This is a genomic window from Nocardiopsis sp. CNT312, assembly GCF_000515115.1.
In the GTDB taxonomy this organism is placed as follows: Bacteria; Actinomycetota; Actinomycetes; order Streptosporangiales; family Streptosporangiaceae; genus Nocardiopsis.
This window is the reverse complement of sequence record NZ_AZXF01000024.1, coordinates 1-56326: the sequence shown is the minus strand read 5'-3', so window position 1 is coordinate 56326 and position 56326 is coordinate 1. Positions and strand designations below refer to the sequence as shown.

Genomic DNA, 56326 nt, shown 5'->3' with positions numbered 1-56326 from the left:
CCTGCTTGAGGACGAGCAGGCCGGGGCCGTGTAGGAGGCCGGCCAACTCTCCCGGGTCGGAGGTGCCCCACAGCGACGCAGCCTCGTCCGTGCCGCAGAAGACGATGTCGCAGCGCCGCGCCAGGCTGAGCAGGGTGTCGGCGTTGTGGTCCCCGTGCAGCGCGGGGCGGTAGTTCACGTCGAAGCTGCGCAGGGTGCCGTCGGAGGGAACGGACAGCAGGTCCTCGACCAGCGCGAGGCAGGTGTCGGACAGTGCCGCGGTGATGCCGGTGGTGTGCACGAGGCGGGGCCGCAGACGCCGAACCTCGGCCGCCGTCTCGGGTCCGAGCGCGGAGGCGGCCGACTCTCGCCGCCAGTAGTGCGCCCGGCCCCCGCCGGGACCGGGCTCTTTCGTGTACAGCCCGGTGGGGCGCTCGGGGTCGACGCGCACGAGGCAGCGCACCCCGGAGGCGGTCAGCCGGTCGCGGACCAGCCGTCCGAACACGTCGTCGCCCACGGCGCCGAGCCACGCTGCGCGGTACCCGGCACGGGCCAGGTGCACGGCCACGTTGGACTCGGCGCCGCCGATCTCGGCGCGCAGCAGGGGCACGCCGTCCCGTGAGTCGCCGTCGGGGACGAGCAGGGCCATGGTCTCGCCCACGCACACGGCGTCGAGCTGCTGTGCGTCCACTCCGGCCTCCCACCTGCCCGGTCCATGCGGGAGCTTGACCCGCCCGACGGCCGAATGCTATTCCTGGCGCTGGAAAATACGCAACAGTGTTGCATATAGTGCAGCAAAAGTGCGGGGGTGGTCGGTGTGTGGGACCTGATGCTGCGCGGCGGCCGGGTCATCGACCCCGCCTCGGGGCTCGACGGGACCGCCGACGTCGCCGTGCGCGCGGGCCGCATCGCCGCAGTCGCCCCCGGCCTGCCCGCCTCCCGGGCCGTCCGGACGGCCGACGCCTCCGGCCGCCTCGTCCTGCCGGGCCTGGTCGACCTGCACACGCACCTGTGGCGCGGCGCCACCTACTGGGGGTTGGACGCCGACGCCCTCGCCTGGCGGACCGGTGTGACCACCTGGGTCGACGCCGGGTCCGCCGGCGCCTACGCGATGGACGGTCTGCGCCGCTGGGCCGCCGACCCCACACCGCTGCGCGTCCACGCGCTGATCAACGTCTCCGGACTCGGGCTGGTCGGCCGCACCGGCGAGCACCACGTCCTGGAGAACCTCGACGTGGACGCCGCCGCGGCCGTGGCCGCCCGCCACGGCGACCTGGTCCGCGGCGTCAAGGCCCGCATCGACCGCCACACCGTCGGAGCGCACGGGCTGGAACCGCTGCGCCGCGCGGTGGCACTCGCACGGCGGCTGGAACGGCCGCTCATGGTGCACATCGGCTACGGGCCGCCCTCGATCGGCGACATCGCGCCACTGCTCACCGAAGGAGACATCCTCACCCACTGCGCCACCGGAGTCGCCGCCGGACTCGTCGCCGACGGCAGGCCCACCGACACCCTGGCCCGGCTCCGCGACACCGGCGTGGTCTTCGACCTGGGCCACGGCTCGGGTGCGTTCGACTTCGACGTGCTGGAGGCCGAACTCGCCGCCGGGATCACCCCCGTCGTCTCCACCGACCTGCACGTGCGTTCCGTGCACGGCCCCGCCTTCGACCTGCCGACGGTCATGGGCAAGGCCGTGGCCGCCGGGATGGACCTGGCCGAGGCGGTGCGCTCCGCCACGGTCCGGCCCGCCCGCGCGCTCGGCCTCGCGGGCGGCACACTGGCGGTCGGGGCGGACGCCGACATCGCGGTCTTCGACGTCGAGTACGGCGCCTTCCCCGTGGTGGACGTGCACGGCGGGACCCGTGAGGCGCCGCTGCGGCTCACCAACACCGCCACCTACGTCTCCGGCCGGGAACTGCCGCCATGCGCCGCACCGCCTCCGCCGGAGTGGGTGCCGCTCAGCGCGGCTCAGGAACATGCCGAGGCCGAGCGCCGTTCGCGGATCCGCGATTCCGTACGGCACCTGGACCGCCCCGAGGACTTCGACGCACCCTTCCCCCGATCCGCCGACGAGGAACACAGCGATGGAGGAACGCGCCGATGACCGAACCCGCCGAGGCCCCCGCCGGGCCCGCGCTGCCCGCCGACCGGCTGGCCGCCCTCGACGCCCTGCCGGTGGACGCGCGCTCCCTGCCCACCAGCCCCCTCAGCCCCGACCAGGTCCGTGCGGCCGGTCTGACCCTGCACGACCTGTGGCTGCCCGCCGTCACGCTCGATCAGAGGGCACTGGAGCACAACCTCGACCGCTTCGCGCGCTGGTGCGCCGCACGCGGCGTCGGCCTGGCCCCGCACGCCAAGACCACCATGGCCCCGCGCCTGTGGTCGGCCCAGCTGGAGCGCGGAGCCTGGGGCCTCACAGCCGCCACCGTCGCCCAGGCCCGCACCATGCGTGACCACGGCGCTCCCCGCGTCCTCATCGCCAACGAGGTCGTCGAACGGAACCAGCTCGCCTGGATCGCCGACGCCCTCGCCGACCCCGCCTTCGAGGTCATGTGCCTGGTGGACTCCGCGGAGGGAGTCCAAGCCATGGGGGCGGCCCTGGCCGGGGCCGTGCGCCCCCTGCGGGTGCTCGTGGAACTGGGGCCCGAGGGCGGCCGCGCGGGCGTGCGAGACATGGAGGACGCGCTGGCCCTGGCCCGGACGGTGGCGGCGAGTCCCTCCCTCGCCCTGGCCGGGGTCGAGGCCTTCGAGGGCGTGTTCCCCCAGCGCCGCGACGACGACTCGCCCGCCCGGGTGCGCGCCTGGTTGGACCGCTTGCCCGAGTTCGTGCGCGGCGCCGACGCCGAGGGGCTGTTCTCGGAAGCCGGTGAAATCATCGTCACCGCCGGCGGCAGCGCCTTCCCCGACCTGGCCGACCAGGCCCTGGCGCGGGAACTCGACCTCTCACTGCCAGTCCGCCGCATCCTGCGCTCGGGCTGCTACGTCACCCACGACGACGTGTTCATGGAGCGCGTCTCACCGCTGCGCTCGGCCGCCGACGACGACCCGCTGGTCCCCGCGCTCACCTGCTACGCGCGCGTGCTCTCGCGCCCCGAACCCGGGCGGGCGATCCTGGGCGCGGGCAAGCGCGACGTCTCCTTCGACATCGACCTCCCCCTGCCGCGCGCCCTGCTCCGCGACGGCGAGCGCGTCCCGCTGGAGGGTACGGCGCGGATCGCCACGCTCAACGACCACCACGCGTTCTGTGACTTCGACGCTGCCGACGAGCGCGCGCCGCGAGTCGGGGACGTCGTCGAACTGGGGTTGTCCCACCCGTGCACGGTGTTCGACAGGTGGCCGCTGATCCCCGTGCTCGACCCCGGTCTGCGTGTCGTGGACGCCGTCCGCACGCTGTTCTGAGTCCCGCCCCGTCCACCTCAGCGGAAAGAAGGAAGACCTGTGGCTGCGAAGAAGCTGACCGTCTCCACACCCGACGCCGCCCCGCCCGGCGGCCCCTACTCGCAGGGCGTCGTCGCCGGGGACTTCGTCTACATAGCCGGATGCACCCCGCACCTGACGGACGGCTCCCTCCTGGAGGGCACGTTCGAGGAGCAGACGCGCGCCGCGTTCGCCAACCTCGCCGCCATCGCCCACGCGGCGGGGGCGACCCTGGCCGACGCCGTCCAGGCCCGCGTCTACCTGCGCGACCTGGACGACTTCCAGGAGATGAACGGGCTCTTCGCTGAGTTCTTCGGCGACGAGCCGCCGGCGCGCACCACCCTCCAGGCGGACCTGCCGGGGTTCGCCGTCGAGATCGACGCGGTGCTCTACGCCCCGAAGGGCTAGAGAGCCGCGGAGGGACGCGCGGCCTCGGCCCGGGAGAAACGCAGCTCGGGATCGGTGACGCTGTCCGCACGCAACAGTTTGACGTCGGAGTGGTAGGAGAACGAGGTCAGCCACGGCAAGCGGTCGCCCTGGCGCGGCAGCGCGTCGATGGAGCGCTGGACGTACCCGGCGGAGAAGTCCAGGAGCGGCCGCGTCGCCATCTCCGGCCCCGACACCTCCGGGCGGCAGACGTCGTACCCGCGGGCGTCCATGTGGCCGAGCAGCCGGCAGAAGTGCTCGCACAGCAGCCCGACCTTCAGCGTCCACGACGAGTTCGTGTACCCGATGGCGTAGGCGAAGTTCGGTACCCCGGAGAGCATCATGCCCTTGTAGGCGACCGTGTCGGGCAGGTGCACGGGGCGGCCGTCGACAACGAGAGCGATCCCCCCGAACACCTTCAGGTTCAGGCCGGTGGCGGTGATGATGACGTCGGCCTCCAGTTCCCGTCCGGACTCCAGCAGCACCCCGTTCTCGGTGAAGGTGCTGATCCGGTCGGTGACCACCGAGGCCCGCCTCCGGTGGACGGCCCGGAACAGGTCGCCGTCGGGGACCGCGCACAGCCGCTGGTCCCACGGGTCGTACGGCGGGTTGAAGTGCTCGTCCACCGGGAAGCCCTCGGGCAGCAGCCGGGTGTTGACCCGGCGGATCAGTTTCCGTGCCGCCTGCGGGTACTTCTGGCAGAAGGCGTAGACGGCGCGCTGCTGGGCTATGCCCTTGCGCCGTGCCAGGGCGTAGCCCAGCCTCGGCCCGAACACCTTCTTCAGACGACTGGAGAGCCGGTCCCGCTTGGGCACCGGCATGACGTAGGTGGGGGTGCGCTGGAGCATCGTGACGTGGGCGGCGGTCTCGGCCATCGCGGGCACCAGGGTGACCGCCGTGGCACCGCTGCCGATCACCAGGACCCGCCTGCCCGCGTAGTCGAGGTCCTCCGGCCAGTGCTGCGGGTGCACGATCTCGCCGCGGAAGCGCTCCCTGCCCTCGAACCGCGGGGTGAAGCCCGCATCGTAGTCGTAGTAGCCGCTGCCGCAGAAGATCCACCCGCAGGTCAGGCGGACCCGCTCCCCGGTGTCGGTGCGCTCGGCCTCGATGGTCCACCGTGCCCGTTCCGACGACCACGAGGCGCTCAGCACCCTGTGCCGGTAGCGGATGCGGGCGTCCACGCCGTTCTCGTGCGCCGCCTCCCGCAGGTAGTCGAGGATCTTGGGCGCGTCGGCGATCGCGTCCTCGTCCCGCCACGGCTTGAACTCGTAGCCGAAGGTGTACAGGTCCGAGTCCGACCGGATGCCGGGGTAGCGGAACAGGTCCCACGTGCCGCCCAGGTCCTCCCGGGCCTCCAGGATCGCGAAGCTCTTCGACGGGGCGCCGGTCGTCAGGTAGCGCGCGGCCCCGATCCCGGAGATCCCCGCTCCGATGACGACGACGTCCAGGTGCTCGGTCGGCGTGTGTGTGGTCATGTCCCTCTCCGCTCCGACGGGGGTGGCCGGACTCCCAGGATCGGTGGTGTGGCCCCGATCACGCCACAGCACTTTGCTCTGGGATGATCAGACCATGGTGCAGAGCGCCGTGTCCGAGGGGCCGTGGCCGCGGCCGACCCGCAGGTGCGGGAGGCGGTGGAGGTCTACGTGCACGAGCAGTGCAGCACCACGGTGGCGGCGCGGCGGCTCTACACCCACCGCAACACGGTGCTGCGGCGGCTGGCCAGGGCCGATGAGCTGCTGCCGCGCTCGCTCGCCGACAACGTGGTGGCGGTGGCCGCCGCCCTGGAGGTGCTCCGCTGGAGAGGGGAGGCGTGAGGGCGGGGTGGCCCGGGGCCTCTCGTGCTTCACCAGCGGTCCGATCGACTCAGACCATCGTCGGACGGGTCGGCGAGATGGTCGACGAGTGGGCCGTTGCGTAGGTGCGCCCGCCTTTCCGCCCGTGTCGATCATCGAGCGGCAGGCGGGGTTCCCGGTTCGTCGGCCACGAACGTGCCCCGCTGGGGGAGGGTGACCACCCAGCCCTCGGAGCGGAGGAGGGCGATCCCCCTCCGCGCGGTCTCTCGCGCGATGCCGTGCTCGGCGACCAGTTCCGACTCCGAGGGGATCCGGTCCCGCGGCTTGAGGTCTCCGGATTTGATCCGGTCGCGTATCGCCCGTGCCACCTGTTGATAGAGGGGTATGGGATCGAAGCGGTCAACATCCATGTGGCGGACGTTAGCCACGTCAGATACGCCTTGGATATGGCAGACGTACTAGACGACCTAGACAAGATAGATGTATGGTCATGGCTTGACATACGAATAGCGCGGCCCGGCGGTGCTGGAACACCCCGGGCCCGGACAAGCGATAGGAGCGCTTGCCATGCAGTACCTTACTGCTCTCTTCGCCGTGCTCTCACGGCTGATCCGCCCCTCCCGGGGCCTGCACGCGGCACCCCGGATCCTGCGCCGCGAACGCAGGGAGGAGGCCCGAGCGCGGCGTGCCTCCCGGGTTCGGCGCTACGCGGTCGACGTGCCGACCGTGGCACGGGCCGCCGACGTCCCGAGCGTCCCCTCCCCCCGCCGCGCGTTGGACGACGCCCTACGAATCACCGACTCGCCCCAGACCGTGCCCGGGTTCTACCGCCGTTTCGAGGAACGGCGCGGACCCGTCCGTGCCAGCCGGGGCCACCACGGCCCCGACCTGCTCATGGGGCTGGGGGTACCGGCATGACGGTCTCGGACGCCACACGGCTCGCCGTACGCGGGGACACCGGACGGACGCTCCACGCACTGTGCGAGGCCGACCGGGTGTTCGACGACCTCCACCGCCACCTGCGCGGGGGAGGCCCCCGCCCCGTAGGCTGGGCACCCCGCGTGCACGGGCGCGATCGCAGCACCGTCTGGTTCGACACGCTTTCGGAGCCCCTGCGCGACCATGATGCCCGGCCGACACCGCGTGCCACGGCCGACGCCGCCGAGGTCGCCTGGACCGCACTGGACGATACGCTCCGCGCGGGCGGCCTCCTCCCCGAACCGTGGCGGGAAGCGCGCCGGTCCTGAACACGCGGCGGGCCACAGGGACGCCTCCGGTGGCCCGCCCCCGTTATCGAACATGACGGGCACACCGGGCTCGTGGCGAATACCGGGTGGACGCACCGTATCGATACCACGACCGGCTTCAGTGCTTGGGCGGCAGAGCACACGGCAACCGAGTGGATCGAACCCTTCACCTTCGTCGTCGGTCTGGAAGGGAAACCTCTCCTGGCTTCCCGACGCAGCGAACACGTGGCGTGCGCTGGTGGAGCTCCCGTGCTGAGTGCCGGAGAGATCGGTCTTCGATTCCACGAGGACCGCTGGATCGTCGACGAGGTCAGCAACCAGTCCACGGGCTACTGCCCTGACCCGGCTTCGTGGCCGGCGGTGGCGACCGCCCTGGAGCGCGCGGGCCTCGACCACCTCGGCCGGTTCACGCACGAGTTCGTGTTCCGTCGCTGCCCTGCCTGTGGTGAAGTGAGCATCGTGCGGGAGGACGACTTCGTCTGCGTCTTCTGCGACGCTGATCTACCTACCGCCTGGAACGTGGACCCGACGGATACCTGACCGACGCGCGTGGGGCCGCCGGTCAAGAAAGGACGTCCGGACAGTGGGCCGGGGGTGCGGGCGGCCTGCGTCTCGGATGCCAGCATCACCGCGATGGCCCAGGTCTACGGCTCGGACCCCTTCTCGGACGGCGAGGGTGAACCGGCGTGACGACGCATCTTCAACGCATGGATAACCCACAACACCAGAAATGCGGCCCCACCGATCACGTAGCTGATCGCTGCGCCCCATCTACTGCTATAGATCATGTTCGCTACGGGCAGGCCGCTGACGATCGCGATACCGATGGCGAAACGCCATTACGAGCGGTCCACGGGTGCGCTCCTCATATCTCGGTTGGGGGTTGCGATGCCGACGCTGACCGGTAAGTCCACTCGGGACGAACGGCTGGCGCACCCCCTGGCCCGAGAGGTCGCCGAACAGGTGGCCGCTGACCACGGGATGCTCATCCGGCCTGTCTCTCTCCGACGCACGGACCTTGCCACCGGTGCCAGTGAGATCGTGGACGTGCCGTGCGGGTCCACGCTGGAAGCACGGTGTCCGGCCTGCGCGGAGGCCGCCGCGCTGTGTGTCGTGCGGCTCTACCTCGGGACGCGGTGGGCCCAGGGCACAACGAAGAACGGGTGCCCACCTGCGTGGACACCCGTTCCTTTGTCGGGGTGGCGGGATTTGAACCCACGACCTCTTCCCGTACCGGGGGCCATCGGTGGCCTGTGGGCGGAGCTTGGAAACTGTCGCTGACCTCGACGTTCGTCCCGGTCGCTTCTCACCGCTTCCGGCACCTTCTCGGAGCCGTGTGCACTGAATGTGCATTGCTTTGGCCCAGCCACAGGACGTCAGCCCCAGGTGAGCTGGTCTGTCTCGCACGCCTGAACCATGCCCCCTCAGCCCCGGTCTTCGGCAACCATCGTCCTCGGTCCGGGGTGCCCGATGGCGCTGGGGTCGGCACCCCAGACAGTCCGTGTCGCGCCATCGGGTGCCCCGGGACCTGAACACGTCATCAACCATTGGGACCAAATACCCTGACAGAGGGCCGTGTCCTGCGTCACCATGGACGTAACGGGCGGCTCTGGTTCCACTCGTCGTACGGGCCTGTCCGAGAGATGGTGCGTGCGTGCGGCCCACGGCCGTGCGCTCGGGACCGGGCGGCAGCCCGCAGTCCGAGCGCACGGCCGAGGGCCGCTGCGACGGCGCTCGGCCGCCGCCTTGATCCCATACAGCCAAACTCGGCAATTTTTGGAGCAGTTTACATGGGGCAGGACATGAACCCTCTTATTCGAGGCTTGTTCAATGATTTCCGGAAGGCCGAGGAGATCACAACTCTTGGTGATTCTGATGCGTTTGAAATATTTGCATCGAGCCTAGTGCTTCCAAACGGTCTCCTGGCTCAGGTTCAAAAAACTGACCTTCTTCTCGATGGGGGAACGCCTGGGATTGATGTTATTGCTTTTGAAGTTAATGGAAATCTGATCTGGGATATCGATGATGTAAGGGATGCTTGCGAAAATTCTTCCAAGGTAGATGTGGCGCTCTATTTTGTTCAAGCAAAACGGTCTGGGTCTGTCTCCGGGGTAGAAATCCTGAACTTTGGGCAAGTCATCGGCTCCTTCCTTAATAATCGACCGTTTTCTTCCTATCCGAAGATTGAAGCCTTGGCGAAATCTTTGGGGTACCTGTTCGATAATTACGCAAGCCGACTCAAGGCTCCTCCTGCCGTCCATATCTATTTCGTCACAACGGCCCCACGTAATTCGGTGACGACGGAGAGTACTGTCGAAAGGGTTAATTCCGTAGTTTCGGATATCAACGGGCTTGGCTTCCTCGGGCTGGTCACAGCTGAAGTGCTCGGCGCTGACGAGGTGCACAGTGCCTGGAAAAGGAAAAACAATGCAAATGAGGTAGAGATAAGGCTTGAGAAGCAGCTTCATATCCCTGAGATGCCTGGAGTTGATCAGGCTATCCTAGGAGTTATCTCTGTTGAAGAAGTGTTTAAGTTGATCAAAAGCGGGGAGGGTGATGTGCTTGATGAGAGTGTTTTCTATGATAATGTAAGGGGATTTAAAGGGCTGGATAATCCCGTCAATAAGCAGATAGTGGATACGCTTGGATCTTCGGAAAGGGCGCTACTTCCGGTGCTTAATAACGGGATCACTATTGTCGCTTCCTCTTATTCTCCAAAGCCGGGTGATGCTGTTTCTATATCCGACTACCAGATAGTTAACGGTTGCCAGACAAGCCATTGCATCCACCTGGCAAAAGAAGCGTTGGGCGGGGCTTTCTCGTCTGTTTTTGTGCCAGTGCGATTGGTTGTTACTGGCGATGAAGAAATTGCTACGAAAATAATCCGGGCTACGAATTCTCAGACAGAGGTTCAGGAGAACGATCTTGTTGCTCTTACAAACTTCCAGAAGAAGTTGGAGGATTTCTATAATCTCGACGGAAATGACGTTAAGCTTGTGTATGAGCGGCGATCTGGGCAATTCTATGGGAAAGAGGTTGTTAAGGCTAGGGTGGTCAACATAAGTGACCAGATGAAGGCGATATCTGCCGTCTTCCTGGATGCCCCTCAATCTGCTACTCGTTATGTGAGTCGCCTATACGACGAGGTGGGTTCTTCTATTTTTAGGGAGGATCATAAGCTGTCTCCATATGTGGCAAGCGCCTTTGCCGCATATCGAATCGAGAACGCATTTCGCACTGGCCTTGACCCTAGTTTCAAGCCGATTCGCTATCATATTCTAATGGCATACAAGTATCATGTTCTTGGGAAGGAGTCGGCTCCGCTGGAAAGCAGGGCTTGTGAAGAGCAGAGCGTTGAGATAATTTCTGCACTAAAGCGACCAGGTCAGGTTGATGTATTTCGCGCGTTGGCTGAACTGATAGCTACATTCGCTGGCGGGCAGTTGCCTTCATCGGATCGACTTAAGCGCCAGCAGTTCACTCAAGAATTGTTGAGGTTCTTTCAAAGCGGAGGGCTTGATTCGTTGAAGATATAGAATCTGATCGGAAGTTAGGCTATTTAAGTGGACAACCTTTTCCCGTTGTGAGTCCGTACGTACGGTATGTACGGGCTCAAGGCATCGAGTAGCCGGACTGCGTAGACTTCGCTCATGTGTTCTTTGATCTCGCCCGTTGATAGCCATTCGACAGCGATTGCCTCGCTCGTGGGGTGTGCCTCTCCACCGGACGGCATGCAGCGGAAGACGAGGGCGACGACTCCGCGGGCCATATTCTTGTAGACACCCGTGAGTTTTTGCACCTCGACGTGGATGCCGGTTTCCTCCAGGACCTCGCGGACCACGCCATCTTCGGGAGTCTCGTCCAGTTCCAGGACTCCGCCCGGTGGTTCCCAGGTACCGTTGTCCTTTCGGCGGATCGCTAGCATTCGTCCGTCATCGCGTATGACGGCTCCTGCCACGGAAACGGAGTGCAGCGGCGTCGATTGGGGTCGATCGATATCGCGGTTCATGCGCTGCAGTCCTGTGTTCCGGTTCTTCTGCTCTAGAGAATCTTCTCTGCTTGGTCTAGAGCAAGCTGCCAAGGGAAGGTGTCGAACGCGCTCGACCCGCTTCCGGCTTCATGCGGGGCGAACGCATCTTTCCCGATTAATACGGACACCTCTTCTCCCTTGAGCTTCCTGACGCTGTCTCGGAACGGGGCTCTACCGGCGTAAGCGGAGTTCACGAACGGGAGTACGACGGTCGGTACTCCAAGACCGATCGCCTCGTTCACCACATCCAAGACATAGTTGTCGGCGATCCCACTGGCCAGCTTGTTGATGGTGTTGAACGTGGCTGGCGCAACGATGATGGCGTCTGCTTTCGGAGAGCGGGGGTCTCCCGGTGCGCGGTGCTGGCTCCGCACTGGTCGACCGGTCTGCTTCTCTAATGCCTCGACGTCGATGAAGCTGACAGCGGCTGGGGTGGCCATGACTTGAACGGTCCAGCCTCGGTCTTGGGCCCAACCGACTAGGGTGCCGACCTCCGATGCCGGTCCGGCTGCGCACACCACCACGTAGAGCGTCTTCTGGTCGCTCACTGCCTCAGGCACCGACCCTTTCCGCGAGTTCGCTGACGTTCCCGTACAGGTGCCCGCTGGCACGGGTGCGGATGTCGTTGATCAACTGGTGCACCACCGGGCGCGCGGTCAGTTCCTCGCTTGCCATCTCTTCGGCGTTGCGCAGCGCGTGGTAAGCGTGCTCGGTCTTCCCCCACTGCTGGTAGGCGCGGGCTGCGTCGATGAAGAGCGTTACCCTGCGCTCCATGACCTCGATGTTGGCCAACTGCACCTGTCGCGCGTAGTCAATGGCGCTTCCCGCGTCGCCCAATTCGACGGCTGCGCTGACCCGGTGAAGGAGAACGTTGGTCGGGCCGAATGCCGTCCACTGGTAGTTGAAGTCGCCGCCGAGACGTTCGCCCGCGTGGCTGGCCTCGTCAAGCAGGCTGAGTGCCTGACCCCGGTCCTCGCGCTTGGCCGCTGATACCGCTCCGCTCAGTAGAAGTGAACCGTACACCGACAAGGATTCCGGCGTGGGCTCGTCCATGGCGCTGTCCACACGTTCGGCGGTGCTCGTTGCCAGTTCCGTCGCCGCCTTGTAGTGCCGTTCGCGCATCAGTGCACGGGTAAACGCTCGGGCGCTGGCTCCCACGACCGCGGGGTTCTCGCTGTCCTCAGCGGCTCGCATGCTCCGATCGGCTGCGAGGTAGGACAATCCCCTCTCCTCGCACTTGAGCAGCAGGCTCGCCGCGACGTGATACGTCTCCGCACGGAGCGCGTGGACCTGGGCGACATCGTCCCCGTCGACTCCAGTGGCGGCATCATCCAGGTTCCGCAGCAACTCGGGGAGCTGCTTGGCCACGGCCGTGTAGTGGCACGCCTGATATCCGACCTTGGCGGAGTGAGTCCGCTGGGCGAGTTCTCTCAGACTGGTCGCCGCTCGGGCGGTGCTTCGGCTGGCTCCCGCGTACCTGGTGAGTGCCGCTGCGATCTCGTCCATGTCCAGCATCGAACCACCTGTGGCTTGGAAGAGAGCTGTTCCGGCCAATCCGACGAATTCGCGGCGGCGCACCTTCGAGACCTCCCCTGGGCCTGGGCTCCTCTGCGCGGGCAAGCTCGGGACTGCCGAGGCCACCGCGCTCTCATGTCCAGTGAACGCGCCCGGGTTCCTCGGGGCAAGGCCGAACATCATCCGGGACGTGTCGGGCATGCTGATGCCCTCGGCGATCCGCTCGTACACCTCGAAGGCCGTGACGGTCTTGCGGCCGTTCAGGATCTCGCTGACCCGCCCCTGAGACAGACCGGTCGCCGCCGAGATCGCCATCTGACTCGCGCCGCCGTACTGGCGCACGAACTGGAAAAGCGCCTGGACATCGCGCCTGCGCAGGAACTCGGTCGTGTGTTCTCGCTCCCATGCCCACGACGGGATGGTGATCCGGCTCGTCGGGTGTCCCTGCATCCTGACTCCTCGGCGCTGCGAGTACGGGGACCGCCAGTATCCCTCTTTGTCATCCCGAGGAGGAATGGGTTTCGGAATCCCAACCCGGGATTGTTGGCCATATGGATGCCAGGAACGGAATGAAGTGCAGGTCATGCCGTGGGCGGGGCTGGAAGTCCGTCCGACCGCGACGACTGGTCGTCGTTCGATCTGTGCCTGGTGAGAAGCAGGCAACGCGTGCAGCGGCCTGTCCCTTCTGCAAGGGGACGGGAGAGCGCTCCGTCACGTCGGAGCCCTCCACTGACAGCGGTCTCGCCTGTTGATCCATGACATGACAGACCCCCGCGACGCGTGCGAGGCGTCCGGGGGCGCGGCCAACCTGATGAAAGCAGGCTGACGTGAGAGACCTTATCGCCCTGATTCGGGCGCTGGTGACTCTGATTCGACCGACCCGACAGGGTAGGCACCACCGCAACGGACCCCCTCCGTTCCGGGTGCCCGCTCCCGCGCGAGTGGAGCTGTGGCCCGCTCCGGAACCCATCGTGATGGACGGCGACGATCCCCGTTCCTACTCCTTGGTGCGTGGCCCCTATGCGCATGTGGAGCGCCGTCGCTCGACTCAGCGGGCCGAGCGAGACCGGCGGGGGATCGACCTGCTGGTGCAGATCGCGCGTTCGTCCCCTGCCCTGGATGACATGGCCGAGTTGCGTGACCTGGTGCGCACGGCCATCGCTGTTGGGGTGGTGCGGCGATGAACGGCGACGGACGCGGCACTGTGGTCGACCGCGCAACCCTGATGGCGTGGGCTCGTGCCCAGGGCGTGCGGGTGCGTGTGGCCTGTGAGGACTGGGAGTCCATCACCTACGAGACCCTGTCCCGGCAACAGGACGGGACGTCTCTGGTCCAGCGGCATCGGTGTGTGCTGCCCGAACCCGTGACGCGGCGACGGCTGCTGATGTCCTACGTGGTCGGGCTGAGTCACGGGGTCGACGGAGCCGAGTGCAACCACGTCCGGCGCATCGTGCCTCCGGTGCTGTCCTCGACGGATAAGGCAGCTCGGCATGACGTGGCCCTGGTCGCCGCCGCTCTGGTGGAAGTCGAACGCCGGGCGGTGTGCGGGGCGACGGTGGACAATCTGCGGGTCTACACCGTCGAACGCGCCGTGCACTGGCGGCCCTTCTGAGAACTCCCGCGTGCTCTGCCGTCTCTCCGAGATCACGGGGCAGGGAACGCGGGTCTCGTTCCTCTTCACACGGTGATGTGCGCGCCCGCGTGGCGTGCTTCCCGCCGTGCTCCCTGATCACGGGTCGGGGCTCAAATGTGCCCCCACCTGCTGACAGGGCCGGACCACGCAAGTAAGCTACTCGACCATACGAGTACTAGAGTCACCAGGTGGACATCATGTCGAGTTTGGAGTTCGCTCCGCCCAAGTACGTACAGATCGTGCGGGCGATCCAAGAGCGCATCGAAGACGGTACGTATCCCGTGGGGGAGATGCTTCCCTCGGAATCCCGGATGGTGCGTGAGTTCGGGGCCGGACGCTCCACGGTGGTGCGGGCTTTGCAGATCCTGAGCATGCAGGGGTGGATCGAGCGCGAACACGGACGCGGGTCGTTCGTGCGCGGCGTTCCGCAACAGACCTCCGAACGCTCCCATGCCGGAGCCAGTGCCTTCGACGCCTCCGAGGAGGCCAGGAGCAACCGCATCGTCAAGGCGGGCCGCACTCCCGTGCCCGCTGCCGTGGCTGAGGCGGTCGGTGTGCCCGAGGGTTCCCCGGCGATCATGCGTCAACGCCTGGTCCTGGATGACGGCCAACCCAGTGAGCTGGTCACCCTGTGGTTCCCTCTCGACGTCGCGGACGGCACCGACCTGGGCGACGCACAGCCGATCAGCATCGGCGCGCGCGAACACGTGCAGATGGTCAAGCAGGTGCGGCCCTCCCGGGTATCCGAGCGACTGTGCGCGCGGCTGGCCACGGACGAGGAGACCGAGCGCCTGGGCCTGGACGAGGGGACTCCCGTGCTCGGCATCACCGCGCGGATACTGGATGCCGCGGAGAAAGTGATCGCGGTCGCTGAGGTGGTCCTCCCCGGTGACCTGCACGAACTGGAGGACTCCTACCCGGCGGGGTAGACGCGGGCGAACACCGGCCACTTATCTACTTGTCCGATCAAGTGTGGCCGGTTATCCTGAATTCAACTTGACCGGACAAGTGGTTGAGTGATCATCAAGTGGAAGGCTGATCGATGGCTATTCAGGGTGCGTTGCCGGTGGAGTTCGCCGCTGTGTTCCCCCACGGCGCGTTCGCGCTCGGGGTGGAGGCGATCACCGATTTCGAGACCAAGCGGCCCCAGCTCGACAAGGAGTCGGGGCTGCCTTTGTGGGCGGTGGATGTGATCGACGCCGACCCCGACGCGCGGGGCAAGGCCAAGAGCGTGAAGGTCAAGATCCCCGCGAAGGTGTGCCCCACCCTGCCCGACGAGGTTCCCGGGCTGCCGTTCCGGCCGGTGGAGTTCGAATCCATGGCGGTCATGCCCTACGTGGACGACAACGGCCGCCGCCCCCGGGTGGCGTACTCGCTGCGCGCCCGGGGTGTGAAGCCCCCGACCGCCGGTGCTGCCGGTGGCGGTCGTCGTTCTCCGGCCAAGGACGCGGCCTGATCGCCTCCTGGCATGTAAGCGGGGCGGCCTGGTGCGCCAACACCTGAGCCGCCCCTGTCACCCCTCAGAAGCTTCCCAACTCTCACAAGAGGTGTTTCCAGTATGTCCCCCTACCCCGATGACCTGTCCACCCTGACCGGCTCCGGCCTAGTGCACGCCTACCTCGACGCGGTCGAGACCCCCTGCTCTTCGCCCTGTGAGTGGGCGGACTTCTACGCGTTCAAGGCGCGGGTGTTCGATGCGCTGGCCGACCTGGGCACCCCGGACGCGGCCGAGGTCGCCGACCGTGCCCGCCTGATGCGCTCGCGCGTCCTGGACCAGAACGAGAACCGGGGCGGGGGTGTGCTCTGATGCGCTCGGCCAAGGTGGGGGCCGCGCAGACGCCCCCGACGCTGCCCTCTCCCGCTCAGGGGGTGCGGTGGACGACCCCGATCGTGGAAACGCCCGGCATCGTGGTCCTGGCCTCGTGGGTGTGGCGGCTGGTGCGGTTCCTGGCCACGCTGCCGCTGCGGTTCCCGGTCATGGTTGCCTCGGCTGCTGCCTCGGGCGGGGCCTGGTGGTGGCTGGACTGGCCGGGTCTGGCCGGGCTGTGGACGGCCGCTCTCGTCGTGTCGCTGGTGTGGTGGCGCGTCGATTCGGTGTCCTTCCGCCGGTGGGTGGCGCTGCGCTTGTTGGCGTGGTGGCGGCACGTGATGGTCTACCGCCGCCACTGGCAACCCGTCCTGGTCATCTCCGGCCTGGCCGAGTCCTACCAGGAGCGCCGCTACCTGCCGCGCATCCGCCGCGTCCTCTGCACCGCTTGGGCGGACCGGGTGCGCATCACCCTGGTGGCGGGCACCAGCCCTGCCCACTTCGAGGCGCGCGTGGCCGAACTCGCCCACGGCTTCGGTGCGCCCTCCTGCCGCGTGCTGGTGGAAGGCCCGCGCAAGATCACCCTGGAGTTCCCCCGCCGTGACACCCTCGCCCGCACCGTGCCCGCCCTGGACGTGGGCGCGCGGGCGGATCTGGGCGCACTGGGCGTAGGGGTGCGCGAGGACGGCGCGCGGTGGGCGCTGCGCCTGCACGGCACACACGTCCTGGTGGCAGGGGTGACCGGGTCGGGTAAGGGCTCGGTGATCTGGTCGGCCATTCGGGCGATGCTCCCCGCCGTCGCGGACAACATCGCGCAGGTGTGGGCGATCGACCCCAAGCGCATGGAACTCGCCTACGGGCGGGACCTGTTCGCGCACTATGCCGATGACGGTGAATCCGCGGTGGCGGTGCTGGAACTGGCCGTGGCCCAGATGCAGGACCGGGCTCGGCGCTACGCGGGCAAGCGGCGCTCGCACACCCCCACTACGGAAGACCCGTTCGTCCTAGTGGTACTCGATGAGGTGGCGTTTCTGACCGCCTACCACCCTGACCGGGACATCCGGAAGCGCTCGGAGAACGCCATTGCCACCCTGACCTCACAGGGGCGTTCGGTCGGCTTCGCCGTGCTGGCCGCGTTGCAGGACCCGCGCAAGGAGGTCATGAACCTGCGCAACCTGTTTCCGGACAAGGTCGCGCTTCGGCTGGACGAGGCGTCCCAGGTCGACATGATTCTTGGGGAAGGCGCTCGGGACCGGGGTGCGAACGCGCATCTGATCGACCCGACCTTGCCCGGGGTGGGCTACGTCCGTGTGGAGGGTTCACCGGCTCCGGTGCGGGTGCGGGCCGCCTACGTCTCCGATGGCGACATCACGGCTATGACCGACGCCTACGGGGCGGATTCGTCCTCGGACGGGGAGGCTGCCTGATGTTCCAGGTACTCACACATCGAGCGCCGGTACTTCCGGGTGTCACGGACCAGGAACCACAGGAACAGCAACCAGCAGAAGGGGAGAACCTTCCACCGGCCGTCCTCGAAGGCCCACATCCACCAGCCCAAGAAGGGGATGAAGACCAGGCATCCAACCCAGTGGAAGATCATGCCCGACTTCGGCCGCTCGGGTTTCACGCGGTGCGGTCCCTCCGGTTCCTGATGTTGGGGGTGGGCTGATGCCGACTCCTACCGGTAAGTCGACACGGGCTGAGCGCCTGGCGCAACCCCTGGTCCGTGAGGTAGCCGAACAGGTCGCCGCCGACCACGGGGTGTGTATCCGTCCGGTGTCCCTTCGACGCACGAACATCACCACTGGTGCTACCGAGGTGATCGACGTCCCGTGCGGGTCCACGCTGGAATCCCGGTGTCCGGCCTGTGCGAAGCGGAAGAGGTCGCTGCGGCGCACGCAGTGTGAAGAGGGCTGGCACCTGGCGGAAGAACCCGTGGCGCAGCCGGATCCGCCGTCCGAGGAGCAGCGCGGGTGGGTGGAACAGCGGGCGGTGGTGACGGCCGAACGTGACCGGCTCGCCTCCACGGGCGCGGCGTCGGCTGAGGATCTGGCGCGGCTGGACGCGGTGATTGCTGACCTGGATGAGGAGATCACCGCTTCGGGGCTGCGGGGATCGGTGACCCGCTCGGCCGACTCCTCCTCGTCGGGGGCGCGTCGGGTGCGCTCGACCAAGCGCCGACAGGACGTCCCGGACCTTCCCAAGCGGCCCATGACCCGCAAGACGGTCGGACGCGCGTTCACCGACCCTGCCTCGGGGAAGGTCTTCCGGCCCTCGCTGTTCATCACGCTCACGCTCGACTCGTACGGGCGGGTGCGCTCGGACGGAACCCCGGTCGGCTTCTCGACCTACGACTACCGTCGTGCGGCTCGGGACGCCCTGCACTTCTCCAAGCTCGTCGACCGGTTCGTGCAGAACCTTCGACGGGTCGCGGGCTTCGACGTGCAGTATTTCGCGGCCGTGGAACCGCAACGGCGTCTGGCTCCGCACCTGCACATGGCCACGCGGGGCACGATTCCGCGTGCCGAGCTACGGCAGATCGCGGCGGCGACGTATCACCAGGTGTGGTGGCCTCCGGCTGATCAGGTCGTGTTCGAGGGCGATCACCTCCCCGTCTGGGACGAGGAGACAGGTGTCTTTGTCGACCCGTCGACAGGCGAAGTCCTGCCCACCTGGGATGAGGCGCTGGATGCGCTCGATGCTGATCCTGAAGCGGAACCTCATCACGTGGTCCGGTTCGGCCGTCAGGTGGACGCCAAGGGCGTGGTCGCGGGCTCGGCGGATGCTGACCGGTGTGTGCGCTACCTGGCGAAGTACCTGACCAAGGACATCGCCGAGTGCCATGCCGCCGAGACGGCACTTCAGGAACAGCACGTGGACCGACTCCTGGACGCGCTGCGCTTCGAACCGTGCTCGTCCCGGTGCTCGAACTGGCTCCGCTACGGAATCCAGCCCGAGAACGCCAAGGCGGGGATGCGTCCTGGGTTCTGCCGGTCCAAGGCTCACCGTCGCGAACACCTGGGTTACGCGGGTCGCCGTGTCCTGGTCTCCCGGAAGTGGTCCGGCAAGACCCTCGCCGATCACAAGGCCGACCGCCTGACCTGGGTCCTGGACGCTCTGGGCATTGACCCCACAGGCGAGGACCAGGGCGACGAGGGCAACCCCCGGCCTCCGGTACTGACCTCGGCCAACTCCGGTGACTACGCCTGGGAACTGGCGCAGCCCACTGACCCTGACGTCGCTCCCCGCGAACAACGCCTACTCCGGGCTGTCGGCGAAGCACTCAAACGCCGTTCCCAACTCGACGCTGCTCGGCAGAACGATCTTTCGGCAACTCCAGAGACGAGGGTGGCATGAGCGCAGCGACGGCCCGTGTGGACGTTCCCGAACAGCGTCGGGCCGATGTCCTGTGGTCGGTCAAGGATGCCGCCGCCTACCTCCGTGTACCGCCGAAAACCCTCTACGAATGGCGCTACAAGGGCGACGGGCCTCCCTCCCACCGAGTCGGCCGGTACGTGCGCTACGTGCCCGCAGAGGTCCATGCCTGGGTCCGATCCCAGTAACCCCAACCCCCGAGAGGAACACCCCCTATGGCTCGCGCGTGGGTCTACGACCGCACCAAGGACAAGGCGTACGTGGAGGCGGTGAAGAAGGCCAAGGCGACCAAGCGCACACCTCCCGCGCGCTGGATGGTCCGCTATTACGACCCTTCCGGCCGGATCAAGAGCGGCGGCACGTTCAAGAAGAAGCCGGACGCGGAGAAGAAGCAGACCGAGATTGAGAACAGCCTTCATGAAGGCTCCTACCGCAACCCCCACGACGCCAAGGTCACCGTGACCGAGATGGCTGAGAAGTGGCTGAGCACGCGCACCGACATCAAGCGGTCGACCTGGTGGAAGTACCGGGGCCTCCTGGACGCGCACGTGCTGCCTCGCTGGGGAGAGCTTCCGATCTCGGCGGTGTACTCGGAAGACGTCGCCGTGTGGGTCGCCGAACTCCAGAAGCCGCGGGACGAGGGCGGGGCCAACCTGGGCACCTCACAGACCCGCCACGCCTACGGCGTTCTCTCCATGGTCCTGGAATGGTGTGTGCCGCGTCGCCTCCCCGCCAATCCCGCGCGTGGGGTGCCGCTTCCGAAGCCGAGTGAGGCCGAACACGTCTACCTCGATCACCTCCAGGTGGAGGCGCTGGCGGACGCGGCCAGATCTCTGCGAACGAAGTACGGCCAGATCGCCGCCGCCGCGAACATCAACCGGCCCCTCATCCTCCTCCTCGCCTACACGGGCCTGCGCTTCAACGAAGCCGCTGCGCTCCGGGTCGGCAGAGTGGATCTGGAGACACGGCGCATCCGGATCGTGACGGCCTTCGCCGAGGTGGAGGGCAGGCTTGTCGAACAGTCGCCCAAGACGGGCAAGAGTCGGACCGTGCCGATCCCGAAGTCCCTCGTCGCGGAGCTGCTTCCGCTCGTGCAGGGGCGGCCGGACTCGGCGCTGGTGTTCACCACCAAGAGGGGGAGTGAGGTACGTCTTCGGAACTGGCGCAACCGGGAGTTCGGCAAAGCGCTCAAAGCCGCTGGGCTCGACGGGATGGGCCTGACTCCGCACAAGCTGCGCCACACCGCCGCGTCACTGGCCATCGCGGCCGGCGCGGACGTCAAAGTCGTACAGGCGATGCTCGGACACGCCACCGCCACGATGACCCTGGACCGGTACGGGCACCTGTTCCCCGACCGCCTGGACGAGGTGGCCGAAGCGATGGACGCGGCTCGGCTGCGGGTGCTCGCTGCCTGAGAGACAGGGAGCACGACCCCCGCCGTGTGCAATGAATGTGCACTGCGGCTCTGAGGGCTCCATGCCCACACAACGAAGAACGGGTGCCCACCTGCGTGGACACCCGTTCCTTTGTCGGGGTGGCGGGATTTGAACCCACGACCTCTTCGTCCCGAACGAAGCGCGCTGCCAAGCTGCGCTACACCCCGAAGCAACGCCCCCAAGTCTAACGGACATGGGGAGTGCCCGGGTACGCTTTTTTCCTCGGAGCGGGCTGGCTCGGGCTCAGGAGGAGGCGACCAGGTCCAGCAGGGTCGCCTCCGGGCGGCAGCAGAACCGCACCGGTGCGGTCGGCGAGGTGCCCAGGCCGCCGGACACGTGCAGCCAAGCGCTGTCGTACCGGTGCAGGCCCCACGCGCGACGGCGGTCGATGCCGCAGTTGGTGACGAGGGTTCCGTAGAACGGCAGGCAGAGCTGCCCGCCGTGGGTGTGGCCCGCCAGCAGCAGTTGATAGCCGTCGGCGGCGAACCGGTCCAGGTTGGCGGGCTCGGGGGAGTGCAGCAGCCCGATCCGCAGGTCGGCGGCGGGGTCGGCGGGGCCGGCCACCTTGTCGTAGCGGTCCAGCCCGATGTGGGAGTCGTGCACCCCGGCCAAGGCGATGCCGGAACCGGCGGCCTTGAGTGAGCCCTTGCGGTTGTTCAGGTCCAGCCAGCCGGCCGAGGACATCCGCTCGCCCAGCTCACGCCAGGGCAGGTCCGGGACCCGGCGCTTCCTGTAGTCGGCGCGGCTCGTGCGCCACAGGTACCGGGCGGGGTTCTTCAGTTGCGGGGAGAACATGTCGTTGGAGCCGTACACGAACGCGCCGGGCCGGTCCAGGAGCGGGCCCAGGGCGTCGATGAACGGGTCGACGGCGTCCCGGTGCCCCAGGGAGTCGCCGGTGTTGACGACCAGGTCCGGTTCGTGTTCGGCCAGTCCCCGGATCCACTCGATGAGCATCCTCCTGCCGGGCGTCAGGTGCGCGTCGGCCAGGTGGAGGACGCGCAGCCGGTCGGCGCCCGGTGGCAGCAGTGGAAGCTCGTACCGGCGCAACCGGAACCAGTTGCGCTCGATCACCGACGCGTAGGCTACGCCCGCCACGCCGATCGCCGTTGTTGCGGCGGCCACGCGTCCGATTCCGCGTAGGATCCGCCTGCTGTCCGTACCCATCGGTTCCCTTCCGTTGGCCTGTTCCATGGTCCCAGAACCGCGGGGCGACGCGCGCGAACCGTTGGTGGCCCCGGGACGCTCCGCCGTAGGATCGGGCCATGTCCGAACTCAAAGACCGCCTCAAGAGCGACCTGACCACCGCCATGAAGGCGCGTGACCAGGTCCGCACATCGACCCTGCGCATGGTGCTCGCCGCCATCTCCACCGAGGAGGCCGCCGGCTCCTCCCAGCGCTCCCTCGGTGACGACGAGATCGTCAAGCTGCTCACCCGCGAGGCCAAGAAGCGCCGTGAGGCCGCTGAGGCGTTCGACAAGGGCGGGCGTGAGGAGCAGGCCGCGGCTGAGCGCGCCGAGAGCGAGGTCATCTCCGACTACCTGCCCCAGCAGCTCACCGACGACGAACTCGCCGCTCTGGTCTCCGCTGCGGTCGAGGAGACCGGGGCCGAGGGGCCGCGGGCGATGGGCGAGGTCATGAAGGTGGTCAACCCGCGTATCGCCGGACGGGCCGAGGGCAAGCGGGTGGCTGCCGAGGTCAAGCGCCAACTGTCCTGACACGCGTGGGGCGCGGAGGCGGCTGCCCGCCGCTTCCGCGCCCCGTCCGCTGTCCTACTCCTGGTCCTCCCGTGTCGTGCCGAGCCCGGCCGGCTGCACCGGGAACCACGTCTCGGGGTCGGAGTCCTCGGAGGCGACCCCGCCGCCGCTGCTCAGGAACACGTTCACCGTGGCACCCTCGGGCAGTCGGGTGCCCGGGTCGGGGTTGACCGCGGCGACCGAGCCCTCCGGCTCGGGTGAGCGGATCGGGTTCCCGGACACGTTCACCCGATAGCCGGCCGCCTCCAGGGCGCTGACCGCGGCGGCCTGCTCCATGCCCACGACGTTCGGCACCCCGCCGGTGTCGGTGGCCTCGCTGGTCGCCGCGGGCTGCCGGGGCGGCCGTGTGGAGCCGAACTCCGCAGGCGGGCCGGGCAGCGGCTCGACGGGCAGGCCCTCGTGGGCGTTCTCCATGGTCTGCTGCCAGATGGGGCCGGGGATCGTCGCCCCGTACACCACGGGGAAGTAGCGGTCGCCGATCTCGATGTTGCGCAGCGGGTACTGCTGTGGCCCGCGCGGGTCGCCGACGAAGACGGAGCTGGCCATGTGCCTGGTGAACCCGGCGAACCAGGCCGCGGCCGAACCGTCGGTGGTGCCGGTCTTGGCGGCCGCGGGGTGACTGATGGGCACGTTGGTGGTGGTGCCGCCGTTGAAGGTCTGCGACAGGATGTACGCCACACCGTCGGCCACGTTCTGGTCGAGCCGCCGTTCGCACTCGGGCGCGAATTCGAGCGTCGCGTCCGCCTGGTGGTCGACGATCTGGGTGATGGCCTGCGGCTCGCAGTAGATACCGCCCGAGGCGAAGGTCGCGTAGGCGTTGGACACCCGGAGGGGGGAGACCTCCTCACTGCCCAGGGTGAAGCTGTTGTTGGCCAGGGTGTTGGGGTTCTCCGTGAACCTGGTGCCGTCGGCGCGTTGCAGGCCGAGGGTCTCCGCCATCTGCATCACGTCGCACAGGCCGACCCGTGCCTGCAGCTGCGCGAAGTAGGTGTTGGAGGAGGCCTTGGCGCCGCCGATCATGTTGAGCGTGCCCGCGTTGCTGTCGCCCGCGTTGCTCACGGGCCAGTTCTGGAGCCTTCCGCCGTTGCAGGAGCGCTGGCCGGTCACCGTCAGCGACCCCGGAGCGGAGAAGCTGGTGTTGAACGGCAGCCCCTCGTCGAGGGCGGCGGCCAGCGTGATGGCCTTGAAGGTCGACCCGGCCTGGAAGCCGGTGCTGCCTCCCTGGGAGGCGTCGGTGGCGAAGTTGATGGAGGTCTCGCCGAGGCGGCTCTCGTCGGGGCCGTAGTTGCGGCTCTGCATCATGCCGAGGATGTGGCCGGTCCCCGGTTCGATGACCACCTGTGCGGCGACCTTGCGGGCCTCGTTCTCCCGGGGCACCCACTCGTCGACGGCCTCCTGACCGGCCTGCTGGGTCTGCGGGTCCAGGGTGGTGTGGATCTCCAGACCGGCGGTGCGCAGCCAGCGGGCCCGCTCGGTCTCGCTCTCGCCGAACTGAGGATCGGCCTCGATCTCGCGGACGATGTAGTCGCAGAAGAACGGCTGGTCGCTGGGGACGCAGCCGTTGGGGGCCGTGTCCAGGTCGCTCCAGTCCGTCTCGACGGCCTTGGCCTCATCGGCCTCGGACCGGGTGATGGCACCGCTGGCGACCATGCGGTCGAGCACCACGTTGCGGCGGTCCTCGGTCTGCTCGGGGAAGAAACGGGGGTTGTACAGGTAGGGGTAGCGGACCAGGCCCGCGATCGTGGCGGCCTCGTGCAGTTCCAGGTCGCTGGCGGGCTTGTGGAAGAAGTGCTGGGCGGCCGACTCGACCCCGTAGGCGCCGTCGCTGAAGTAGGCGATGTTCAGGTAGCCCTCAAGGATCTCGTCCTTGGTCATTCTCTGTTCCAGGGCCACGGCGTAGCGCAGCTCCCGGATCTTGCGGGCGATGGTCGTCTCACGGGCCTCCTCCAGCTCCTCCTGGGAGGTGGCGGACTCGATGAGGACGTTCTTCACGTACTGCTGGGTGATGGAGGAGGCACCCTCGGTGTCGCCGCCCAGGGTGCGGACGGCCGCGCGGAGGGTGCCGCTGAGGTCGATGCCGCCGTGTTCGTAGAAGCTGGCGTCCTCGATGGCGAGGATCGCGTCGACCATGACCGGTGAGACGTCGTCGAGGGCGACGAGTTCCCGGTTCTGGTCGAAGATCTCCGCGATGACGCCGCCCTCGGCGTCGTAGATCGTGGAGCGTTGGGGAGGAGGCGGTGTCTCCAGGTCACTCGGCATATCGAGGAATCCACTGGCGACGTCCCGCGCGGTGATTCCGGTGCCGCCGAGTGCCGGCAGGACCAGCAGGGCGACCAGGAGACCCGCGAGGGAGCTGACGACGACGAGTTGGCTGATTCTTTGAAGCAATGTCCCCTGACCCACCCCACCAGGCTAAGTGACCACGAGCACCTAAAAACAGTGCAATGTGGAACGGAGCGTGCGTAAGCGTGACGAATCGTCCACCGGGAGAGCAGACGGTTGCCCGCAGATCATCTTTTCATGGTTATCGCACTCGAACACGGTCACGGACGTGACCTTCACCCTCCGGAGACCTGGGCCGATGGCCCACCAGGCCCTCCGCCATGGCTCGAGCGGGCCATACCGGTGAGATGCCAGGGGGGTCGGTCGGGTTCTGGCGGCGGGGCGTTTGGATCCGTACGTTCGATGAACGGAAGGAGACCGGTTTTCTCAGTGGCCATCCCCCGCGGCAGCGGGAGCATACCGCCTTCCGGACACGCTCATGTCACACGAATCCCCAGGCCCGGCGTACGTGTATTGGGAGTAGGCACATGCGGACCGAACAGTGGACGTCCAGAGCGCGGTGCAGGGGTATCGACCCCGACGCGCTGTTCGTCCAGGGTGCGGCACAGAACCGCGCCAAGCTCATCTGCGGGGGCTGCCCGGTGCGTACGGAGTGCCTGTCCGACGCGCTCGACAACCGGGTCGAGTTCGGGGTGTGGGGTGGGATGACCGAACGCGAGCGCCGCGCGCTCCTGCGCAAGCACCCCGGGGTCCGGGACTGGGCGGCCGTGTTGGAGGAGGCCCGCCGCGGCGGCCACACCGACCTGGGCCGCTACGTGGGTAACCACGGGTTCGCCGCTCTCTGAGCGTCAGGCCCGTACGGGTCCGGCCAGTGCGGTGCCGATGGAGCGCAGCCCGTCGATGTCGTGCACGTCCTCCGCGAGCGCGGCCACCTCCGCCACGGGCAGCCCCGGATGCGCGGACAGCGCCTTCCCGCACAGCCGCCGCTCCCGCGCCCGCAGCCGCACCCGTTCCGCGTGCAGGCGCAGCGCGGCCGCGGCCAGGGCATGGTCCTCGCCGTCGCTCAGAGCCTCCGCGGCCCGCTCGGCCTCCTGGGCCGACAGGCGGCCGCCGTCGGGAAGGGGGTGGACACGGTTGACCACCAGTCCGGCCAGAGGCATCGAGTCGGCGGCCAGACGGTCGGTGAAGTAGGACGCCTCCCGGAGCGCGTCGGTGTCCGGGGCGGCCACCACCACGAACGCCGTGCCCGGCTCCTGGAGCAGACGGTAGGTCTGCTCCGCGCGTTGCTGGAACCCGCCGAACACCGTGTCGAAGGCGGAGACGAACGACCTCAGGTCATCGAGGAACCGGGCACCGACCAACTTGCCGATCACCGAGGCCACCAGGCCGAACCCCGACCCCAGCATCCGGAACGCGCCCTTGCCCGCGGGGGCGCTCAGGAACGTGATCAGCTTGCCGTCGAGGAATCGGCCCAGCCTCTTGGGCGCGTCCAGGAAGTCCAGGGCCGACCGGCTGGGAGGGGTGTCCACCACGATCAGGTCCCAGTCGCCGGACCGGCGGAGCTGGCCCAGCTTCTCCATCGCCATGTACTCCTGTGTGCCGGAGAAGCCGGTGGAGAGCGTCTTGTAGAACGGGTTGTCCAGGATCTGCCGCGCCCGCTCGGGGTCGGCGTGCTCCTCGATGACCTCGTCGAAGGTGCGCTTCATGTCCAGCATCATCGCGTGCATGGTGCCCCGGGCGCCCTCGGGCAGCGGCACCGGGCGAGGTGTCCCGTCCAGCGACTCCAACCCTAGCGACTGGGCCAGGCGTCGGGCGGGGTCCACGGTGATCACCACCGCGTGCCGACCGCGTTCCGCGGCACGCAGTCCCAGGGCCGCGGAGGTCGTGGTCTTGCCGACCCCGCCCGCCCCGCAGCACACCACGATCCGGGTCCGCGGGTCGTCGATGATCGCGTCCACGTCCAAGCGGGCGGGGCCCGACTCGGCGCTCATCGCACCGTCCCCTGCCTCTTCAGAGCGTCCGCCAGCCTCTCCAGGGCGGGCCAGGCTACCCCGCCCTCCACGTACGGCAGGTCCACCACCGGTCGGCCGACAGCGGCCAGGTCCTCCCGGGTCCGCCGTTCCAGACCCGCCCGGAGCGCGTGTGAGCGCACCTCACCGGACAGGGCTGCGGCGAGACCGGGCACATCGGCCAGCCCGGCCGCGGCGAGCCCCGGTACGAGCGCCGCTCCGTCAAAGCCCCCGTCCGCGGCGGTGGCCAGATCGTCCTCTCCCAGCAGGGGTGGCCGCACCATGTTCACGAACACCGATCCCGCGTGCAGCCCCAGCCCCTCGATCTCGGCGATCCCGTCCTTGCACTCCTGCACGGGCATCTCCTCCAACAGGGTCACGAAGTGCACCAGCGTCCGCTCCGAGCGGATGACGTCCATGACCTTGTCCGCGTGGCTCCGGACGGGCCCCACCCGGGCCAGCCCGGCCACCTCGGAGTTGACGTTGAGGAAGGGGCCGATGCGGCCGGTGGGCGGGGCGTCCATGACCACCGCGTCGTAGTGGAACGCGGCGGAGGCGCCCCCCGTTCCCCGGCGGTCCCCCGCGCGGCGGCGTGCCGCCTCGGTGGCCTTCCCGGTGAGCAGGACGTCGCGCAGTCCGGGGGCGACCGTGGTCGCGAAGTCGACGACCCCCAACCTGGTCAGGGCCCGTCCCGCGCGACCCATCCCGTAGAACATCGCCAGGTACTCCAGGAGCGCGGCCTCGGCGTCGGCCGCCAGGACGCACACGCGGCCGCCTCCGGGGAGGGCGATGAGTTCACGTTCCTCGGGGGGCAGTGGAGGCCGGCCCAGGAGGCCGGCGATCCCCTGTCGCCCCTCGACCTCCACGAGGAGCACCCGGCCCCCCTCAGCGGCCAGGGCCAGGGCGAGCGCCGTCGCCGCCGTGGTCTTGCCCGTCCCGCCCTTGCCCGTGACGATGTGCAATCGTGCGCGGGTCCCCCGTCCGAACTCAGCCTCGCTCACGCCACGGAGTCTACGTGTGTGTGCGCGGTCCGGTCGGGGACGCGGGCCGCACCGGCGGGTGCACAGGGTGAGTAAGGTGGCGGCGTTGACGTTCGGCCCGGTCGTCTCGGCGGGGCGCGGTTTCCGAGGGGGAGTTGCACATGAGCAAGTGGGAGTACCAGACGGTGGCTCTGCTGTCGCACGCCACCAAGCAGATCCTGGACAACTGGGGGGCGGACGGGTGGGAGCTCGTCAGTGTCGTGCCCGCGCCGCTCCCGGAGGGCACCGACCCGCGCAACCAGCAGTACGTGGCCTACATGAAGCGGGAGCTCTGATGGCCGTCACTCCGGAGGAGCGCATCGCCGACCTGGGACTGGCCCTTCCCGAGGTGGTGCCTCCGGTGGCCTCGTACGCGCCGACGGTGCGCTCCGGCGACCACGTGTACGTGGCGGGCCAACTGCCCTTCGTGGACGGTGCGCTGCCTGTCACGGGCAAGGTCGGCGACGGGGTCACGGCCGAGGTCGCCCGGGACATGGCCGCCCGGTGCGCGCTCAACGGCATCGCCGCGGTGCGCGCCGAGATCGGCGACCTGTCGAAGGTGGTGCGGGTGGTGAAGCTGACTGGTTTCGTGGCCAGCGCCCCCGACTTCACCGGGCAGCCCGGTGTGATCAACGGGGCCAGCGACCTGATCGGCCGTGTCTTCGGTGACGCCGGTGTCCACGCGCGCAGTGCCGTCGGCGCGGTGTCCCTGCCGTTGGACGCGCCGGTCGAGGTCGAGATGATCGTCGAGGTCCGCTGACCGGCCGTCCGACGAACCCGGTCCGCGGCGCGACCGTCCGGAGCAGGAGGGCAGGATGTCCGTCGAACAGGCGCCGCGGGGTGCCCCCGAAGCCAGGCCCGCGGCCACGGTGATGCTGCTCCGCTCCGCGGAGCGCGAGGGCGGGGAGGGCCTGGAGGTCCTGCTCATGCGCCGGGTGCGCTCCATGGGGTTCGCCCCGGGGGCCCACGTCTTCCCCGGAGGCGGGGTCGACGAGCGCGACGCCGACGGGGGCCTGCCCTGGACGGGGCCCTCCCCGCGGGACTGGGCTGGGACTCTGGGCACGGACGTGCGCACCGCACGGGCGCTCGTGTGCGCTGCGGTCCGCGAGACGTTCGAGGAGACCGGCGTCCTGCTCGCGGGCAGGCCCGGACGGGCCGAGGGGGAACCGATCACCCTCGACACCTCCACCGAGGAGTGGGAGCGGGACCGGCTGGGACTGATCGACCGCTCCCGCTCCTTCACGGAGGTGCTTGCGCGGCGCGGCCTGGTGCTGCGGTCGGAGTGGCTGCGTGCCTGGTCCCGCTGGATCACCCCCAGAACGGAGCCCAAGCGCTTCGACACCTGGTTCTTCGTCGCCGAACCGCCGCCCGGACAGGTGCCCCGCGACGTGGGCGGGGAGGCCGACGCCATCCGTTGGGCCGACCCCGCGGCCGTCCCCGCCGACTGGGAGGCGGGGCGGCTGTCGATGCTGCCGCCCACCCTGTTCTCGTGCGCCCAGTTGGCCGCCTGTCGCACCCTGGCAGGTGTACGCCGCGTTCAACGGGATATCGTCCCTTTTGAACCGGATGTTCGGGAGATCGACGGCCACCTCTGGGTCGTGGCCCCGGACGGGTCCCGCTATCCCCTGCCCCGACCGAAGAAGACCTCCTGAGGGACCCCGCGCCACGGCGCCCACACGGTCCGGTTCGGCCCCGGCGAGTGAGCGAGGTGCGATGAGGATCGACGGTTCCGGAACACTGCGCGCGAGCTGCGTGCTCTGCCCCAACCCCGGCCCGATGACGTTGGAGGGGACCAACACCTGGCTCCTGCGGGAGCCGGGGGCGCGCGGCGTCGTGGTCGTGGATCCCGGCCCGCACGAGGAGCGCCACCTGGAGCGCGTGGCGCGCATGGTGCAGGAGCAGGGCGCTCAGGTAACCATGTCCCTGGTGACCCACCGGCACGACGACCACACCGGGGGGATCCGTTACTTCTCGGAGCTGACCGGCGCCCCGGTCCACGCCGTCGACCCGCGGATGCGGGTGGGCGGAGCCGGGTTGGAGGACGGGGAGGTGATCTCCGTGGACGGTCTGGAACTGCGGGTGATCGCCACGCCGGGACACACCGACGACTCCGTGTGCCTGTTGCTGGAGTCCGACGACACCCTTCTGACCGGTGACACCGTCCTCGGCCACGGGACGCCGGTGATCGACGGTGACGACGGCCTGGCCCCCTACATGGACTCGCTGTACCGGCTGCGGGACCTTGTGCGCGAGTACCGGGTGCGGACGCTGCTGCCCGGGCACGGTCCGGTTCTCTCCTCCCCGCACGCGGTGCTCAGCTCCTACATCGACCACCGGGAGTCGCGACTGGAGCAGGTGCGGGTCGCCCTGAGATCGGGGGCGGCCAGTACCGGGGAGATCGTCGACAAGGTCTACCCGGACATCTCCGAGAAGATTCGTCTGGCCGCGCACTCGTCCGTGCGCGCCCAACTGCGCTACCTCGAACAGCACGGTGAGCTCCCCGAGGAGGTCGAGCTCTGATCGGCGGGTGGCTCCGGACAGCGCCGTGGCCGCCTACCCCGAGGAGGTAGCGGCCACCAGGCGACGCGGTCCTCACCTTGTCAGGTCACTACACCTAGCGGGCGCGGCGGCGCATGCGCTCGACGTCGAGCAGGACCACGGCCTTGGCCTCGATCCGCAGCCAGCCGCGCAGCGCGAATTCGGCCAGTGCCTTGTTCACCGTCTCACGGGAGGCGCCGACCAGTTGGGCGAGCTCCTCCTGGGTGAGGTCGTGGTGCACGTGCAGGCCGTCGTCGCTCTCCTTGCCGAACTTGTCGGCGAGTTCCAGCAGGGCCTTGGCCACGCGCCCGGGCACGTCGGTGAAGACCAGGTCGGCCATCACGTCGTTGGTACGGCGCAGCCGCTCGGCCAGGGCCTTGAGCAGCTGGAGGGAGACGTGCGGGCGGCTGGACAGGAACGGGCGCAGGTCGTCGTGTCCCAGGCCGGCCAGTACGGAGTCGGTGACCGCGACGACGCTCGCCGTGCGCGGGCGCGGGTCGAACAGCGACAGCTCACCGAACATCTCGCTCGGGCCGAGCACACTGAGCAGGTTCTCGCGGCCGTCCACCGCGGTGCGGGTGAGCTTCACCTTTCCGCTGAGGATCACGTAGAGGCGGTCGCCCTCGTCGCCCTCCCCGAACAGGGTCTGCCCGCGGCCGAGGCGTACTTCGTTGACCGAGGAGCGGAGCGCGGCCGTGTCCTCCTCGCCCAGCGCCTCGAACAGAGGAGCCTTCCGTAGAACCTCGTTGATCTCGTCCACTACTCGTCCTCCCAAAAACCCGACCGCCAACAGTGTGACGTATGTCGCACCCGGTTGTGAAACCAGGTCGTTGCCTCGGCTTGTCCGCCGGGAGATCGCACGCTCACAACAGCCGACGTCAGCCCATGCGATCTTAGTCGGAATCGGTCCGCATTCCGGGTGCCCCCCGCCGCTTTGCGGGCATCGGTGGCATAATCCCGGTTCCCGAGAGTCCCATGCCGCGCTCGTCCGGACCCACTCTCCCCCTCCCCGAGCGCCGGTACGGAGTGCTTGGGGCACCTATTCTGTGACGATGCCCCGTGAGACAGCAGATGGCAGTGCGGTGCCGGTCACACCGACCGGGGAGAGCCGGCTCGCACTGGTCCGCCGTGCCCGCAAGATGTACCGGGAGCTCGCCGAGCTGTATCCGGACGCACACTGCGAACTGAACTTCACGACCCCTCTGGAGCTGCTGGTCGCGACGATCCTGTCCGCCCAGTGCACGGACAAACGGGTCAACCAGGTCACCCCCGCGCTCTTCGCGCGCTACCCCGATGCCGAAGCCTACGCGTCGGCCCGGCGCGAGGAGCTGGAGGAGCTGATCCGTTCGACCGGCTTCTTCAGGTCCAAGGCCGGCAACCTCATCGGTCTGGCTCAGGCCCTGTGTGAGAAGCACGGCGGCGAGGTTCCTGGAAACCTCTCCGACCTGGTCAAACTACCGGGTGTTGGGCGTAAGACGGCAAACGTACTGCTCGGTAATGCCTTTGATGTGCCCGGAATCACGGTTGACACCCATTTCGGGCGTCTTGTCCGACGTTTCGGGTGGACCGGGGAACAGGACCCGGTGAAGGTCGAACACGAGATTGCCGCACTCTTCCCGCCCAGGGACTGGACGATGCTCTCGCACCGCGTCGTGTGGCACGGGCGCAGGGTCTGCCACGCCCGCAGGCCGGCCTGCGGGGCGTGCGGCCTCGCCCGGTGGTGCCCCTCCTTCGGGGAGGGGCCCACCGACGAGGCCACCGCCGTGAAGCTGCTGCGTATGCGTTCGTTCGCCTGAGATTTCGGGGCGAGCGCCGCAGGGGGACGCCGCGGGTTTGTACCCTGGTCAAGTGAGTGGGCACACACTCACCGTTCCCGGACGGGTTCGGTCACGCCCCGTCCACACAACCGGTGTGACGACCCCCAGAGCAGGTTTCCTTCATGAACTCGACACCGGGCTGGCTCACCGCTCTCGCTGAGTCGGCCAGGACCATGCCCGTCCCCCGCCGTATGCGCCCTCCGGAGACCGGAGGGCGCGAGTCGGCCGTACTCGTCCTCTTCGGTGAGGGGGAGACGGGGCCGGACCTGCTTCTCATCCAGCGCAACGAGGGTCTGCGCAGACACTCCGGGCAGCCCGCCTTCCCCGGCGGCCGCATCGAGCCCACTGACGCCTCACCCGAGGCGGCGGCACTGCGAGAGGCGGCGGAGGAGACCGGGGCGGAACCGGACGGGATCGACGTGGTCGGCCGCCTCCCCGAGCTGTACCTGCCCTTCAGCGACTTCCGCGTCATTCCCGTCCTGGGCTGGTGGCGCAGGCCGAGTGACGTGCGCCCCGTCGACATCGGCGAGGTCGCCGCGGTCTCCAGGGTGCCCGTCGCCGACCTCGCCGACCCAGGGAACCGGGTCCAGGTCCGCTACGGCGGTGATGGCGCGTGGGGCCCCGGCTTCCGTGTCGACGGCATGCTCGTGTGGGGGTTCACCGGCGCGGTCGTCGACGCCCTCCTCGGTCTGGGCGGATGGGAACTTCCCTGGCACCGGGAGGGTCTCACTGACGTGTTCGAAGCCACCCCGCACGGTCTCCGCCCGGTCGGGTGACGCTCTTGGAGGCCACCGTGCTCGACGTGATCCTGATGGTCCTGCTGCTGGTGTTCGCGGTGATCGGCTACAGGCAGGGGCTTATCGTCGGCGTCTTCAGTTTTGCGGGGTTCGTCGGCGGTGGTGTCCTCGCAGCGCTGACCGCACCCGGCCACATCCAGGAGTGGGTGGCCGACCCCGGGCGCCAGGCGCTGCTGGCGATCGCGGTGGTGTTCCTGGCCGCCGCCCTGGGCCAGTTCCTGCTCTCCTATCTGGGCACCTTGGTCCGCAACCGGGTCACCTGGGACTCGGCACGCGTCCTCGACGCCCTCGGCGGCGCGGTCGTCAGCGGGGTCTCGGTCCTGCTCGTGGCGTGGTTCATCGGCAGCACCGTGGCCAACTCGGCGCTGCCCTTCATCGCCGGCCAGGTCCAGGGCTCCCGCATCCTGCAGTCGGTGGACGCCGTGATGCCCGAGGCGGCGCACAGCGGGTTCACGACCTTTCGGGGGATCGTGGACCAGAGCGACTTCCCCCAGGTGTTCAGTGGGCTGGGGACCGGGGAACTGGCGGAGGTGGAGCCGCCCGACCCCGAGGTACTCACCACCCCCGAACTCATCGAGGCCAGCCACAGCGTGGTCAAGGTCCTGGGGACCGCCCCGGAGTGCCAGCGGCGGGTGGAGGGGACCGGGTTCGCCTACGGTGACGACCGGATCATGACCAACGCCCACGTGGTCGCCGGGGTCACCCGGGACCTGCGGGTGGTCACCCGGGACGGGCACCAGCTGGAGGCGACCCTGGTGCTGTTCGACCCGCAGCAGGACCTGGCCGTTCTCGACGTCCCCGGGCTGGAACTGACACCGCTGGAGTTCAACGGAGAGGCCGACGAGGGTGCCGACGCCGTCGTGGCCGGGTTCCCCCGCAACAGCGGCTTCACGGCCGTTCCAGCGCGTGTGAGGGCCCGCCAGACGGCCCAGGGGCCGGACTTCTACCACTCGCAGCAGGTGAGCCGGGAGATCTACCAGGTGCGGGCGGTGGTGCGTCCGGGCAACTCGGGCGGGCCGCTGCTGGCCCCCGACGGCACGGTGTACGGGGTGGTGTTCGCGGCGGCCACGAACGAGGACGAGACCGGCTACGTGCTCACAGCGGACGAGGTCGCGACCAACGCCGGAGCGGGGCTGACGGCGACGGCGGAGGTGTCGTCGCAGGTCTGTGACTGACACGAAAAGGGGCGCCCCGCAGCGGGGCACCCCTTCACACGGTTCTAGTTCGAGCTGGGGCCGTGCGCCTGCTCGGCCGCCATCGGCCAGCTCATCCGCACGACGGTCCCCTGGTCGCTGGGGTCGATCCTGACCTCGTCCGCGAGCCCGGTGATCACCGCCAGCCCCAAGCCGGGGGAGAAACCGGAGATCCCGCCGGGCGGGGTGTCGTCGCTGTCGAGGAAGAGCCCGTCGAGCACGGAGTTCACGGGGTCGGCGGCTCCGTCGGCGTCCTTGGCGGGCGCGCGGTCGGAGACGACGACCTCGAAGCGCTGCACCGTATGCCCGTTGGTGTGCGGTGCGGGGGCCGGGGCGTCACCGTCGGGGCCCCGTCCGGGCGCGGTCTTGGTGCCGTCGGTCATCTGGAGCAGGATCGGCTGTGTCGGGCAGTGCACCTTGTGCGCGGCCACCGCCCTGGAACACGCCTCACCGACCGCCAGCCTGATCTCGTCGATCGCCGCCGCCGCGATGCCGGCCCGGCGTGCGACGGTCGCGGCCATGAGCCGGGCCGTCCGCACGTGGGCCGGGAGCGCGCTGATCGTGAGCGTGATGGTTGCCATCGCTCTCTCTGGGCTACTTCGCCGAACGCTTGTCGATGGCGTCCTGTACTGAGTCGTGGATACCGAAGACCTTGGTCAGACCGGTGATCCGGAAGATCTTGAGAATGCGCTCCTGGGTGCAGACCAGGTCGAGCGTCCCGTCGTGCGCACGGACTCTCTTGAGCCCGCCCACGAGCACGCCGAGGCCCGTCGAGTCCAGGAACTCCACCTTCTCCATGTTGACCACGAGGTGGAAGTTGCCCTTGTTGACCAGGTCGATCAGCAGCTCGCGGAGACGGGGCGCGGTATAGACATCGATCTCACCTTCAACGACGACGATCTCGGTGTCGCCCTCGGTGTAATGATCAAGCTTCAGGTCCACTAGTCCTCCAGCGCCGAACCGCGAATAAACGCGAATGGTCTCTGCCGGGCGTTACCCCACCAGCACGCATTCAACCACGGGTACAGAGTGCGTCTCCCTGTGATGCACAGAAAAACGATGACACCGCGCCACCCTTCCCCCAGATGCCACACTGAAACCGTTGGCCACCGGCTCTTCCGTGTCTCCTGCCGAAGAGTCGTGATCAGCCGAACGCGTTCAGCGAGGAGGGTCTCGGATGAGTGACACCGGCCCCACACTCCCGGGAGTGTGGCGTGACGACACCCGGTACCCACAGGTGACCCATATCGAGCGTGTTCCCCCGGGCGACGGGGCCAGTGGGGCCTGGCCAGGGTGGACCACCCCCCACCTGGTCGAACGTCTCGCGGAACGGGGGATCACGGGACCGTGGTCCCACCAGGCCGCAGCCGCCGACCTCGCACGCTCGGGCAGTGATGTGATCATAGCCACAGGAACCGCCTCGGGGAAGTCGCTCGCCTTCCTTATGCCCGCTGTGGAGGCGGTCGACACCGGTGGGAGCGTGCTGTATCTCTCCCCCGCCAAAGCCCTGGCCCAGGACCAGTTGCGATGGATATCGGACCTGGGACTTTCGGACATGCGCGCCGCCGTCTACGACGGGGACACCCCTGCCGAGGAGCGCTCCTGGGTGCGCGAGCACGCCGATTACGTGCTGACCAACCCGGACATGCTCCACTACGGCATCCTGCCCCGGCACGGGGCGTGGACGCGCTTCCTGCGCAGGCTGCGCTACGTGGTGATCGACGAGTCGCACCGCTACCGGGGTGTGTTCGGCTCGCACGTGGCGCTCGTCCTGAGGCGCCTGCGGCGGATCTGTGCCCGCTACCGCGCGGAGCCGGTGTTCATCCTGGCCTCGGCCACGTCCGGAAGCCCCGCCGAGAGTGCGAGCCGGCTCACGGGCAGGTGGGTCACGGCGGTCACGGAGGACGGTTCGCCCCGTCCCGGGCTGTCCGTCGCGCTGGTGGAGCCGGAGTTGACCGACGAGACCGGCGAGCACGGCGCCCCGGTGCGCAGGACCGCCTCCTCCCAGGCCGCGGAGATGCTCGCCGACCTGGTACGCGACGGGGTCCGCACCCTCGTGTTCGTGCGCTCCAGGCAGGGGGCGGAAGTGGTGGCGCTGACCGCGCAGCGGATGCTGTCGGAACGCGGCGACCACCGCCTCGCCGCGCGTGTGGCCGCCTACCGGGGCGGATACCTCGCCTCGGAGCGGCGGGAACTGGAGGAGGCTCTGCGCACGGGGAAGCTCCTGGGGCTGGTGAGTACCAACGCCCTCGAACTGGGTGTGGACATCAGCGGTCTGGACGCGGTACTCATCGCGGGTTGGCCGGGGACGCTGGCCTCCCTGTGGCAGCAGGCGGGCCGTGCGGGGCGGCGCGGCGAGGACGCGCTGGCGGTCTTCATCGCGCGTGACGATCCGCTGGACACCTATCTCGCCCACCATCCGGAGTCGATTTTCGGTCGCTCTGTCGAGGTGACCGTCCTTGACCCGGAAAACCCGCACATTCTCGATCCCCACCTGTGCGCGGCCGCCCAGGAACTACCGGTTACCCAGGACGACGCCGCTTTGTTCGGACCGACGACGCGGGAGCGGCTCGATGATCTCGTCGAGCGGAGACTTCTGAGAAGACGGCCGCGAGGGTGGTTCTGGACGAGCAATGAAAGGGCAAGTGACCTCGCCGATATTCGGGGTTCGGGCGGTTCGCCGGTACGGATCATCGACACGGGCAGCGGACAGTTGCTCGGGGAGATCGACGAGGCGGCGGCGCACGGCACGGTGCACCCCGGCGCGGTGTACCTGCACCAGGGCCGGACCTACCTGGTGGCTGAGCTGGATTTGGAGGAGGGTGTCGCCCTGGTGGGCCCGGAGGAGCCGCCGTACCGTACCTGGGCGCGCGACACCACCGACATCACGGTCACCTCCGTCCGGCGGAGGGAGACCTGGCCGAGCGGGGCGGCCGTCCACTTCGGCGAGGTCGAGGTGGTGCGCCGGGTGGTGGGGTTCCTCCGGCGGGACGTCCGGACGGGGGCGGTACTGGGGGAGCAGCCGCTGGACCTCCCGGAGCGGACGCTGCACACCCGCGCGGTGTGGTGGACCCTGCCGGCCGAGGGGGAGGAGCGGCTGCGCAAGGAGGAGGTGGGGCTGCTCGGCGCGGCCCACGCCGCCGAGCACGCCTCCATCGGCCTGCTGCCGCTCCTGGCCACCTGCGACCGGTCCGACATCGGTGGAGTGTCGACCGCACTGCACGGGGACACCGGGCTGCTCACGGTCTTCGTCTACGACGGCTACGAGGGCGGAGCCGGGTTCGCCGAGCGCGGTTACGCGGCCGCCCGCGCTTGGCTGGACGCCACCCGTGCGGTGATCGCCGACTGCGAGTGCGACCGGGGGTGCCCGTCGTGCATCCAGTCGCCCAAGTGCGGGACCGGGAACGAGCCGTTGAGCAAGTCCGGGGCCCTGAGATTGCTGGACGAGGTTCTGGGGTGCGGCGGCTGACCGCTGGTCCGCAGGCTGCGGGCGGGCCGGTCCCGCTGGTGGGACTCCACCTACCGGTTGCGTCTCTTATGTCATGATTTGGCATCGAGTGTGAGTGGAGCCCGATAGCGTCGTACGTACCGGCCGTACCGTCCACGCCCGGTCCTGGCGCCCGCTCAGCCATCCCCCTGCACCCCTATGACCGGAGCACCGCATGAGTTATCCTCCCCCGTCCGGACCCCAGCAGCCGCCTCAGGGGCCACATGGTCCTCAGGGGCCGTACGGGCCGCAGGACCCCCACGCTCAGGGGCCCTACGGTCCTGAGGGCTCCGGACCCCAGCAGCCGCCTCAGGGGCCACATGGTCCTCAGGGGCCGTACGGGCCGCAGGACTCCTATGCTCAGGGGCCCTACGGTCCTGAGGGCTCCGGACCCCAGCAGCCGCCCTACGGCATGCCGTACCCCCCGGCCCCGCCGAAGCAGGGCATGTCCACCGGCGCGAAGGTCGCCATCGGCTGCGGCGGGTGCCTCGGGCTCAGCATCATCACCGCCATCGTCTTCTTCTTCATCATCGGCAGCGTCGCGCAGAACGCTGGGGAGAGCCTCAACGACCTTCCTCAGGTCACGGTTCCCTCCTCCGCGGCCACGTCCGAGGAGCAGCCTCCCGCCGAAGAGCCGGCGGACCAGCCCGCCGCGGAGAACGGCGTCACCATGACCGCCGCGTACGCGGGCACGGTCGGCGACATCATCGACGACACCGTGTACACCGCGATCGATATCGAGGTCGTCAACGACTCCGCCGAGCCGATCAACGTGAACCCGATCAACTTCAACGTGGTCCTGGCGGACGGCACGGTCACCTCGGAGTGGGGGGAGACCCTGTTCGCCGACATCGACGCCATCGAGGCCGTCACCCTTCAGCCGGGGCAGAGCACCGAGGGACAGATCGCCGTCGTCGGCGAGGTCGACGTCGCCAGTGTCGAGATGGTCGACCTCTTCGGAGAGGGCGCTCCGGTGGTCGCTGAGGTCGGGTAGACGGGGCCGCCGTCCCAGGACGGTCGGCGGCGGAGGGGCCCCGGGAGCGGTTCGGCTTCCGGGGCCCCTCCGCTTTCCGGTGGCCCTCTCACGGTTCCAGGTGCGTGAGCCGGTAGAACGTTCCCTTGCCGGTGGTGGGAGCCCGGCGGGTCACTCTGGCCTCGGTGAGGCAGCCGAGCCGGGTGTCGAGGCCGAGTTCCAGGCCGCGTCCGTCAGGAAGGGCGAACCCGCCGTAGGGTGAGGGTTCGCTGCCCATCGGCTCCGCTGTGATCCGTGTCCGTCCCTCGTCGTCGGGGTCCCCTACCGAGGTGACCCGGACGCGCGCCAGCAGATCGAGCGGGCGGAGCATCTCCACGAACCAGCCTTGCGCGAACGCCATCCAGGAGGAGAAGTACAACGGATCGTCGCGGGTCGGAGCGGCGGGCACCGGGGAGTGGCGCCTCTCTCCGCGTCCCGGGACGGTGCTGCGGATCACCGTCCCGTCGCACGTATGGCGGGTCTCCCCTCGTTCGTCGCACACGGTGTAGTCCCAGTGCAGCCAGTCCTCGGCGTGAAGACGACAGACCGACGCCTCGTGCTCGGCCCCGCCTGCTCCGGACCGGAAGACCTCGGCGGCGGCCGAGCGCACGGACAGACGTGAGGCCGATGACAGGAACATGGTGATGTCCTGTGTCATGTCCTCTTCCTCTACTCTTGTTCGATTCTCAGAACCCATGACGCGGAAGCGATCTCCACCGAGGACGCCTCGCCTTCTGCCGGAGACGGGGAGCTCCTCTCAGGGAACACCCGCCAAGCCGCATGAACCACCCAGTACGGACGTAGAATTCCGCTTTCTGTCGGTACGGTGATCCGAGCGTTTTCACGGCCCTCGCCCTGGATCCAGCAGGGTGCTTCGTGCGCCGTCATATGGCACACCTCTTCGGTTCCGGATGACTGGTCTGGGACCCCGGAATCGTCGACCCCAGGATATCGATACAGCACTACACGTGTCGGAATCTGTACGGTATCGAGTTCTAACGCGATGTGGGGTGGAGCGTCGTGGAAACGGGCTTCGGGCCACTCGATCCTCTCCGGAGGTACTGCCAGGGGTCCGGAAAGACTCGTCCAGTCGACGGCGATTCTGTGCGGTTTCACGTCGTTCGCAGGGGTGGTGACGCGCAGCCCGGGTGGCTGCTCGGGGGCGTGGAGCAGGCTGTCAGGCAGGTAGGGGGCGGCGGCTCCGCCGGAAGCGGGTGTGGAGGGGGCGGTATCCGGTGGGGCGCACGAGGACATGGAAGCGGGGATCGACACGGCCATCACCACACTCACGGCAGTGATGGCCGTGCGGCGCGCGGGGTGCGCTGGTGTTCCGGTCAGTTGTTGTCTCCGCACATGATCTCGTCGTCGTTGTGCTGGTAGGCGGAGGCGCTCACGGGCTGTCCGTTGAGGAGACCGCTGCCATAACCCTCGGTGCGCCACCTGTGCCAGGTGCCGTAGTCACAGTCGACGTCCACGGTCACACGGACCCGCCACGTGTTCTTCGGGCCGGTGGTCTCGGTCTTCATGTGCTGCCAGCCGTACCAACGCGACCGGTAGCTCTTGCCCGTAATGGTGTTGTTGACGAGGACGCTGCCGTTGCAGAAGGACTCGACCCGGGTGTGGATCTGGTTGTTGGTGGTCCTCGACGGATGTGGCCAGTCGACTCGGACACCACAGTCCTCGGCGGCCAACGCCTGCGCGAAGCCCTCATGGGCCGCAGGGTAGGCGGCTTGTGATCGCGCTGCGATCTCGGAGGCTTCGTCGTTGGCCGCGTTCGCGGTTCCGGGGGCGCTGGTCAGTACGAGGGCGGAGAGGAATGTCGCTGTCATCCAGGACATCGATTTTTTCACATTCTCACCTTTTTCATGAAAGGAGGATTGTGTTTATCTGCGCGGGCTTTTGATCATATCAATGGGAATTAAACACTTGGGGTTCAATGGAAATATTGTCCGAAATCGGACAGGGGGGTTTAAATTTGCAGATGCCCGGCTCGCCCGAGAAGGGCTTCGTTCGGCGAGGTCGCGGATCGGTTCGCGACGGTGCCTGGGCGAAGGGAGTGGGTCCTGGGGATCGTCCGGGCCTCGGCTCGGTTGTCCACAGGCCGGTGGGTGGGGCTTTTGTGCTGCGCCCGGAGGGCGGAAGCTGGTGGGGAAGGCCGACCGCACGGTCGGCCCCGGTCAGGGAGGTCCCATGCCCGTTGCCGCACGTATCCTCGCCCGCTTCCTCGCCCCCGCCGGCGATCACGGCATGACCACGGCCGAGTACGCTCTGTGCACCGTGTCCGCCGTTGCGTTCGCCGGCGTCCTGTACGCCATCCTCACCGGCGACACCGTGGAGCAGGTGCTCACCGACCTCGTCGTGGACGCACTGGGCTCCGGTGTGTGACCGCGGCTCGGTCACCGCGGAGACCGCCGCGGTGCTCCCCTCACTGCTGCTCGTCCTCGCCCTCATGCTCGGCGGGATCTCGGCCGCCGCCACCCGGCTGTCCTGCGCCGACGCCGCCGGGATCGGCGCCCGCGCGCTCGCCCGGGGCGAGCCCCCCGAACGGGCCCGCGCACTCGCCCGCTCGGCCGCCCCCGCCACCGCCCACGTCGACCTGTCCGAGGAGGCGGGAACCGCACGCGTGACCGTCCGGGCCGAACTCCGGATCGGCCCGGGCACCGCACTGCCCGTGACGGTGAGCGCCGGGGCGTCGGTCCCGATGGAACCGGGGGGCTGACCGGTGCGCGGCGACTCCGGCTCCGGAACCGTGTGGGCGGTGGCCCTGTGCGCACTGCTCTGGCTGGCCGCGTCCGCCGTGTTCCTGACCGCCTCCGCCAGGACCGACCGGAACCGCGCGGCCACGGCCGCCGATCTGGCCGCCCTCACGGCCGCCGCCGACGCCGTCCGTGGCGGTGCCTGCACCCGGGCGCGCGCCACCGCCGAGGCCAACGGAGCCGAACTCGTCTCCTGCGCTGTCACGGGGCTCACCGTCGAGGTGGTGGTCTCGCTGCCCTCCGAGATCCCCGGCCGCCACGTCAGGGCGCGGGCACGCGCAGGTCCCGTCCACGCCTACCCCGGCCCGTGACACGGGGCGGGCCGACCGCCGCACCGCCCACGGTCGGCCATGGCGCCTTCCGGGGGCACGGAACTTTTCCCGGGGCGTCGTGAGACGTGTGCTCCGGGCTCGGGTCCGTGTCTGGCCCGCGTCCTTCGAGCGGACCCCGGCCCTCGAAGACCGGGAGGTCGGCCTGCCCCGAAGCGGCATCCGGTGCTGGACCACCGTCGGGTCCGGCCGTGTCCGGGTGTGAACACGGGCGCCACCCGCCCAATCGGCTCTACTCTCTGGAGACATGGGACACCGACACCCGAGCACGCTCAGGAACTCCGAGGTGGGGCACGCGCGCGCCAGATGGCTGCTGCGGGCCGAGCTGGCCTGCTGCACGCAGTGCCGGGCCGAGGGCGATCGGGAGGCGGTGGCCGACCTCTCGGTGAACGGGATGTTCGACTCCCTGATCGTGGGCTTTGTCCTGGCCCGTCTGGACCAGTGGTCCGCGTCGAGCGCGCCGCCACGGTACCCGGCCGTGTTCTACACACTGGCGCCCGTGGACGAACGCGACTTCTGGCAGCCCACCACCCAGCACTGCATGCGGGTGTGCGTGGTCAAGAAGGCGAGCCCTCTGGGCGTGGAGACCTTCCCCGTACTCAGGGAACTCCGGCTGATGCCGATGGCCGACCGCGGGCGCGTCCTCGACGACATCGTCGACGGCCTCTGCGAGAGCGAGTCCCCGGAGCGCTCCTGACGCTGATTCGACCCGGCCGCGGGCGGTACACGGAGGGCAGTAGGCCCTCCGACCCCGTATGGCTGGGGACCCGTGCATGTCCCGTCTCCCGGGGCCGTGTGGGCGCTCTCCCTTGCTCCGATGAGGGGAACGTTCCCTCCACAGACGCGGCCCAGAGGTGTGTTCGGACGGAGGGTGGGGTGCATGCCCCGTATGGCCGTACGGCGAGCGGACAGAACCGTCCTGGTGGTCTACGGGCTCACCCACCGAGCGTGTCGGACAGCAGGCCGGCCGCCAGGGGGACGATGCCGATGAGGACGAAGGCGGGCAGGAAGCACAGGCCCAGCGGGGCCACGACGAGCACCCCCAGGCGCTCCATCCGCGCCAGGGCCCGCCCGCGTGCGGCCCGCCGAAGGTCGGCCGCATGCCGGTCCAGCAGATCGGCGACCGGGGATCCGGTGTCCGCCGCCCGCGCCAGGTCGCGGCCGACGGCGGCCAGCGGCTCCGGGAGGGCGGGCCGCCGCCAGGCCGCGGTCGGATCGGCCCCCAGCCGCAGTTGTTCCGCGACCACCGCCAACTCCCCGCCCAGTGGCGCTTCGACCGACCGGGCCACCGCCGCCAGGCACGACGGGACGGTCGCTCCCGCACGGACCCCCGCGGCGAGCAGGCCCACCGCGACGGGAAGATCCGCCGTCAACGGCAGGACACCCTCGCGTGCACGGCGGAGGCGGTCCCGGACCCACACGGCGGCACAGATACCCGCCGCCACGGCACCGCCCACGGGCCCGAGGACCGCAGCGGCGGCGACCGTCCCCAAAGTCCCGGCCAGAACCGGTCCGGCACGGCCGGCCCGCTCCCACGCACGCCAGGGCCGGGCCGGGGCGCGCGGCCCGTGGAGCCGACGGGCCGAGGAGTGCCCGCCCATGAGCACCCAGACCGCCGCGGTACCGAAGACCACCATGGCCGCTCCGAACATCCCGTCCCCTCACCCCGGTCCCGTGCCCTCCGCGGCCTCGGCCGCACCCGCCGGTTCCGCACGCCCGGAGGCCGGGAATCTCGCACGGGGACGCACCCCGGTCGCGTCCACCGCGCCGCGCACCATGCGCAGCGTCCACCAGGCCCCGAGCAGGTCCAGGGCCGCCCCGCAGGCCAGGCAGCCCAGACCCAGCGGTGTGGTGAACAGGAACACCAGCGGCGAGCCGCCCAGCCCCGCCGACATCACAACCCCCACGAGAGGCAGTCCGCCCAGCACGATCGCGGTGGTGCGCGGCCCGGCGGTCCTGGCCCTGACCTCCGAACGCTGTTCCTCGTGCTCCGTCAGCTCCCCGGCGAGGGCCTCCACCACATCCGCCGGCCCGGCCCCGGTGTCGGCCGACACCTCCCAGCAGGCCGCCAGGTAGGCCAGCGGCCACAGGTCGGGGTCGCGGGCGGCGAGGGCGCGCATCGATTCGGCGTCGCGGACGTCGGCCACCTCGGGTCCCGCCTCCGCAGCGGACAGGCGCAGCGCCTCGCCTGGCGGCTGGCCCGCGCGCAGTTCCGCGACCAGCACCCGGCAGAGCACGATCACCGCGCGGCGGCGCCGGGCCCCGCCCCGCCGGACCGGGGAACGGACCCACCGCGCGGCCACGGGCCGGGACACGCCCCGCGGTACGGTCTCCCGCGGACCGGCCTGTGGAGCGTCGGCACCCACGGGTGGGACCAGCCGGGCCAGGAGTTCCCGGGCCGGGCCGGGAACCAGGGCGAGCAGGACGAGCCCGGCCGCGCAGCACAGAGGGACGACGGCGCTCATCCGTTCCGCCACCCCTCGCCCAGCCGCTGTGCCAACTCCGCCGCCTGCGGGAACTCCCGGTAGGAGCCGTCCGGGCCGAACGACACCGCGGGGAGCGCCCGCACCAGCCCGTCGGGGCCCCGGCGCAGGACGCGGACCTCGGCCAGACGCCGCAGACCCTCCTCCCGGACCAGGTGGACGACGACCGCCCGGGTGGCGGCCAGTTGGCCGTGCACGGCGTCACGGCCGAGCCCCGCCGCGCACCCCAGGGCCTCGACCCTGGCGGGGACGTCCCGGGCGCTGTTGGCGTGCAGACTGCTCGCCCCGCCCTCGTGGCCCGTGTTCAGCGCAGCCAGGAGGGTGGCCACCTCCGGCCCCCGGACCTCGCCCACCACCAGCCGGTCCGGACGCATGCGCAGGGCCTGGCGCACCAGGGCCTCCAGAGGTACCTCCCCTCGGCCCTCGATGTTGGCCGGGCGGGTCTGGAGGCGGACCACGTGCGGGTGCTCGGGCCGCAGTTCCAGGGAGTCCTCGGCCAGGACCAGCCGCTCGCCGGGGTCGGCGAGGGAGAGCAGCGACGACAGGAGCGTGGTCTTGCCGGTACCCGTCCCACCGCTGACCAGGAACGGAACCCGGGCCGCCACCAGGGCGCGAAGAAGGGCCGCCCCACGCGCGGTGAGCGTTCCGCACGCGGTCAGTCGCTCCAGACCGAACGCCCTGCCGGGCGGCAGGCGCAGCGACACGCACGCCCCGTCGGGCGCGACGGGCGGCAGCACGGCGTGGAGCCTCGCGCCTCCGGGGAGGCAGGCGTCGACGTAGGGCACGGCGGCGTCGAGCCTGCGGCCCGCCTGGGAGGCCAGCCGCTGTGCGAGCCGTCGGACGTCCTCCTCGGAAGCGAACCGGACCTGCGCCCGTCGCAGCCCGTCACCTCCGTCCACCCAGACCTCGTCCGGCCCGTTGACGAGGATGTCGGTCACGCCGGGGGCCATGAGCGTCTCCAACGGCCCGGCACCGGACAGGTCGGCGGCGATCCTGCGGGTCAGCGACAGCAGTTCGGTGTCGCCCAGCACCCCGCCCTCGGCGCGCAGCGCCGCCGCGACCCCGGCCGGGCTCACTGGGCCGCCCGCGGCGGCGAGTCGGTCGCGGACCGCGTCCACGAGCGGGCTCACCGGGCCGCTTCCGGGAGGCAGAGACCGGACACGGCACGGTCCGCGAAGCGGGCGAGCGGGGACCGACGCCGTCGGGCGGGTGCGCGGCCTGCGGCAAGGAGGCGGGCGATGCCGGGCTCGGGCGGGAGGTCGGCTCCCAGAGGGAGCCCCAGGGTGTGGGCGACCACGTCGGCGGACAGTTCCCCTTGGGCACCGACCACGACGGCGCTCGCGTTGGGGGTCTCCTCCTTCACCCGGGGCACGATCCCCGCGGCGGCCACGACCGAGGGCACGTCGGCGGGGACCACGACGAACACGGCGTCGGAGCGGTCGAGGAAGACCCCGGTGGCCGGGGTGAACGCGCGTGGGAGGTCGACGACGACCAGACCGGTGCCGTGCCCCGCCGAGTCGAGGGCGGCGCGGGCGGTGTCGGCGGACAGCGGGGCGCGGCACCGGGCGGCCGGAGACCGGTTCCAGGTGAGGACGGATAGGCCGCGGGCCCCGGGAAGGCCGCCGCGCAGGTCGGACCAGCGGACGCGGCCGTCGCTGCGGAGGAGGTCGTCCCAGCCGGTCCGGGGGCCGCGCGGTTCCACGGCGTCGCACCCCAGGTAGATGTCGGGGCCGCAGCCGAGCGGATCGGAGTCCAGCAGCGCGGTGTCACGGCCCCCGCGCGCACCGGCCAGGGCCAGTGCCAGTGCGGTGAGGGTGGTCCCGGCCCCGCCCCGGCCGCCCATGACCGAGACCACGGGTGTGGGAGGGCGGTGTGCGGTGGCGGCGTCGGAGAGCAGGCCCACCATCCGTGCCTCGTCCCCCGGAAGCCGGAGGAGGGTGCGGGCGTCGGTTCCTGTGGGCGAGAGGGGGGTGTCGGCCCGCGACACCGCCACGGTCTGCGGCGGGACGGGCGGGGCCAGGGCGGGGAGCAGGTCCAGGCCCACCACGACCAGGGGCGCGTGCCGCCACGAGTGCGGTGCCCGGTCGGCGGACCGGACGACGGCGACCTCGACGGAGGCCGCCGAGGCCAAGCGGAGGAGGTCGTCGAGGAGGTCGGAGTCGTCGGTGACGATCAGGGGCGGTGCGGGGCGGGGCATCGCGGCTCCGTGGTGTCGAAGGCGTCATCATCGACTGTCGCCGCATCGGGGCCGTCGCGAAAGCCCCGGGCGCGGACCTGTGGACAACCGAGTCGGGAACGCGCCACCCGACGGGAGGGATACGCATACGGGGGCGGATGCGCATCCCTACCCGACAGGCGCGCGGAGCGGACACGGTGACGGCTCCCACAGGGGGAGAAGGGGAGACGCCACCCGGCTCCGGTCCCGGGGGGATGGGACCGGGTCCGCTCTCAGGGAGGGCCGGAAGCGATACTTCACGGCCGCTGAAGGATCGGAAGGGGTGGGCCGCGAAAGGAGGCCGCGCGCCGATCGGACGCATGACCACCGGGGGAGGGGAGTTCTGTCCCGGTGGGGGGAGCGCTCCTCGCCGCTGGATGCCGGATACAACGTTACCACGTGGCCGTGGTTATCGGTTCGGAGATCAGAATGAAAAATTCTGCTCGATCGCCTTTTTGCAGGAGGAAACCAGGTGCGGAAAGAAAACGGGCCGAATAGTGGTACCGGAACGGTGTCTGGGGTGCGCTGTCCGCCCGCGCCCCCTCTGTCCTGCTCGGATGTCTTGCGAGAGAGGCCCGGTTGGAGTGGGAAAGGGCGCGGGGCCACCCGGGTGGGTGATCTGGAGTCGGGGGTGGAACTTCAGTCGAGTGGCGTGCGGTCCTGTGCACGCGTGCATTCGCACTGTTCAATTTATGGCATTTCGCAATGGTAAACCACAGAGCAACACGAGCTGTTCCTATGGTGCCAAAGGTGGGAAAGGGAGCGGAATGCGCGAATCGCCGGGCTTCCGCTCGGAGAGTCGCGTCACCCGCGTTTGAGCGCCTCACACGTGGCGAGGGAATCCTGGGCCCCGGCTAGGACGGCACGGCAGCAGTAGACGACCCACCCCGCCACACCCTCGGGGGTGCCGGACATGTACCCGCGCAGAGCCGGAACGTACTCGTCCTTCAGGGTCTGGTGCCCCAGCTCGGACGGCACCAGAGACTTCGGGTCCAGCCCCCGCTCGACCAGGGTCAGACGCTCCGCCGCACGCGCGACCAGGCCGTCCCCCCAGCCGAACGGCCGGATCGCCATCAGGTCCCCGTGCACCAGGGACGACGTCACGAGGGCGGGCACGGACGAGCGCGCGCCCAGAAGCCCGTACAGCCCCTCCAGGCGGGCCCGGGCGACCTCCGGCCCGGGTGCCGGCCCCAGGCCTAGCGGGTCCTCGACGCGCTCGCCCTCCAGCCGGGGGCGGCCCAGGGCCTCCTCGGAGACGGCGTCGGCGGCGGCGAGCGTGTGTAGGCGCGCCAGCGCCTGCCGGGGGGCCTTGGGCCAGGTCTCCACCAGAGTGCCGAGCTCGCCCGAGGCGCGCAGCGCCCCCTTGATCCGGGTGTCGTACACGTGCCCGGCGCGGATCTCCTCCATCGAGACCTCGGCCCCCTCCAGGGCCGCGGAGGCGCACGCGCCGCGCAGGGAGGACTCCATGGACACGTCGCTGCTGCGGCGGCGCAGGATGCGGTGCCCCAGCAGCCGGTCGACGATGGTCCGTGTCTCCTCCACCGCCTCGCTCACGCCGGGAAGCTCGACGATCCGCTTCAGCGGGTCGGACAGGGAGGCAGAAGTCGATTCACTCACGGCCACCCACACTACGCGCCGGTAACGCCCCCGGCCCACACCGGTGCCCGCGTGGCAGGAGGGCACGGCTGCCTTCGGAGCCACCGTTCGTCGCGGCTCGCCGACCGTTCGCCGACCGTTCGTCGCGTGTCCCGCGATCCCCGCCGCCGGATTTCTGCTCAGCTATTCCAGTGGTACAGACCACAGGGTTAATTTGGGTGTCAAACGCCGACGTTAGGAGAGTCACAGTGGCCGACAGCACTCCGCAGAGCCAGGAGACACTGTCCAACCTGCTCCACGAGACACGTACCTTCCCCCCGCCCGCCGAGCTCGCGGCCGAGGCGAACGTGAAGGCCGACGCCTACGCGGCCGCCGCCGAGGACCGTCTGGGGTTCTGGGAGGAGCAGGCGCGCAGGCTCCAGTGGGAGCGCCCCTGGGACACCGTTCTGGACTGGGACCCGCCCTTCGCGAAGTGGTTCGACGGCGCAACGATCAACGCTTCGGTGAACTGTGTGGACCGGCACGTGGCGGCCGGGCTGGGTGATCGGGTCGCCTACCACTGGGAGGGCGAGCCCGGGGACACCCGGACCATCACCTACGCCGACTTGAAGGACATGGTCTGCCAGGCGGCCAACGCCATGACCGGGCTCGGCGTCGGCAAGGGCGACCGGGTCGCCATCTACATGCCGATGATCCCCGAGACCGTCGTGGCGATGCTTGCCTGCGCCCGCCTCGGCGCGGTCCACATGGTCGTCTTCGGCGGCTTCTCCGTGGACGCCCTGGGACAGCGGCTCGACGACAGCGGGGCCAAGCTCGTCGTCACGGCGGATGGCGGCTACCGGCGCGGCAAGCCGAGCGCCCTCAAGCCCACGGTCGACGCCGCGGTCGCCGAGCGCCCCTCCGTCGAGAACGTCCTCGTCGTCCGCCGCACGGGCCAGGAGGTGGAGTGGACCGACCGCGACGTGTGGTGGCACGAGAGCGTGGAGTCGGCGAGTACCGATCACACGCCCGAGGCGCACGGCGCCGAGGACCCGCTGTACATCATGTACACCAGCGGAACCACGGCCAAGCCCAAGGGCATCCTGCACACCACGGGCGGCTACCTCACCCAGGTCTCCTACACGCACTGGGCGGTGTTCGACCTCAAGGCCGACACCGACGTCTTCTGGTGCGCCGCCGACATCGGCTGGGTGACCGGCCACTCCTACCTCGTCTACGGGCCGCTCTCCAACGCGGCCACCAGCGTCATGTACGAGGGCACCCCGGACACCCCCCACAGGGGCCGCTTCTGGGAGCTCATCGAGAAGTACAAGGTCACCATCGCCTACATGGCGCCCACGGCGATCCGCACCTTCATGAAGTGGGGCGACGACATCCCGGCGGGGTTCGATCTCTCCAGCCTGCGCGTCATCGGCTCCGTCGGCGAGCCGATCAACCCCGAGGCCTACGTCTGGTACCGCGAGCACATCGGCGGCGGACGCGCCCCGGTCGTCGACACCTGGTGGCAGACCGAGACCGGGGCGATCATGGTCAGCCCCCTGCCCGGCGTGGCCTCGGGCAAGCCGGGCGCGGCCATGCGCCCCCTCCCCGGTATCGACGCCGACGTCGTGGACGAGAACGGTGCCTCCGTGCCCGACGGCGGCGGGGGCTTCATCATCGTCCGCGAGCCGTGGCCGTCCATGCTCCGAGGCATCTGGGGCGACACCGAGCGCTACAAGGACACCTACTGGTCGCGCTTCCCGGGGCTCTACTTCCCCGGTGACGGGGCGAAGAAGGACGAGGACGGGGACCTGTGGCTGCTCGGCCGCGTGGACGACGTCATGCTCGTCTCCGGCCACAACATCTCCACCACGGAGGTCGAGTCCGCCCTCGTGTCCCACCCCAAGGTGGCGGAGGCCGCGGTCGTCGGCGCCACCGACAAGGTGACCGGCCAGGCCATCGTCGGGTTCGTCATCCTCCGGGGCGGGGCGGAGTCGGTGCCCGAGGACCTGGTCAAGGAACTACGCGACCACGTGGGCGGCAACCTCGGCCCCATCGCCAAGCCGGCCCGCCTCCTGGCCGTCCCGGAACTGCCCAAGACCCGGTCGGGCAAGATCATGCGGCGCCTGCTGCGCGACATCGCCGAGAACCGGGCCGTGGGCGACACCTCCACACTCACCGACGCGTCGATCATGGACGTGATCGCCAAGCAGCTTCCGGCCACCGAGAAGAGGGACTGACCCCGTCGGCGGCGGGTGTCCGCGCCCTTCCGCGGGGACACGTGCGCCCGCCGCCCCGGCCGACCCCGGGACAGGGCCCGAGCGCGTCGTTGTGCGTGCCGCGGGGGCCACCTCCGACCGATCATGTGCGAGGATGCGGGAGATATTCGCGTGTTCGGACCGAGAGAAGGGACCCCCCGATGGTGGACATGCCGGGTGGCGGCGAACCTGGCGCCTCCAGCGACACCGACCGTTCCATCGGTGCACTGGTCTCCGACGCCACAGACAACCTCTCCCGGCTGGTGCGCCTGGAGATCAAACTCGCCAAGCTCGAAGCCAAGGCCGACGCCACGAAGATCGGCAAGAGCCTCGGTGAGTTCGCCGTGGCCGCGGTGCTCCTGCACATCTTCGTGATCCTGCTCTCGGTCACCGCCGCCCTCGGCCTCGTGGCGCTCGGCCTGGCAGCCTGGATCTCCTTCGGTATCGTCACGCTCGTCTACCTGCTCATCGCCGCGGTCTTCGTGCTCGTCGCGGTCGTCAACCTCCGCAGGCGCCAGGGGCTGGCACGCACCGCCGAGACTTCCTCCCGCCTCGTCGCCATCCTGCGCGGCGAGATCAGGCCCCCCAAGGGAGAAGTGGCCACGACCGCCGAGTCCGTTCCCGCCACGAAGTAGCGTCCCCGAGGTGTTGGACGACTCGGCAGCGATCGTCGACGGCCCGTGGCGGCACCGGACGGTCTCGGCGGCGGGGGCGCGGTTCCACGTCGCCGAACTCGGTACGGGTCCGCTTGTGCTCTTCCTGCACGGGTTCCCCCAGTTCTGGTGGGCGTGGCGCCACCAGTTGACCGCGCTTGCCGGAGCCGGGTACCGGGCGGTCGCGGTCGACCTCCGCGGCTACGGGGCCAGCGACAAGACTCCGCGCGGATACGACCTCGTCACGCTCGCCCAGGACGCGGCCGGCCTGGTCCGTGCCCTGGGCGAGGCGGAGGCCGTCGTCGTCGGCCACGGTGTGGGCGGTGTCGTCGGCTGGACCATGACCGCCTACCATCCGGACCACGTCCGGGCTCTGGCCGCGGTCGCGGCCCCGCACCCCCGCAGGTCGGCGCGGATCGCGGCGCGGATGGGTCCGGGGCTGCGCCACCTGCTCCGCTCGCAGGTCCCGATCCTTCCCGAGCACCGGCTGCTCCAAGACGGGTGCGTGCGTGTGGGAGAACTGCTGCGCGAGTGGAGCGGCCCCGGCTGGCCGGACCGGACCACCGAGGAGCGGTACCGGCTGGCCTTCTCGATCCCCAAGGTCTCCCACTGCTCGCTGGAGTACCACCGCTGGATCTTCCGTTCCCGGTTCCGCCCGGACGGTGCCCGGTACAACGTGCGGATGCGTGGACCGGTGCGTGTTCCGGTCCTCCAGGTCCACGGTGCCGAGGACCCGGTGTGCCCCTGGGAGATCGCACGCGCCTCGCGGGCCCTGGTCGCGGGGCCCTACCGTTGGGAGCGGGTCCCCGGTGCGGGCCACTTCCCGCACGAGGAGCGGCCAGAGGAGGTATCGCGGGCGCTTCTGGAGTGGATCGGGGACTGGGAGAGGACGACGGTGGAGAAGTGATGGGAACGGCATCCGGAGCGGGCGCGGACGGCGGCAGGGACCGTGACGACGAGGGGCGGGCGCAGAACCAGAGGCCGCGGGACCGCTACGGGAGGCCGTTGCCGCACGGCAGCCGGGGCGAGGTCGAGCGGGTGCCCGACGACGCCGAGTTCACCGTGGACGAGGGCCTGGCGGAGGCCCAGCGCCTGCTCGACGCGGGGTACGCGTTCACCGCGCACGAGGTGCTTGAAGCCGTGTGGAAGTCCGTTTCGGGGCCGGAGAGGGAACTGTGGCGGGGGCTCGCCCAGACCGCCGTCGGCCTCACACACGCCCAGCGCGGGAACGCGGTCGGTGCCGCGCGCCTGCTGAGGCGGGGGGCCGACTGCGTGGCCTCGTTCGGTCCTCGGGCTCCGCACGGTGTCGACGTGGAGGGGATCGCAGCCTTCGCCAGGGCGCTGGCGGACGACCTGGACGTGGGCCGGGCCCGTTCCGGCGACGGGATCGACCCCTCGGGGATGCGGCTGCTGGGGGCGTGACCCGGTGGGGCCGCAGGGTCCCGTGGGCGGATCAGAAGCGGGGGAGCACATGAAACGCGTGCATTATTTACTTATGGGAAGTTTCTGCCTTAGATGGTGATATCTCGTATTATGCGAGATTTGATGGCGAAATTATGTCAAGTGGTTCCCTGGGTAATGAATGTCAAGTGTCGATGATGCGGCCTTTTGTTCTTTTCATCCTTTTTTCTGGTCACCGCGGGGTCACATCTTCGAATTCACCTGGGAAAAACCCGAAAGCCCCCTCATTTTTATTCTTCTTTCTGCGTAGAATTCCCGGACCACCGCTCGTGTCCGTGTGGTTCGGGCGGTGTGCACCGCACATCAGGATGGCACCGATTCGACTCCGACACATGGCATAGGGCCAGTTCAGAGCCCTTCCGGGCGGCGGTACGTCCACGGACTCGCGGCGGGATGGGCCCATGAGGTGGACCCGGTGAACGGGGCCGGAAAGGTCGCGCCCGTCGCAAGGAGGACGGATTGTCTGGGCTCAACATCGCCGCCGAAGGCGGCACGGCCCTGGTTCTGGAAAGCGTCGACTTCACACTCGTCATCACCGTCATGGTGGTGGCGCTTCTGGCCCTCGCCGTCGCGGGGATGCTGGTGCGTGAGGTTCTCGCCGCCGGACAGGGCACCGAGCGAATGCGCACTATCGCGGTCGCGGTTCAGGAGGGGGCGGCCGCCTACCTCAAACGGCAGTTCCGCACCCTCGCGGTCTTCGTCGTCGTCATCCCCCTGCTCCTGCTCCTGCTGCCCGCGGAGTCGTGGGGGATCGCTGTCGGAAGGTCGCTCTTCTTCGCCTTCGGCGCCCTGCTGTCGGCGGCCACCGGATTCATCGGCATGTGGCTGGCCGTGCGGGGCAACGTCCGTGTCGCCGCAGCCGCCCGGACCGGTGGCGCCGACGCCGGCCGGACCGCGATGCGGATCGCGTTCCGCACCGGTGGCGTGGCGGGCATGATCACCGTCGGGCTCGGCCTGTTCGGCGCCGCCGCCGTGGTCCTCCTCTACCGGGGGGACGCCCCCATCGTGCTGGAAGGGTTCGGGTTCGGCGCCGCGCTCCTGGCGATGTTCATGCGGGTCGGCGGCGGGATCTTCACGAAGGCCGCCGACGTCGGCGCCGACCTCGTGGGCAAGGTCGAGCAGGGCATCCCCGAGGACGACCCGCGCAACGCGGCGACCATCGCCGACAACGTCGGGGACAACGTGGGTGACTGTGCGGGCATGGCGGCCGACCTCTTCGAGTCCTACGCCGTCGTCCTGGTCGCCTCGCTCATCCTCGGCCGGGTGGCGTTCGGCACCGAGGGCCTGGTGTTCCCGCTGCTGGTGCCCATGATCGGTGTGATCACGGCGATCATCGGCATCTTCATCGTCGCCCCCCGCGCACGCGACAAGACGGCGATGTCGGCGATCAACCGCGGATTCTTCGCCTCCGCCGCCATCTCCGCGCTCCTCGTCGTCGCCGCCGCGTTCCTCTACCTGCCCGGCAGCTTCGAGGAGCTGTCCGGGGTCGGCCAGGGCGTCCTCGACGAGATCGCCGAGGCGGGGACCTCGCCCGACCCGAGGTTCATCGCCATCGCCGCGGTCCTCATCGGTCTGGTGCTGGCCGCCGCGATCCAGTTGCTTACCGGCTACTTCACCGAGACCGACCGGCGCCCGGTGCGGGAGATCGGGGAGAGTTCCGAGACGGGCGCGGCGACCGTCATCCTGTCGGGTATCTCCGTGGGTCTGGAGTCCGCTGTCTACTCGGCCCTGCTCATCGCCGGGGCCGTCTACGCCGCGTTCCTGCTCGGTGGCGGCTCCATCACGCTGAGCCTGTTCGCCGTCGCGCTCGCCGGTACCGGGCTCCTGACCACCGTCGGCATCATCGTCGCGATGGACACCTTCGGTCCGGTCGCCGACAACGCCCAGGGCATCGCCGAGATGTCCGGCGACGTCGAGGGCCGGGGCGCCGAGGTCCTCACCGGCCTGGACGCGGTCGGCAACACCACCAAGGCCATCACCAAGGGCATCGCCATCGCGACCGCGGTGCTGGCTGCCACCGCGCTGTTCGGCGCCTTCCGCACGTCGGTGCAGGAACAGCTCGACCTCGCGGGCGGGGCGGTGTTCTCCCTGTCCCTGGACAGCCCGGACGTGCTCGTCGGCGTGATCATCGGCGCGAGCGTCGTGTTCTTCTTCTCAGGGCTGGCGATCATGGCCGTCGGCCGGGCCGCCGGACGCGTGGTCCTGGAGGTGCGCGACCAGTTCCGCACCAGGCCCGGGATCATGGACGGAACAGAGAAGCCGGAGTACGCGCGGGTGGTCGACATCTGCACGAAGGACTCGCTGCGGGAGTTGGTCACGCCCGGCCTGCTCGCGGTCTTCGCGCCGATCGCCGTCGGGTTCGCGCTCGGATACGCGCCGCTCGGGGCGTTCCTGGGCGGGGCCATCGCTGCCGGTGTCCTCATGGCGGTCTTCCTCGCCAACTCCGGCGGTGCGTGGGACAACGCGAAGAAGCTCGTTGAGGACGGATACCACGGCGGCAAGGGGTCGGAGGCACACGAGGCCACGATCATCGGTGACACCGTCGGAGACCCGTTCAAGGACACGGCCGGTCCGGCCATCAACCCGCTGCTCAAGGTGATGAACCTCGTCGCCCTGCTCGTGGCCCCGGCGGTCGTGCTGTACGCGGACGACGTCGCGCTGCGCGTGGGTATCACGGTGGTCGCGGTGGGTGTGCTGGTCGCCGCGGTCCTGTGGTCGAAGAACCGTGGCTCCGGCACCGAGACCGACCTGGCCGGGGCCGATGGCGAGGCCGCTCCCAAGGGAGCCCCCGAAGCGGGGGCCGGGGGCCCCGAGCCCACTGCGGACGACCCCGTAGAGGACGGTGACGGCAAGCACAGCGCGGACGCGGACGGCATCGATCCGGACCGCAGGGAGGAGGCCCGCGCCGGGGAGGGCAAGGGCTGAGGGGGCGAGGAGCCGGTCTTCCGCCGTCTCCTTCCGCATCGAACCCGCTCCCGCCGTGGCCGTCCGTTTCTTCCGGGCGGCCACGGCACTGTGTGAACCCGGGCATAACCTGGGATCAAGGGTGTCGAGGGGAAGGGAAGTGCTGCTGTGACGGGGTTGAAGGGGCTGGCGGTCATCGTGGGTGCGATGGTGGTGTCCGTGGGGGCCTTCGCGGTGATCGCGACGGTGCTTGCGGGATGAGCCGGACACTGTTGCTGATGCGGCACGCGAAAGCGGAGCCGGGACACGGGGCCATGGACATCGACCGCGCGCTCGCCGACCGGGGGCGGCGCCACGCCGAGGAGGTGGGGCGCCTGCTCGCGGAGCAGGGGTACATGCCCGACCACGTCCTCTGTTCGGCCGCACTCCGCACCCGGCAGACGCTGGACGGGGTCCTGCGCGGGATGGGGGAGGCCGCGGGCCGACCGGAGGTGGACTACTCCGAGGCCGCCTACCTGGCCGGCACGGACGCCCTCCTGGAGATGATCACCTATGTCGACGCACGGGTGCGGACGCTGCTGGTGGTCGGGCACAACCCGACCATCGCGCGGCTCGCGGCCGCGTTCGTCGGCGAGGACGTGCTGGTGTCCTATCCGCCGGGAACGGTGTCCGCAGTCGAGTTGGACGTGGAATGGCTGTACACGGCCCCGGGGACCGGGGCGGGGAAGTTGTTGAACTGATCCGCCTGCGCCGACCGGAGTGAAGTGTGACACGCGACACGCAGAGATCGGTTTGCATGGAACCCGGCCGTGGAGTAGTGTCTTCCGAGTCGCCTCCGGGTGCGGCCTCGGGCCGGAACACGGGACGGCGGATTCTCGCCGAGCGAGACGAACGCGGTTTCCCGCGGGCGTGCCGGCGTTTCCTTCTCCTCTCGGTGNCAGCGGTTCGAGCATGCGCTCGGATCCGGTATGGTCGGGGGGTCGCCGAATACGGGTCGGAATTCTGGTCCGTTGAAAGCACACAGCCTTACGGGTGTCCCACCCCGTTCGGGTGTTTCGCACGAACCGCCGGATTTGGCGGGGACACGGAACGGCTGATAAAGTGGAAACACAACAAAGCGTAAAG

General features: G+C 69.4%; 58 protein-coding genes and 1 tRNA gene (1 of these 59 cut by a window edge). 38 read left to right on the top strand and 21 right to left on the bottom strand.

The features are described 5' to 3' along the window. Positions 1–670, bottom strand: the 5' portion of a protein-coding gene (locus B042_RS23010; protein WP_231493972.1) for a sugar kinase. The gene continues 281 nt to the left of window position 1, outside the view; only the first 670 of its 951 coding nucleotides appear in the window; the start codon lies at positions 668–670; its stop codon lies beyond the left edge, outside the window. A gap of 126 nt (positions 671–796) precedes the next feature. On the opposite strand from B042_RS23010, the gene B042_RS0112310 reads away from it, so the two are divergent. The 3 genes from B042_RS0112310 to B042_RS0112300 are packed head-to-tail and all read left to right on the top strand — an operon-like array spanning position 797 to position 3804. After that, positions 797–2083: an amidohydrolase family protein gene (locus tag B042_RS0112310; protein ID WP_028648549.1), complete on the top strand. Its 1287-nt coding sequence runs from the start codon at positions 797–799 to the stop codon at positions 2081–2083. After that, positions 2080–3378 (top strand): alanine racemase, encoded by a 1299-nt coding sequence (locus tag B042_RS0112305; protein ID WP_028648548.1) that lies wholly within the window; start codon positions 2080–2082, stop codon positions 3376–3378. The genes B042_RS0112310 and B042_RS0112305 overlap by 4 nt, the downstream gene beginning before the upstream one ends. A gap of 39 nt (positions 3379–3417) precedes the next feature. Then, positions 3418–3804: a RidA family protein gene (locus tag B042_RS0112300; RefSeq protein ID WP_028648547.1), complete on the top strand. Its 387-nt coding sequence runs from the start codon at positions 3418–3420 to the stop codon at positions 3802–3804. Here the strand turns inward: B042_RS0112300 and B042_RS0112295 are convergent. Next, complete coding sequence (locus B042_RS0112295) at positions 3801–5297, bottom strand: NAD(P)/FAD-dependent oxidoreductase (protein ID WP_028648546.1); 1497 nt, start codon at positions 5295–5297, stop codon at positions 3801–3803. The genes B042_RS0112300 and B042_RS0112295 overlap by 4 nt on opposite strands. A gap of 123 nt (positions 5298–5420) precedes the next feature. Between B042_RS0112295 and B042_RS0112290 the strand changes: the two genes are divergently transcribed. Continuing rightward, positions 5421–5636 carry a helix-turn-helix domain-containing protein gene (locus tag B042_RS0112290; protein WP_028648545.1) on the top strand — a complete coding sequence of 72 codons (216 nt, stop codon included), beginning with the start codon at positions 5421–5423 and terminating at the stop codon, positions 5634–5636. 131 nt (positions 5637–5767) lie between these two features. On the opposite strand, the gene B042_RS0112285 is transcribed toward B042_RS0112290, so the two are convergent. Next, positions 5768–6025 carry a winged helix-turn-helix domain-containing protein gene (locus B042_RS0112285; RefSeq protein ID WP_028648544.1) on the bottom strand — a complete coding sequence of 86 codons (258 nt, stop codon included), beginning with the start codon at positions 6023–6025 and terminating at the stop codon, positions 5768–5770. A 157-nt stretch (positions 6026–6182) separates the two neighbouring features. Between B042_RS0112285 and B042_RS24375 the strand changes: the two genes are divergently transcribed. The 4 genes from B042_RS24375 to B042_RS25010 all read left to right on the top strand — a co-directional run bounded on the left by B042_RS24375 (position 6183) and on the right by B042_RS25010 (position 10398). After that, a complete protein-coding gene (locus B042_RS24375) occupies positions 6183–6533 on the top strand; it encodes a hypothetical protein (RefSeq protein ID WP_051415655.1) in 351 nt (116 codons plus the stop codon). Beyond that, positions 6530–6862 carry a hypothetical protein gene (locus tag B042_RS23000; RefSeq protein ID WP_051415654.1) on the top strand — a complete coding sequence of 111 codons (333 nt, stop codon included), beginning with the start codon at positions 6530–6532 and terminating at the stop codon, positions 6860–6862. The genes B042_RS24375 and B042_RS23000 overlap by 4 nt, the downstream gene beginning before the upstream one ends. A gap of 249 nt (positions 6863–7111) precedes the next feature. Continuing rightward, positions 7112–7402 carry a hypothetical protein gene (locus B042_RS26540; protein WP_231493970.1) on the top strand — a complete coding sequence of 97 codons (291 nt, stop codon included), beginning with the start codon at positions 7112–7114 and terminating at the stop codon, positions 7400–7402. A 1250-nt stretch (positions 7403–8652) separates the two neighbouring features. Beyond that, positions 8653–10398, top strand: coding sequence for an AIPR family protein (locus B042_RS25010; RefSeq protein ID WP_197024279.1), 1746 nt, complete (start codon positions 8653–8655; stop codon positions 10396–10398). Between the two features lie 23 nt (positions 10399–10421). On the opposite strand, the gene B042_RS25005 is transcribed toward B042_RS25010, so the two are convergent. The 3 genes from B042_RS25005 to B042_RS0112250 are packed head-to-tail and all read right to left on the bottom strand — an operon-like array spanning position 10422 to position 12857. Further along, the gene (locus B042_RS25005) at positions 10422–10871 is read right to left on the bottom strand and encodes an NUDIX hydrolase (RefSeq protein ID WP_081748748.1); all 450 of its coding nucleotides are present in this window, start codon (positions 10869–10871) and stop codon (positions 10422–10424) included. Between the two features lie 32 nt (positions 10872–10903). Further along, positions 10904–11452, bottom strand: a complete 549-nt coding sequence (locus B042_RS0112255; protein WP_028648540.1) for a flavoprotein — start codon at positions 11450–11452, stop codon at positions 10904–10906. Then, positions 11445–12857 (bottom strand): hypothetical protein, encoded by a 1413-nt coding sequence (locus B042_RS0112250; RefSeq protein WP_028648539.1) that lies wholly within the window; start codon positions 12855–12857, stop codon positions 11445–11447. Before B042_RS0112250 ends, B042_RS0112255 begins: the two co-directional genes overlap by 8 nt. A 524-nt stretch (positions 12858–13381) precedes the next feature. Between B042_RS0112250 and B042_RS0112245 the strand changes: the two genes are divergently transcribed. From B042_RS0112245 to B042_RS22995, 9 genes are all read left to right on the top strand, one after another. After that, positions 13382–13591 (top strand): hypothetical protein, encoded by a 210-nt coding sequence (locus B042_RS0112245; RefSeq protein WP_028648538.1) that lies wholly within the window; start codon positions 13382–13384, stop codon positions 13589–13591. Then, the gene (locus B042_RS0112240) at positions 13588–14019 is read left to right on the top strand and encodes a hypothetical protein (RefSeq protein WP_028648537.1); all 432 of its coding nucleotides are present in this window, start codon (positions 13588–13590) and stop codon (positions 14017–14019) included. Before B042_RS0112245 ends, B042_RS0112240 begins: the two co-directional genes overlap by 4 nt. 209 nt (positions 14020–14228) lie before the next feature. Then, positions 14229–14969: a GntR family transcriptional regulator gene (locus tag B042_RS0112235; protein WP_028648536.1), complete on the top strand. Its 741-nt coding sequence runs from the start codon at positions 14229–14231 to the stop codon at positions 14967–14969. 113 nt (positions 14970–15082) lie between these two features. Then, positions 15083–15496, top strand: a complete 414-nt coding sequence (locus tag B042_RS0112230; RefSeq protein ID WP_028648535.1) for a hypothetical protein — start codon at positions 15083–15085, stop codon at positions 15494–15496. Positions 15497–15598: 102 nt separating this feature from the next. Then, positions 15599–15847, top strand: coding sequence for a hypothetical protein (locus tag B042_RS0112225; RefSeq protein ID WP_028648534.1), 249 nt, complete (start codon positions 15599–15601; stop codon positions 15845–15847). Next, positions 15844–17274, top strand: coding sequence for an FtsK/SpoIIIE domain-containing protein (locus B042_RS0112220; protein WP_028648533.1), 1431 nt, complete (start codon positions 15844–15846; stop codon positions 17272–17274). Before B042_RS0112225 ends, B042_RS0112220 begins: the two co-directional genes overlap by 4 nt. Positions 17275–17515: 241 nt before the next feature. After that, positions 17516–19204 carry a replication initiator gene (locus B042_RS0112210; protein WP_028648531.1) on the top strand — a complete coding sequence of 563 codons (1689 nt, stop codon included), beginning with the start codon at positions 17516–17518 and terminating at the stop codon, positions 19202–19204. Next, complete coding sequence (locus tag B042_RS0112205; protein ID WP_036554814.1) at positions 19201–19410, top strand: AlpA family transcriptional regulator; 210 nt, start codon at positions 19201–19203, stop codon at positions 19408–19410. The genes B042_RS0112210 and B042_RS0112205 overlap by 4 nt, the downstream gene beginning before the upstream one ends. A gap of 27 nt (positions 19411–19437) precedes the next feature. Next, a complete protein-coding gene (locus B042_RS22995) occupies positions 19438–20637 on the top strand; it encodes a site-specific integrase (RefSeq protein WP_051415653.1) in 1200 nt (399 codons plus the stop codon). A gap of 114 nt (positions 20638–20751) precedes the next feature. On the opposite strand, the gene B042_RS0112195 is transcribed toward B042_RS22995, so the two are convergent. Continuing rightward, positions 20752–20825: transfer RNA gene (locus tag B042_RS0112195), tRNA-Pro, on the bottom strand. A gap of 76 nt (positions 20826–20901) precedes the next feature. Then, positions 20902–21822: a metallophosphoesterase gene (locus B042_RS0112190; RefSeq protein ID WP_028648529.1), complete on the bottom strand. Its 921-nt coding sequence runs from the start codon at positions 21820–21822 to the stop codon at positions 20902–20904. A 98-nt stretch (positions 21823–21920) separates the two neighbouring features. On the opposite strand from B042_RS0112190, the gene B042_RS0112185 reads away from it, so the two are divergent. Continuing rightward, entirely contained in the window at positions 21921–22373 is a 453-nt protein-coding gene (locus B042_RS0112185; RefSeq protein ID WP_028648528.1) for a GatB/YqeY domain-containing protein, read from the top strand. A gap of 54 nt (positions 22374–22427) precedes the next feature. On the opposite strand, the gene B042_RS0112180 is transcribed toward B042_RS0112185, so the two are convergent. Beyond that, positions 22428–24800 carry a transglycosylase domain-containing protein gene (locus tag B042_RS0112180; protein ID WP_028648527.1) on the bottom strand — a complete coding sequence of 791 codons (2373 nt, stop codon included), beginning with the start codon at positions 24798–24800 and terminating at the stop codon, positions 22428–22430. A gap of 422 nt (positions 24801–25222) precedes the next feature. On the opposite strand from B042_RS0112180, the gene B042_RS0112175 reads away from it, so the two are divergent. Then, complete coding sequence (locus tag B042_RS0112175; RefSeq protein ID WP_028648526.1) at positions 25223–25540, top strand: WhiB family transcriptional regulator; 318 nt, start codon at positions 25223–25225, stop codon at positions 25538–25540. Positions 25541–25543: 3 nt separating this feature from the next. Here B042_RS0112175 and B042_RS0112170 read toward each other — a convergent pair whose 3' ends face one another. After that, complete coding sequence (locus tag B042_RS0112170; protein ID WP_028648525.1) at positions 25544–26686, bottom strand: ArsA family ATPase; 1143 nt, start codon at positions 26684–26686, stop codon at positions 25544–25546. After that, positions 26683–27705, bottom strand: a complete 1023-nt coding sequence (locus B042_RS0112165; protein WP_028648524.1) for an ArsA-related P-loop ATPase — start codon at positions 27703–27705, stop codon at positions 26683–26685. The genes B042_RS0112170 and B042_RS0112165 overlap by 4 nt, the downstream gene beginning before the upstream one ends. Before the next feature lie 140 nt (positions 27706–27845). Here B042_RS0112165 and B042_RS25000 point away from each other — a divergent pair, with 140 nt between their 5' ends. The 4 genes from B042_RS25000 (at position 27846) to B042_RS0112145 (ending at position 30243) form a co-directional block, all read left to right on the top strand. Further along, a complete protein-coding gene (locus tag B042_RS25000; protein ID WP_013156298.1) occupies positions 27846–28019 on the top strand; it encodes a DUF4177 domain-containing protein in 174 nt (57 codons plus the stop codon). After that, positions 28019–28483, top strand: a complete 465-nt coding sequence (locus B042_RS0112155) for a RidA family protein (protein WP_028648523.1) — start codon at positions 28019–28021, stop codon at positions 28481–28483. The genes B042_RS25000 and B042_RS0112155 overlap by 1 nt, the downstream gene beginning before the upstream one ends. Positions 28484–28538: 55 nt before the next feature. Further along, positions 28539–29375, top strand: a complete 837-nt coding sequence (locus B042_RS0112150; protein ID WP_028648522.1) for an NUDIX domain-containing protein — start codon at positions 28539–28541, stop codon at positions 29373–29375. 61 nt (positions 29376–29436) lie between these two features. Further along, on the top strand, positions 29437–30243 hold the full coding sequence (locus B042_RS0112145; RefSeq protein WP_028648521.1) for an MBL fold metallo-hydrolase: 807 nt from the start codon (positions 29437–29439) through the stop codon (positions 30241–30243). A gap of 94 nt (positions 30244–30337) precedes the next feature. Here B042_RS0112145 and B042_RS0112140 read toward each other — a convergent pair whose 3' ends face one another. Next, complete coding sequence (locus B042_RS0112140) at positions 30338–31012, bottom strand: Crp/Fnr family transcriptional regulator (RefSeq protein WP_197024288.1); 675 nt, start codon at positions 31010–31012, stop codon at positions 30338–30340. Positions 31013–31313: 301 nt separating this feature from the next. On the opposite strand from B042_RS0112140, the gene nth reads away from it, so the two are divergent. The 3 genes from nth (at position 31314) to B042_RS0112125 (ending at position 34050) form a co-directional block, all read left to right on the top strand. Then, the gene (gene nth / locus B042_RS0112135) at positions 31314–32057 is read left to right on the top strand and encodes an endonuclease III (RefSeq protein ID WP_028648519.1); all 744 of its coding nucleotides are present in this window, start codon (positions 31314–31316) and stop codon (positions 32055–32057) included. Between the two features lie 143 nt (positions 32058–32200). Then, complete coding sequence (locus B042_RS0112130; RefSeq protein ID WP_028648518.1) at positions 32201–32854, top strand: CoA pyrophosphatase; 654 nt, start codon at positions 32201–32203, stop codon at positions 32852–32854. A 17-nt stretch (positions 32855–32871) separates the two neighbouring features. Then, positions 32872–34050, top strand: coding sequence for a MarP family serine protease (locus B042_RS0112125; protein ID WP_028648517.1), 1179 nt, complete (start codon positions 32872–32874; stop codon positions 34048–34050). A 44-nt stretch (positions 34051–34094) separates the two neighbouring features. Here the strand turns inward: B042_RS0112125 and B042_RS0112120 are convergent, their stop codons facing one another. Together B042_RS0112120 and B042_RS0112115 are read right to left on the bottom strand one after the other, a co-directional pair. Beyond that, positions 34095–34649 carry an ATP-binding protein gene (locus B042_RS0112120; RefSeq protein WP_028648516.1) on the bottom strand — a complete coding sequence of 185 codons (555 nt, stop codon included), beginning with the start codon at positions 34647–34649 and terminating at the stop codon, positions 34095–34097. Between the two features lie 13 nt (positions 34650–34662). Continuing rightward, a complete protein-coding gene (locus B042_RS0112115) occupies positions 34663–35010 on the bottom strand; it encodes an STAS domain-containing protein (RefSeq protein WP_028648515.1) in 348 nt (115 codons plus the stop codon). A 235-nt stretch (positions 35011–35245) separates the two neighbouring features. Between B042_RS0112115 and B042_RS0112110 the strand changes: the two genes are divergently transcribed. Then, positions 35246–37537, top strand: a complete 2292-nt coding sequence (locus B042_RS0112110; protein WP_028648514.1) for a DEAD/DEAH box helicase — start codon at positions 35246–35248, stop codon at positions 37535–37537. Between the two features lie 463 nt (positions 37538–38000). After that, positions 38001–38549, top strand: a complete 549-nt coding sequence (locus tag B042_RS0112105) for a DUF4352 domain-containing protein (protein ID WP_051415652.1) — start codon at positions 38001–38003, stop codon at positions 38547–38549. 88 nt (positions 38550–38637) lie between these two features. Here B042_RS0112105 and B042_RS0112100 read toward each other — a convergent pair whose 3' ends face one another. Both B042_RS0112100 and B042_RS0112095 read right to left on the bottom strand, forming a co-directional pair. Continuing rightward, on the bottom strand, positions 38638–39225 hold the full coding sequence (locus B042_RS0112100; RefSeq protein ID WP_028648512.1) for a hypothetical protein: 588 nt from the start codon (positions 39223–39225) through the stop codon (positions 38638–38640). Between the two features lie 676 nt (positions 39226–39901). Continuing rightward, on the bottom strand, positions 39902–40396 hold the full coding sequence (locus B042_RS0112095) for a hypothetical protein (protein WP_155989046.1): 495 nt from the start codon (positions 40394–40396) through the stop codon (positions 39902–39904). A 361-nt stretch (positions 40397–40757) separates the two neighbouring features. Here B042_RS0112095 and B042_RS22990 point away from each other — a divergent pair, with 361 nt between their 5' ends. From B042_RS22990 to B042_RS0112070, 4 genes are all read left to right on the top strand, one after another. After that, entirely contained in the window at positions 40758–40952 is a 195-nt protein-coding gene (locus B042_RS22990; protein ID WP_036554810.1) for a DUF4244 domain-containing protein, read from the top strand. Further along, on the top strand, positions 40945–41286 hold the full coding sequence (locus B042_RS0112085; RefSeq protein ID WP_304412545.1) for a TadE family type IV pilus minor pilin: 342 nt from the start codon (positions 40945–40947) through the stop codon (positions 41284–41286). The genes B042_RS22990 and B042_RS0112085 overlap by 8 nt, the downstream gene beginning before the upstream one ends. 3 nt (positions 41287–41289) lie before the next feature. Continuing rightward, on the top strand, positions 41290–41634 hold the full coding sequence (locus B042_RS0112080) for an Rv3654c family TadE-like protein (protein WP_028648509.1): 345 nt from the start codon (positions 41290–41292) through the stop codon (positions 41632–41634). A 265-nt stretch (positions 41635–41899) separates the two neighbouring features. Continuing rightward, entirely contained in the window at positions 41900–42349 is a 450-nt protein-coding gene (locus tag B042_RS0112070) for a hypothetical protein (RefSeq protein ID WP_028648508.1), read from the top strand. A 238-nt stretch (positions 42350–42587) separates the two neighbouring features. Here the strand turns inward: B042_RS0112070 and B042_RS0112065 are convergent, their stop codons facing one another. The 5 genes from B042_RS0112065 to B042_RS0112045 form a co-directional block, all read right to left on the bottom strand. Continuing rightward, on the bottom strand, positions 42588–43304 hold the full coding sequence (locus B042_RS0112065) for a type II secretion system F family protein (protein WP_028648507.1): 717 nt from the start codon (positions 43302–43304) through the stop codon (positions 42588–42590). A gap of 9 nt (positions 43305–43313) precedes the next feature. Continuing rightward, positions 43314–44117, bottom strand: a complete 804-nt coding sequence (locus B042_RS22985) for a type II secretion system F family protein (protein WP_081748753.1) — start codon at positions 44115–44117, stop codon at positions 43314–43316. Continuing rightward, positions 44114–45265, bottom strand: a complete 1152-nt coding sequence (locus tag B042_RS0112055) for a TadA family conjugal transfer-associated ATPase (RefSeq protein ID WP_028648506.1) — start codon at positions 45263–45265, stop codon at positions 44114–44116. The genes B042_RS22985 and B042_RS0112055 overlap by 4 nt, the downstream gene beginning before the upstream one ends. Beyond that, the gene (gene ssd / locus B042_RS0112050) at positions 45262–46332 is read right to left on the bottom strand and encodes a septum site-determining protein Ssd (protein ID WP_028648505.1); all 1071 of its coding nucleotides are present in this window, start codon (positions 46330–46332) and stop codon (positions 45262–45264) included. The genes B042_RS0112055 and ssd overlap by 4 nt, the downstream gene beginning before the upstream one ends. An 822-nt stretch (positions 46333–47154) precedes the next feature. Continuing rightward, complete coding sequence (locus tag B042_RS0112045) at positions 47155–47967, bottom strand: hypothetical protein (protein ID WP_028648504.1); 813 nt, start codon at positions 47965–47967, stop codon at positions 47155–47157. Between the two features lie 227 nt (positions 47968–48194). Here B042_RS0112045 and acs point away from each other — a divergent pair, with 227 nt between their 5' ends. The 6 genes from acs to B042_RS0112010 all read left to right on the top strand — a co-directional run bounded on the left by acs (position 48195) and on the right by B042_RS0112010 (position 55941). Next, positions 48195–50165 carry an acetate--CoA ligase gene (gene acs / locus B042_RS0112040; RefSeq protein ID WP_028648503.1) on the top strand — a complete coding sequence of 657 codons (1971 nt, stop codon included), beginning with the start codon at positions 48195–48197 and terminating at the stop codon, positions 50163–50165. A gap of 179 nt (positions 50166–50344) precedes the next feature. After that, positions 50345–50818, top strand: coding sequence for a phage holin family protein (locus B042_RS0112035; RefSeq protein ID WP_028648502.1), 474 nt, complete (start codon positions 50345–50347; stop codon positions 50816–50818). A gap of 10 nt (positions 50819–50828) precedes the next feature. Then, entirely contained in the window at positions 50829–51743 is a 915-nt protein-coding gene (locus B042_RS0112030) for an alpha/beta fold hydrolase (protein ID WP_028648501.1), read from the top strand. Continuing rightward, complete coding sequence (locus B042_RS0112025; RefSeq protein ID WP_028648500.1) at positions 51743–52258, top strand: DUF309 domain-containing protein; 516 nt, start codon at positions 51743–51745, stop codon at positions 52256–52258. Before B042_RS0112030 ends, B042_RS0112025 begins: the two co-directional genes overlap by 1 nt. A gap of 498 nt (positions 52259–52756) precedes the next feature. Then, positions 52757–55222 (top strand): sodium-translocating pyrophosphatase, encoded by a 2466-nt coding sequence (locus B042_RS0112020; protein WP_028648499.1) that lies wholly within the window; start codon positions 52757–52759, stop codon positions 55220–55222. 236 nt (positions 55223–55458) lie between these two features. After that, entirely contained in the window at positions 55459–55941 is a 483-nt protein-coding gene (locus B042_RS0112010) for a histidine phosphatase family protein (protein ID WP_028648498.1), read from the top strand. Positions 55942–56326 lie beyond the last annotated feature (385 nt).

Bases quoted from the DNA above. Each gene is read 5' to 3' on its own strand.
- B042_RS0112070 (WP_028648508.1), top strand. From the start codon at position 41,900: ATGGGACACCGACACCCGAGCACGCTCAGGAACTCCGAGGTGGGGCAC.
- B042_RS0112095 (WP_155989046.1), bottom strand. From the start codon at position 40,396: ATGACAGCGACATTCCTCTCCGCCCTCGTACTGACCAGCGCCCCCGGA.
- B042_RS0112245 (WP_028648538.1), top strand. From the start codon at position 13,382: ATGGACGGCGACGATCCCCGTTCCTACTCCTTGGTGCGTGGCCCCTAT.
- B042_RS0112025 (WP_028648500.1), top strand. From the start codon at position 51,743: ATGGGAACGGCATCCGGAGCGGGCGCGGACGGCGGCAGGGACCGTGAC.
- nth (WP_028648519.1), top strand. From the start codon at position 31,314: ATGCCCCGTGAGACAGCAGATGGCAGTGCGGTGCCGGTCACACCGACC.
- B042_RS0112110 (WP_028648514.1), top strand. From the start codon at position 35,246: ATGAGTGACACCGGCCCCACACTCCCGGGAGTGTGGCGTGACGACACC.
- B042_RS25005 (WP_081748748.1), bottom strand. From the start codon at position 10,871: ATGAACCGCGATATCGATCGACCCCAATCGACGCCGCTGCACTCCGTT.
- B042_RS0112240 (WP_028648537.1), top strand. From the start codon at position 13,588: ATGAACGGCGACGGACGCGGCACTGTGGTCGACCGCGCAACCCTGATG.
- ssd (WP_028648505.1), bottom strand. From the start codon at position 46,332: ATGCCCCGCCCCGCACCGCCCCTGATCGTCACCGACGACTCCGACCTC.
- B042_RS0112105 (WP_051415652.1), top strand. From the start codon at position 38,001: ATGTCCACCGGCGCGAAGGTCGCCATCGGCTGCGGCGGGTGCCTCGGG.
- B042_RS0112170 (WP_028648525.1), bottom strand. From the start codon at position 26,686: ATGAGCGCCGAGTCGGGCCCCGCCCGCTTGGACGTGGACGCGATCATC.
- B042_RS0112145 (WP_028648521.1), top strand. From the start codon at position 29,437: ATGAGGATCGACGGTTCCGGAACACTGCGCGCGAGCTGCGTGCTCTGC.
- B042_RS0112150 (WP_028648522.1), top strand. From the start codon at position 28,539: ATGTCCGTCGAACAGGCGCCGCGGGGTGCCCCCGAAGCCAGGCCCGCG.
- B042_RS0112100 (WP_028648512.1), bottom strand. From the start codon at position 39,225: ATGACACAGGACATCACCATGTTCCTGTCATCGGCCTCACGTCTGTCC.
- B042_RS0112190 (WP_028648529.1), bottom strand. From the start codon at position 21,822: ATGGGTACGGACAGCAGGCGGATCCTACGCGGAATCGGACGCGTGGCC.
- B042_RS0112205 (WP_036554814.1), top strand. From the start codon at position 19,201: ATGAGCGCAGCGACGGCCCGTGTGGACGTTCCCGAACAGCGTCGGGCC.
- B042_RS25000 (WP_013156298.1), top strand. From the start codon at position 27,846: ATGAGCAAGTGGGAGTACCAGACGGTGGCTCTGCTGTCGCACGCCACC.
- B042_RS0112225 (WP_028648534.1), top strand. From the start codon at position 15,599: ATGTCCCCCTACCCCGATGACCTGTCCACCCTGACCGGCTCCGGCCTA.
- B042_RS22990 (WP_036554810.1), top strand. From the start codon at position 40,758: ATGCCCGTTGCCGCACGTATCCTCGCCCGCTTCCTCGCCCCCGCCGGC.
- B042_RS22995 (WP_051415653.1), top strand. From the start codon at position 19,438: ATGGCTCGCGCGTGGGTCTACGACCGCACCAAGGACAAGGCGTACGTG.
- B042_RS0112210 (WP_028648531.1), top strand. From the start codon at position 17,516: ATGCCGACTCCTACCGGTAAGTCGACACGGGCTGAGCGCCTGGCGCAA.
- B042_RS0112175 (WP_028648526.1), top strand. From the start codon at position 25,223: ATGCGGACCGAACAGTGGACGTCCAGAGCGCGGTGCAGGGGTATCGAC.
- B042_RS22985 (WP_081748753.1), bottom strand. From the start codon at position 44,117: ATGAGCGCCGTCGTCCCTCTGTGCTGCGCGGCCGGGCTCGTCCTGCTC.
- B042_RS0112295 (WP_028648546.1), bottom strand. From the start codon at position 5,297: ATGACCACACACACGCCGACCGAGCACCTGGACGTCGTCGTCATCGGA.
- B042_RS0112035 (WP_028648502.1), top strand. From the start codon at position 50,345: ATGGTGGACATGCCGGGTGGCGGCGAACCTGGCGCCTCCAGCGACACC.
- B042_RS0112065 (WP_028648507.1), bottom strand. From the start codon at position 43,304: ATGTTCGGAGCGGCCATGGTGGTCTTCGGTACCGCGGCGGTCTGGGTG.
- B042_RS23000 (WP_051415654.1), top strand. From the start codon at position 6,530: ATGACGGTCTCGGACGCCACACGGCTCGCCGTACGCGGGGACACCGGA.
- B042_RS0112285 (WP_028648544.1), bottom strand. From the start codon at position 6,025: ATGGATGTTGACCGCTTCGATCCCATACCCCTCTATCAACAGGTGGCA.
- B042_RS0112120 (WP_028648516.1), bottom strand. From the start codon at position 34,649: ATGGCAACCATCACGCTCACGATCAGCGCGCTCCCGGCCCACGTGCGG.
- B042_RS25010 (WP_197024279.1), top strand. From the start codon at position 8,653: ATGGGGCAGGACATGAACCCTCTTATTCGAGGCTTGTTCAATGATTTC.
- B042_RS0112185 (WP_028648528.1), top strand. From the start codon at position 21,921: ATGTCCGAACTCAAAGACCGCCTCAAGAGCGACCTGACCACCGCCATG.
- B042_RS0112305 (WP_028648548.1), top strand. From the start codon at position 2,080: ATGACCGAACCCGCCGAGGCCCCCGCCGGGCCCGCGCTGCCCGCCGAC.
- B042_RS0112230 (WP_028648535.1), top strand. From the start codon at position 15,083: ATGGCTATTCAGGGTGCGTTGCCGGTGGAGTTCGCCGCTGTGTTCCCC.
- B042_RS0112010 (WP_028648498.1), top strand. From the start codon at position 55,459: ATGAGCCGGACACTGTTGCTGATGCGGCACGCGAAAGCGGAGCCGGGA.
- B042_RS0112130 (WP_028648518.1), top strand. From the start codon at position 32,201: ATGAACTCGACACCGGGCTGGCTCACCGCTCTCGCTGAGTCGGCCAGG.
- B042_RS0112155 (WP_028648523.1), top strand. From the start codon at position 28,019: ATGGCCGTCACTCCGGAGGAGCGCATCGCCGACCTGGGACTGGCCCTT.
- B042_RS0112250 (WP_028648539.1), bottom strand. From the start codon at position 12,857: ATGCAGGGACACCCGACGAGCCGGATCACCATCCCGTCGTGGGCATGG.
- B042_RS24375 (WP_051415655.1), top strand. From the start codon at position 6,183: ATGCAGTACCTTACTGCTCTCTTCGCCGTGCTCTCACGGCTGATCCGC.